This is a genomic window from Winogradskyella bathintestinalis (genome assembly GCF_030407435.1).
GTDB classification, from domain to species: Bacteria; Bacteroidota; Bacteroidia; order Flavobacteriales; family Flavobacteriaceae; genus Winogradskyella; species Winogradskyella bathintestinalis.
In genome coordinates this window covers 980,415-1,038,085 of record NZ_JASDDK010000001.1, presented here as the reverse complement: position 1 = coordinate 1,038,085, position 57,671 = coordinate 980,415, and the positions used below count along the sequence as shown (strand labels likewise).

Sequence of the window (57,671 nt, the reverse complement as noted above, 5' to 3'; positions counted from 1 at the left end):
TAATTCTGAGAAAAGAGCCTATTTTTCAAAAAAAATATCTGACTTCGTTAAAGACAATTTTGATTTGAACCAAGGACAATTAACTCTAAAAGGAAAACAAAGCATTCAGACTCAATTTATTGTTGATAAACAAGGTAAGATATCAGACGTCAAAATTGAAGCATCTCATCCACAATTAGAAAAAGAAGCCTTACGAGTAATAAATTCATTACCTCAATTTATTCCAGGTAAACAGCGTGGTAATAATGTTTCTGTTGCCTACACTTTACCAATAACCATTATGCTTGAAGACTAATAAAATCTCGTATTTTTACGAGGTGAATAAATCATTGTTAAAACATATTAACCTGCCCAAAGATTTACGTCTACTACAACAAGAAGACTTACCTCAACTTGCACAAGAGTTACGTGAAATCATCATTAATATCGTTGCCACAAAAGAAGGACATTTAGGTGCTAGTTTAGGTGTGGTAGAATTGACTATTGCATTGCACTATGTGTTTAACACTCCCGATGACGAACTGATCTGGGATGTTGGGCATCAAGCTTATGGTCATAAAATTCTAACGGGACGTAAAGATATATTTGAGTCTAACCGACAGCTAAATGGTATTAGCGGTTTTCCAAAGCGTAATGAAAGTGTATATGATTCTTTTGGCGTTGGCCATTCATCCACTTCAATTTCTGCGGCTTTAGGAATGGCAATCGCCTCACAATTAAAAGGTAAAGATAAACATCACATCGCAGTTATTGGAGATGCATCTATTGCGAGCGGGATGGCTTTTGAAGGCCTAAATCATGCTGGCGTTACCAATGCCAATTTATTAGTTATCTTAAACGATAATGCGATTGGTATTGACCCAAGTGTTGGAGCTCTAAAACAATATTTAACCAACGTAAAAAAAGGTACTGAAAAACAAGATAATATTTTTGAAGCTCTTAATTTTAATTATTCGGGTCCTATTGATGGTCATAATTTGCCATTACTACTATCAGAATTAAAGCGATTAAAAACCGTAACAGGCCCAAAATTTTTACACATTATTACCACTAAAGGTAAGGGTTTAAAACAAGCAGAACTAGACCAAGTAAAATATCATGCTCCAGGGAAATTCAATGCTAAAACAGGGGAACTTCCATTAAAATCTAATATTAAACTTGCTCCAAAGTTTCAAGATGTATTTGGAGAAACAATTGTAGAACTGGCTTTAAAAAATAAGAACATTGTAGGTATAACGCCTGCGATGCCCACAGGCAGTTCCTTAAAATATATGATGGAAACCATTCCTAATCGGGCTTTTGATGTGGGAATTGCTGAGCAACATGCGGTAACACTTGCCGCAGGAATGGCTACCCAAGGCCTTATTCCATTTTGTAATATTTATTCAACATTTTTACAACGTGCATATGACCAAGTGATACACGATGTGGCTTTACAGAATTTACCTGTAATTTTTTGTTTAGATAGAGCTGGATTGGTTGGTGAAGATGGAGCTACACATCATGGAGTTTTCGATTTAGCATATCTCAATTGTATTCCTAATTTGGTAATCTTTGCTCCGAGCAATGCTATTGCCCTTAGAAACATAATGTATACCGTTCAATTGGGTATTGATTTCCCTATTGCCGTTCGCTATCCTAGAGGACGAGGCCATTTATTGAATTGGAAAGTACCTTTTGAAACTATTAAGATAGGGAAAGGGATTTGTATACAACAAGGTACAGACATAGCTATACTTTCTATTGGAACACTTGCCAAAAACGTTGCAGATGCCATTAAATTATTAGATCATAAAGAGGCTGTTGGTCATTATGATATGCAATTTATAAAACCTTTGGATGATGTGTTATTACATGAGATATTTTCATCTTACAAAGCCGTAATAACCATTGAAGATGGTACCATTGTTGGCGGATTTGGCACGTCTATATTAGCTTTTGCGAATACTCATAATTACAAGCAATCCGTAACAAATCTAGGTATTGACGATAATTTTGTTTCTCACGGAACAATTGAACAGTTGCAACAATTACAACAATTTGACGCAGTAGCCATTAAAAATAAGATTGTAGAATTACTCTTCGTTCTCAACAACGGCTAAGTCGGTTTGAATTTCAGGGTTTTCAATTTGAACATCCTTGTAAGATGACAACTCTTTGTTTGGATCTGAAATATCGTCTAACATTATTAGGCAAGTCACCACGACCATGAAAATGACTAGACCTCCAAGTATATTATTTTTCATAAGTAGGTATTTTTAATCGCTTGAATACCAAGTAAACTTAAAAAATATACCGTTAAAAAACAAATTTATTCGATGAAATACATAGCGTTATATAATCTGACCTTGTAATTTTTTATGCAAAAGCATAGCATTGGTATCCGATAATTTTGAAATATAAAGACAGACAGCCAATAAGTTTTGATATAAGGAATGCTGACTAAGTTGTACTGTTTCCGGCAAACTATTAAGTAATAGTTTATCATAGGTCGACATTGTATCTTGAAAATAATGATACGCCATTTTTCCGTAGGATCTTAACAATTGATTTAAAATTTCGTAACCCGAAATTTCCTTATTAATCACTTCTTTAGAGCGGTAAACATTTTTAATACTAATATTAATAATATCTTTAATTTGTGCTTTATATTGACTCACATCTAATAAAGCCGTTTCAAATTTGCCTTCTAAAATGGTCTCTTCATGTTTCATAAATAACGAAGCCGCTTCGTTTATTAATCGTCCAATCGCTAAAGCTCGTAAATAACTCACACGATCTTCTGTGGTCTTTAAAGCATGATAATTCTCTGTTTTAATACTATCGCGGACTAAATTAATTAAATATTCTAGAGCATAGTCTTCATCTATAAGGCCTAGATTTATACCATCTTCAAAATCTATAATGGTATAGCAAATATCATCTGCAGCCTCCACTAAATAGGCTAAAGGATGTCTTTGGTAATTAAGATAATCGTTCTGTCTTTTTATTAAGCCCAATTCTTCAGCTACATCTTGGAACATTTCTTTTTCACTTTGAAAAAAACCATATTTTTTATCTACAACATGATGGCTTGGTTTTTTAGGTAAAGATTCTTTTGGATACTTCATAAACGCTCCTAAGGTGGCATAACTTAATCGCAATCCACCTTCTCTGCCTACTCTACTTTCCGTTAATATCTTAAAGCCATTAGCATTGCCTTCAAAATCACACAAATCTTGGTATTCAGCATCGGTTAAGTGTTTTTTAAATTCTGAACCATACCCTTCTTTAAAATAAGCTCCAATGGCTTTTTCTCCCGAATGCCCAAACGGTGGGTTTCCAATATCGTGCGCCAAAGCTGCTGCCGCAACGATTGCTCCAAAATCATTCATTCTATATCCATGAACACTCTCTAAATGCGGATGTTTTTTTAATAATAACTGTCCGACTTTTCTACCTAATGACCTTCCAACAACACTGACTTCTAAACTGTGTGTTAAACGTGTATGAACAAAATCTGTTTTAGATAAAGGAACCACTTGTGTTTTATCTTGCAACCCTCTGAATTCGGAAGAAAATATAATACGGTCATAATCAACTTCAAAACCTAACCGCGTTTCATCTTGTTCTTTTCTCAGCCTTTTATTGGTATCCCCAAAGCGTTTTAATGACAATAATTGCTCCCAATTCATAATCTAAAATTAAGCATGCAAGATATGTAAATTGCTATACAATTACTTATATAAGCTCAGTTAGATACTAAAATTTTCAATGTTATGTAATTGTTTCCTTAACATAAATTTACGTAATGCTTAGCTAACATTAATCTAACCTTTTCATTACAAATCATTAATTTTTATATAACCTCGAAACAAGGTAATCATAGTTTCTTTGCAGCATACATAAAAAAAAATCAAACTGTATATTAAAATTTAACTCATGAAAAAATTACTTTTAATCGCGTTAATAGCTTCGTCTCTGGTATTCACTGGTTGCTTTAAGGATGATGACACTCCTATTATAATAGAGGAAACTACAATTTACGTTAATGAAGGCGGAGGCACAGAATCGACCTGCCCAATTATAGCTGTTACTGGTGCAATTACAGAAAGCACCACATGGACTGCCGATAATATTTATCAGTTAAATCAAAAAGTAGTGGTGGAAGATGGTATTACATTAACGATAAATCCTGGTACAATTATTAAAGGTTCAGCGGGAACAGGTTCTTTAGCCTCTGCACTAATTGTAGCAAGAGGTGCGACACTAAACGCGCAAGGAACTCCTGAACAACCAATTATTTTTACATCAACTAGCGACAATATTACTTGTGGAGAAACTGCAGGCACTAATTTAGATGAAAATAATAGAGGTCTTTGGGGAGGTGTAATTGTTTTAGGCTATGCTCCATGTTCTTTTTCAGGAGATATTACTGAAGCACAAATTGAAGGTATTCCGGCTGATGATACTTTTGGACTTTATGGCGGTACAGATGCTGCTGATAACTCAGGCGTTTTACAATATATCTCTATTAGACATGGTGGAGCTCTAATTGGTGAAGGGAATGAGATTAACGGTTTAACACTTGGTGGAGTTGGTAATGGTACAGTAATCAATAATATAGAAGTTGTGGCAAACGTTGATGATGGCGTAGAATTCTTTGGAGGTACAGTTGATGCCACCAACTTATTAGTTTGGGCACAAGGAGATGATGCTTTAGATATTGACCAAGCCTACTCTGGTACTATAGATAATGCTGTTGTAGTACTAGGTGATTTTTCTGATCATGCCTTTGAAATTGATGGCCCAGAAGGGACTGCTACCGGTTCGTTTACCTTACAAAACGCCACTATAATTGGTAATTCCGTGACCGAAAATGGTGAGTATGCTGATTTTAGAAGTAATGCAATGGGTACTACAAGTAACATTTATGCTTACGGTTTTAAAGATTCTGCTGATGTAGAACTCGATAACGACGGGGTTGCTTCAAACTACAATAATGATTTAATAACGTTCGGCACATGGCAAATTGTTTTACCATCTGGAGTCGCTAACGTAACAGATATTTTTGTAAATAAAGCTGAAACAGTATCAGTTACTGATTTTGGTTCTACTGCTACCGCGGTTACTCAAGGTACTCAAACTGTTGGAGCTACAACCTCTAACTTAAGCTGGACATATGCTAATACAGCTGGTGGATTAGGTTTCTAAAAACAACACTTTTAATATTCAAACCCATCGTCTACAATGTGAGCGATGGGTTATTCAAATTTTAATATGAAAAATATACAAAACGTTTTAACTTTTGTCTTTATTTTAATTTCCTGTTTAGCATTCTCTCAAGGAAAAGTTACCGGTACAGTTTTAGACGGCGAGTTTAACGAACCTATGGCTTTTTGTAATATCATTGTAAAAGGAACAACGATAGGAGTAAGTGCCGATTTTGATGGTAAATACGAATTAGAGTTAGAAGAAGGGACTTATACTTTAGCCTTTTCTTTTGTTGGTTATGTTACTCAAGAAATTACAGGTGTAGTTATAAAATCTAATGAGCCAACAATTTTAGATATTGTATTAGAAACAAATTCATTAGATACTGTAGTTATAAAAACTTCGACCCAACGAAATACGGAGAACTCAGTATTAAATCTTCAAAAAAAATCAGTAGTAGTTTTAGACGGTTTATCTGCCCAAGCCATAAAAAGTTCGGGTGCGAGTAATGTTGCTAGTGCTGTAAAAAGTGTACCAGGGGTTTCTATACAAGGTGGAAAATACGTTTATGTTCGTGGCTTAGGTGATAGGTATACAAAATCTATATTAAATGGTGTAGATATACCTGGTTTGGACCCAGATAGAAACACAATTCAAATGGATTTATTTCCAACTAATATTTTAGATAATGTTATTGTTTTAAAATCTGCTTCTGCAGAATATCCTGCCGATTTTACGGGTGGTATTGTAAATATTGTAACAAAAGATTTTCCGACCAAAGCCGAATATACTTTGACTATAGGAATGGGCTACAATCCTGATATGCATTTTAATAATAAGTATTTAACCTCTACAGGAAGTGATACCGATTTCTTTGGTTTTGATGATGGCACTAGAGATTTGCCGATTAACAGATACCAAAAAATTCCAGGAACATTCGAAAATAAACTATTGCTAACCACTTTGACCGATAGATTTTCAAAAGAACTTAGAGCAAAGCAAGAAACTAGTGGCATGAATTACGATTTTGGTTTTACACTAGGTAATCAGTATGACATTGGTGATGACAAATTAGGCTATCAAGCTTCGTTTTCTTATAAAAATGAAACAACATTTTACAAGGACAGAGAAGATGGAGCTTATTTAAAGAATTTTTCTGACTCATCAAATACTGAATTAAATTCAATTTTTGACTCTAAAGGGTCTGAAGGCATAAATAATGTTATTCTTAATGGTATGCTCGGATTGACCTATAAAACAGGTTTATCTAAATTTAAAGTAAATTTATTACACATACAAAATGGTGAATCTACAGCTGGTTTCTTCAATCAGAATATATCACAGGATGGTGTGGGCGGTGGCTTTGAGCCGCTAACAAAAAACGCTATTACATACACCGAGCGTTCTATTAGCAATTTATTAGTTTCTGGTAAACATCGTTTAAGTAGTGATGACAATGCTATAAATTTAGAATGGAAGTTAGCCCCTACATTTTCTAAAGTAATGGATAAAGACCATCGAATTACTCCATTGCAGCAAGCTGATAATGGTAATTCTTTTGTTAGTCCATCTGCAGCCACTTTTCCTATTCAATTATGGAGAAATTTAATCGAAGAAAATTGGTCTGGCAAACTAGATTTAGATAAAACAGTAGAACTTTTTGGAAGTCCGGCAAAACTTAAGTTAGGTGGTGCTTACACCTACAAATTTAGAGATTTTAGTGTTGATGACTATACATTTTTTATTCAAGGAGACGACTCCTTTATGGCAAGTGGAGATGTAGATCAGTTATTGAATTCAAATAATATATGGAATCCGTCTACAGATAATGGCACGTATTTAATCTCTGTTGATTTATTCAATCCTATAGATGCATATGAAGGAGAACAACACATAGCCGCTTCTTATTTTTCTGCCGAATTTAATGTTACTGAAAATTTAAAAACTGTTTTAGGCATTAGATCGGAATCTTTTAAATCTTACTATTCTGGTGCAGAAGACTTAACTACATTATTCAATAGAGATTTAATTTTAGATGAATTTGATGTCTTTCCATCTGCAAATTTAATTTATGCTCTAAACGACGAATCTAACTTAAGGTCTTCATACTCTCGTACCACAGCTAGACCATCATTTAAAGAAGCTTCTGTATCACAAATATATGATCCTATTACAAATCGATTATTTATTGGAGATATTAATATAGTGCCAACATATGTCAATAATTTCGATTTAAGATATGAGCGTTTTGGAGACAACGGACAAATGTTTGCCGTTAGTGGATTCTATAAAGATTTTACTGATCCAATTGAGCAAGCCTTCTATAGGTCGGCGCCGTCTCAATTAACTGTAGGAAACCTCGGTGATGCTATAGTTTATGGATTAGAATTTGAAGCAAGACAACGTTTAGGTTTTATCTCTGAAGGATTAAACAACCTAAAAGTGAATGCTAATGTTTCTTTGATTAAATCTGAATTAACTATGGGCTTTGAAGAATTTGATAGTAGAAGTCGCGCAGCTCGAGATGGTGAAAAGGTTGAAGATACCAGAGATTTACAAGGACAAGCACCTTATCTTATTAATGTTGGTTTAGATTACAGCAATTCTAATTTAGGATTACAAACAGGTTTGTTTTATAATATACAAGGATCAACGTTAGAAGTAGTGGGTATTGGTTTAGCTCCAGATGTATATACACAACCTTTTAATAGCTTAAATTTTACGCTTAATAAATCCTTTGGAGAAAATAAAAATTCTGCAATAGACTTAAAAGTCACTAATATTTTAGGAAGTGAAACATTAAGTGAATACGAATCTTATAAAGCAGACAATCAAACCTTCTTTTTAAGAGATCCAGGTACAGAGATATCTTTAGGGTATTCTTTTAAATTTTAAAAAACAAATAAGTACTCAAAGCAAAAAAAGCTTTCTGAGATTCAGAAAGCCTTTTTTGTTTATATAAATCTATCTTTATTATCTATTAACTGCAACTTTAGTTCTATTATCCCATTGGTTCACACTAACGATTTTAGAATCAACAAAATCCACTTCTTTTAAAGAATCTCCTTCCCAAAAAAACCATTTACCCACTTTTTTACCAGCATTATAATTTCCTACAGCCAATTTATTACCTTCAACATCAAAACTCGTCCATTTTCCATCTAATTTACCATTAACATCAAATGTACCCGTTTGTTGTATTTCACCATTATCATGAAAATAAGTAGCAACAGTTAACTCACCTTTCTTCTCTAATTTCACATGGTTCTTATCTTGCGCATAAGTAAAGCCCACGCATAATATTACTATTACTACTACTATCTTTTTCATATCTATTTGTTCTTAAATTAAAAATCGTTAACCAAAGATAACTTTTATTTTACATTCACGCAACAATTACATAACATTAACTTAACATTAAACCAATAATTACCTCTTTTAATGTAAGTTACAATTTTCAAACACAGCATTAATCTTAATATTTAAATAATATTTACATTACAATTAAATTATTTTAAGTACCCATATTTGTAGAGTCTTTTAACGACATTATTAGTATTTCATAAATTCTATTGGTTTTTGTCGACTATATTATTATGACTTCTAATGAGGCTGCTTTACTAAAAGCAGCCTTTTTTGTTTAGATTTTAGATATAAATTAATACCTAGGAAACATTCACGTAACATAAAAGTTAGTTCTTTGTACCCGACAAAAACTAATAAATAAATTAAATGAATACTAAAATCTTTACGATTTTAATTTTTTTATGTGCAACATTTTCTTCAAAAGCACAAGAAATTAGCGATACATCTTTTGGTAAGGGTCTAATTAATTTTGTAGCAAAAGACAGTTCGTTTAGTATAAAATTTGCTCCGCGTTTTCAAGTACGATCTAATTCTTTATGGAATTATGATGGTAATCAATACGGAAGTCCCGACCATAATTTTAATGTACGTAGAGCACGTTTAAAATTTGAAGGTTTTGCGTATAGTCCTAAATTAGCATATAAATTAGAACTCGGACTGTCCAATAGGGATCTTTCTGGCGCTAACGAATTTAATAGAAATACACCACGCTATATATTGGATGCAGTTGTTATGTGGAATTTCCATGAAAATTGGGTATTATGGGCTGGCCAGGCCAAGTTACCTGGAAATATTGATCGGGTCGTATCTTCTGGAAACCTTCAATTTATTGATCGTTCTATACTGAACCGTGATTATAATATTGATCGCGATTTGGGTTTGCAATTATATCACAAAACCAAGTTTGGTGGTAATTTCTTTACCCGTGAGAAACTGGCAGTTTCTCAAGGTGAAGGTCGTAATGTTACTGAAGGTAATGAAGGGGGGCTTCAATATACAGGCCGTTTAGAACTTTTTCCTTTTGGTGAATTTCTGTCTAAAGGTGAATACAGTCAATCAGATTTGAATCGTGAAACTACGCCAAAATTAATGATTGGTTTTACTTATAACTATAATCAAAATGCCGTTAGAGAAAGAGGCTTCAATGGCGCTTATATGATTAGAAATAACGGAACACTCTACGAAACGGATCAAACTACAATTTTCTTAGATGCCATGTTTAAATATAAAGGTTTCTCTTTTATGGGCGAATACGCCAATCGCTCTGCTGGAAACGAAATAGCAATTGAAGCAGATGGTGTAACTCCAACTGGTAATATCGTACTAACCGGAGATGCTATAAACCTTCAAACGGGTTATGTATTTAAAAATAATTACGAAATCGCAGCTCGTTTTACTACTGTAGATTATGAGAAAATTACACAAGTATTACCAACTACGGAGTATACCTTAGGAGCTTCGAAATATATTGTCGGTCATAAATTAAAAGTGCAGTCAGACCTTAGTTATACAACTTTAGATGGTAATAACGATAGTATTAGATTTAGATTAGGATTTGACATTCATTTTTAAAAAAATATAACAATTAGGTAACGTTGTACTTAGATTGTATAAAGATATTTGCAAACATTTTTGATTAATAAATTATGGATAATATTTACTTATATATGATTATTGCCCTAGCCATATTAGCAATTGCTGATTTGGTTGTAGGTGTAAGCAATGATGCAGTAAACTTTTTAAACTCAGCTATTGGATCTAAGGCAATTTCCTTTAAAACCATTATGATCGTTGCCAGTGTTGGTGTGGCTGTCGGTGCGGTATTTTCAAGCGGAATGATGGAAGTTGCTCGTAAAGGCATCTTTAACCCTGGGGAGTTTATGTTCAACGAAATCATGATTATTTTTATGGCAGTCATGATTACAGATATACTATTGTTAGACTTTTTTAACACTATAGGACTGCCTACTTCTACTACAGTTTCTATTGTATTTGAGTTACTTGGTGCCTCTGTTGCCATGGCTTTAATTAAAATTGCTCATGATAATGGTAGTTTTATGGATGCTGTTAATTACATTAATACGTCTAAGGCCACAGAAATTATTCTAGGAATACTACTATCGGTCGTCGTAGCCTTTTCCATTGGAGCAGTAGTTCAATGGTTTTCAAGGTTACTATTATCTTATAATTTTGAAAAAAAAGCCGCTTGGGTTGGTGCGGTTTTTGGAGGTATGGCACTTACAGCAATTACCTATTTCATTTTTATGAAAGGATTAAAGGGCACGTCTTACGCCAAAGAAAATTATGATATTTTAGGTGGAGTAACCATGAACCAATTTTTAGAGAACCAAGTGTTTTCTATTGTTTTTGTAAGTTTTGCTTTTTGGTCTCTCTTGGCTTATGGACTAGTTACCTTAGCTAAGGTTAACATATATAAATTTATTATTCTTATCGGAACGTTTGCTCTGGCACTAGCATTTGCAGGAAATGACTTGGTTAATTTCATTGGTGTACCAATGGCGGCCTATAATGCATTTACAGAATGGACCGCGTCTGGAATTCCTGCTAGTGATTTCCCAATGACTTCGCTTGCAGCAAAAGTATCGACGAACAATTGGCTATTGCTAGGTGCGGGTATGGTAATGGTGTTAACATTGTGGTTTTCTACCAAAGCGAAAGCTGTTGTAAAAACATCGTTAGATTTAGCGAGCCAAGGAGAAACTAAAGAACGTTTTCAACCTAACTTTTTATCTCGTGGCTTTGTAAGGTCGGCGATAGCAATGTCTCAAATGTCTGCTTATATCTTACCACAATCATGGCAAACTAAAATTGATAAACAATTTGAAACACCTGTTATTAATTTGCCAAAAGACAAAAAATACGATTTACCAGCATTCGATTTAGTTAGAGCTGCCGTCAACCTTATGGTTGCTGCTGTATTAATTTCTATAGCAACCTCTTATAAATTACCATTATCTACAACCTATGTAACATTTATGGTGGCCATGGGTACTTCTTTAGCAGATAGAGCTTGGGGTGCTGAAAGCGCTGTATATAGAGTTGCCGGAGTAATTAATGTTATTGGAGGATGGTTTTTTACAGCAATTAGCGCATTCACAGCCGCTGCCTTAGTAGCTTATTTATTAAACTTGAATTTGAAAATTATGTTCCCTATTCTTTTAATTTCGTCTTTTGCGTTATTAATAAGAAGTTCCATTGCGCACAATAAAAAAACCAAAGAAGTAAAAGCAGAGGACAGTTTAACTAAAGCAGAAAGTAGTTCTATACAAGGAGTTATTTTTGAAAGTGCAGGCAATATTGCTAACGTTGTTAAACGTGGTAATAAAATTTATACTAATGCAGTAAATGGTCTAGCCAAGCAAGATCATGCTATGCTTAAAAAGAATAAGAAACAAATTAATAAGCTATCTAATGAAGTTGAAGATTTACGTTCTAATATCTTCTATTTTATTAAAAACTTAGACGAATCTAGTGTTGGAGCTAGTAATTTCTACATTAATATCTTAGGTTATTTACAAGATATGACACAATCTTTAGAATATATTTCTAAGGTTAGCCATAAACACGTTCATAATAATCACAAAAAATTAAAGTTCAGCCAGATTAAAGAGTTGAAGGAATTAGACGCACGTATGGAAGCTTTATTCACCGAGACTAGAACGGCGTTTATGTCGCGATCGTTTGAACAAATAGGAGCGGTATTAGCTGAGAAATCTGAAGTTTACGATTTGGTAAAAGACAAAATTCAAAAACAAGTGGAGCGCACACGTACTGAGGAATCAAGTCCAAAGAACACCACGTTGTACTTTAGTTTATTGTTAGAAACTAAAGATCTTTTAAACGCTACGATGAATCTTCTCGAAGAATACTTTGGAGCTCACGATAGCTCCATTGAACCAGCAACTATTTCTAATGAAAAGGACCAGTAACGATTAATTAACTTTATATACAAAAAACCTCAATGCTTTTAATTAAGTATTGAGGTTTTTTTAGTTTGAAAACTTAAATTAAATTAAGTGTGCATTCTATTTGAGTTAAACAAAATATTGAATAAAATACTTTCTAAACGTCCAACTCTATACTTTTGCCGTATATAATACTTTAAATCTTAACATTAAAAATTTAAAATATGAAAAAAATTTCAGTCCTATTAGTAACAACAATTTTATTGACCGCTTGTGTTTCTAAAAAGAAATACTTAGCCTTAGAACAAGAAAATGGCGAAGTTAAAAGTGAGCTCACAAAAACTAGAGTTGCAAAAGAAGATTTAGAAAATAAATTCGCAGTTATAGAAGCACGAGTTAATGAATATAATTCAAAAATTCAGTCGTTAAATGATGATGTAGAAGAATTAACTATAGAAAATAAAGCTAAATTTCAAGTTTCTGAAGACGGAACTGTAGCCTCTGGAGCAAGTAAAGAAAAAATGCGTGCTACATTACAAAATGTGGATGCCGAAAAATTAGCAAACGCTAAAACATTAAAAGATTCAATGAATTTAGCTGTTCAGTATAATTTGAACAAAGCTATGAACACTAGCGATCTTGATGAAAATGAAGATATCGTTGTAGATATTAACGAAACCGTTGTTATGATATCTATTGACGACGATATGCTTTTTAGTACTGCCAGCTATAGAGTTGGAAATAAAGCTGATAAAATCTTAAAGAAATTGGCAGACGTCATTAATTCTGAACCAAGCTTAGATGTAATGGTAGAAGGCCATACAGATTCCAGAAGCATTAATACTGAAAAAATCTCTGACAATTGGGAATTAAGCGTATTGCGTGCAACTTCAGTGGTTAAAAAATTACAAAATCAATTCAATGTGGCACCAGAACAATTAATAGCGTCTGGTCGTAGTAGCTACCAACCTTTGGTAGAAAACGATACATGGGAAAACCGTGCTAAAAACCGTAGAACGCGTATTGTTTTAATGCCAAATATTGATAAGTTCTTTGCTATGATGGAAGCAAAATAGACCATTAACCTATTTATGGGTAACATTAAAAAGCATCCTCCCGTATAAATCGGCATTGGATGCTTTTTTTGTTTGTGAAGTACGGAAATAGAAAAAATAAGGTTGTTCCACAATTATCAATATTACTTCTGTTTTACTTACACTCAAAATATTGGCGAAATAATGCTTAGAAAGCATCATGAATTATCTCAATTTAAATAGAGTTGAAATGTGTATAACATTTACAATCTCATCAGTCTATAGTTAATAACAAACAGACTGAGTAATCGGCTGTCTGGATATTTCATATCTCACCTCGGTAACAAAAGAAATAGCTGCCACTTAATTAACAGTTCTAAATTTGATTTTAAACTAAAAAAACATCTCATTCCTGAGATGTTTTTTAATTAGTTAGTATTCTTTTACTTCAAAAAATTCTAGCCTTCACAGCTAGCACATTCCTTCTTTTGCTTAAATTTCTGCGCAGCATTCATACTGTGTTGATAGTACAATGATTTTACACCCAATTGCCACGCTGTAACATAAATCTTGTTAATGTCTTTTACTGGCATATCTGGATGTACCATAATATTTAAAGACTGTGCTTGGTCAATGTGATTTTGTCTATTCGCCGCTTGATAAATAATAGTCATTTGATCAATTTCAGAATAGGTTTTAAACACGTCCTTTTCGTGATCTGTTAGACCCTCTAAATGTTGAACCGAGCCATCATAATCTCTAATGCTTCTCCATACCTCATTAGTATTCATGCCTTTTTCTTCTAAAAGTGTTACTAAATAAGGATTTTTAATCGTTGTTTTAATTTTTGCAATATCCTTTACATAACTATTAGACCAAATTGGCTCAATACCTTGTGATACTTGTCCTAATATAAAGGCAGAAGATGTTGTTGGCGCCACAGCATTTAACGTCGTGTTACGTCTTCCGTAGCCTTTTAATACGTCTGGCTCACCAAATAGCTTAGCTAATTCTTCTGATGCTTTTACAGATTTATCTTTTATCGTTTTAAAGATTTCACTATTTAAATCAAAAGCCTCTTTACTATCGAAACCTACCATTTTAGATTGTAATAATGAATGCCATCCTAAAGCTCCTAAACCTAAGGCTCTATTTTCTTTTGCAAAGTTATAGGCCTTCTCCATAAACATGAAGGTTTGTCTATCATCTCTATCAGCAGAATCTCTATATACTTCTAATTTTGTAATAAATTCTTCTAATACCGCATCTAAGAAATACACCATCGTTTCTACCGCGTCGGTATCTTTCCACTTATCATAATGTAATAAGTTTATAGAAGATAACACACAAACAAACGACCATCTGTCGTTGGTCGGTAACATAATTTCTGAACATAAGTTACTTGCGTAGATTTCATGATTTTTATCCTGGTATACATCTGGTGATGTATTGTTGGCATTGTCTCTAAAGAAAATATAAGGGTACCCTATTTCACCTCTACGCTGTAATACTTTTGCCCAAATAGCTCTTTTATCCTTATCGCCATCGATCATTTCTTGCATCCACTCATTACCCACAGTAACTCCATGTGTTAATTCTTGTATTGGATTGCCTTCTGTTCCTATTTCTAAAAACTCATGAATATCGTTATGCTCGATTGGTAAATATGGAGAAAAACGACCACGTCTTACAGAACCTTGGCTCACTACATCAACCATTTTTTCAAACAATTGCATAATATGCACAGCTCCAGAGGACTCACCGTTATTTTTAACTGGTGCACCTCTATGACGCAGTTTTCCAAAGTAACCAGAAGTACCACCACCGAGTTTAGACATCATACCCACTTCTGATTGTGTATATAGGATATCACCCATATCATCAGATATATGCGAGCCAAAACAACTAATTGGTAAGCCGCGTTTTTTTCCAAAGTTAGACCAAACTGGAGAAGCTAAAGAATAGTAACCTTCTGCCATGTAGCCATAAAACTTGTCTGCAAAACCATCAATACCTAATATTTTTTCGGCGTTATTGGCAATTTCTCTAATGCGTTCTTCAGGAGAGGTATCTCCAGTAAGATAACCAGAGGCTAAAAATTGGCGACTATGATCTGTTAACCATTTTATTTCTGGTTCTGACTTCGCTTCTTTAATAGCTTCTTTCCTAGCTTTAATTAGCTCATCGTGATTTAATGTTTTTGTAGTTTGAGGGTTTACTACGTCGTTTTCGAGGTCTAAGTTAATTTTGTCGTTCATGGTTTAAAATAAGTCGTCTCCGGTTACACTTTTTTGTCTTTTTGCATAATTTATTGAACGTTTCACGAAAAAATCTCCGTGTTTTGTTCCTATAATTTCATCATCAAACCAATCGGTTTGTTCTAATAAAGTCTCGTTAACATCGAACACTTTTTCGATGCCAATACTTTCTAATGAATTGTTGAATCTATTTTTAATAAATTCGTTTATTACTTCTTTTGGTAAAAACTCTAATTCTCCAGCTTCAAAAATCCAATCCACCAATTTACTTTCAGATTTAAAAGCTTCTTCACATAATTCTCTTACGACATTGCTATGTTGTTCATCAAACCATGTCGGGTTCTCATCTTTAATAATTCTAATGATATCGATTCCAAAATCACCATGAATTTGTTCTTCTTTTGAAGTCGCTTCAACCACATTAGAAACACCCTTTAGCATGTTTTTATGTTTATTGAAAGCCATAATAATTAAAAATTGAGAAAATAAAGACACGTGTTCTATAAAAAGAGAAAACAACAAAATAGATTCTGCATACTCTTTGTTATCTTCACTTTTAGCATTCTTTAAAGCAGTTTCTAAATAATGAACACGTCGCATTATTACAGGCTTTTTCTTTAAGTTCTTAAACTCATTATTAAGTCCTAAAATTTCTAATAAATGAGAATATGCATCGTGATGACGCACTTCACTTTCTGCAAATGTGGCGCCAACTGAGCCAATTTCTGGTTTTGGCATTTTATGATAGATGTCACCCCAAAACGATTTTACCGCTACTTCAATTTGCGAAATAGCAAGCATTGTGTTTTTAATGGCGTTTTGCTCTACAATGGTCAATCGTGTTTTAAAATCTTGAATATCACTTGTAAAATTAAATTCTGAATGAATCCAATACGAATGTCTTATCGCGTCTACATATTCATTAAGCTCAGGATACTCATACGGCTTTAAATTAATACGTTTTTCGAAAATATTTGTTTTTCTGTTTCTGGCTTGTTCGTCTCTATATAATATATACGCTTTTGCAACACCGTGAAAAGAACTCTCCATTAATTTTTCCTCCACAAGATCTTGCACTTCTTCTACCGTAGGTAAATAATTATGATCCTTTCTTTTTCTATCTAATAAGGTTTGCAAAACATTTACAGAAATCGTATTTGCATCTTCTTTGGTGCCATTTCCAACAGATAACATTGCTTTTTCAATAGCATTAGAAATCTTATTTAAAACAAATGGACTTGTTTCATAATCTCTTTTTATAATTTCTGTAATCTCCATAGTATTCATTTAATTTTAAAGACTAAAAAGTCATTAGAACGATTTAGACCATTCTAGATGTTATTTATATATGCGTAAATCGGGTTATATTTTTTTCCTTAATTAGGAATAAATGTCGAAATTTTTAAAATTGATTTTCGGTACTTTTATGGTTTAAAAATGATAAATCAATTTCTTTTTTTGCCTTCAACAAAGATTGAAAAATGTAGAGTAAAATGAAAGACAATGTTATAAACATTGTCAACAAGTTTTTAACAAAGTTGATTATACTTGAGGAAACTGAAGATTATTAAATATAATTTCACATCATTGATTATCAAGCACTTACAAACATTTTAAATTAAAAATAATTGTAAGTTTAATCGTGTTAAATTTTTAGCTACTAAGCGAGTTCATTGACTATTTCATAAAGCCTATTACTGCCAATATCACGGCATAAAAAAGAGCGTTTTATAAACGCTCTTTTTTCCCTAATAACTAACTGAAATTGATAATAAGTATTTTTAAAAATAATTATTACACATTAACACTGAATAGAAAATTTAGAATAGTAATACCTTCTAATTTATGCAGATTAATAGTAATTAACCAAAAAGGCAAACCCCCAATTTGCATTTTATTTTGGTTTATTTCAATACTTAAATTTCCATATAAATATCTTATTTTCAATACTGTAATGTATAAATGGTAAAAAAAACTGTATAATTGGAATTCAAGAAATTTGTAATATTTTTTAAAGCCTTCTACACATAAAACCATGCATTGCATACATAATTCCATGTAAAACACTTAATATATGTATATATTTATAAGAAATAATGTTCTAATATGTTAAAAGCAGTTATTGTAGATGATGAGCCAAAAGCCATCCAAAGTCTTATATGGGAACTTAGCAACTTTAGTCAAGAGATTGAGGTAATGGCTTCTTTTACTAACCCAGACGAGGCATTAAAGTTTTTACATCTCAATACCCCAGATTGTTTGTTTTTGGATGTACAAATGCCCACCATGGGCGGTTTTCAATTTTTAGAGCAGTTGAGCAACACTGATTTTGCCATTATCATTACCACTGCTTATGATGAGTACGCTATTAAAGCTTTAAAACATGAAGCTATAGATTATCTATTAAAACCTATTGATTCAGATGACTTAAGGGACTGTATTTCAAAAATTAAAAAATATAGTGATCGTACTATTAATTCTTTAAAGTTAGAACGCATCCTTAAAACCTTTAATTCGCAATTCGATAAAAAAAAGATCACCATTAATACCGATGGAAAGTTACTCTTCTTAGACGTAGATGACATAGTCTATATAGAATCCGACGGTAATTATAGCACTCTCTTTTTACAAAGTCGGAAAAAAATTGTAGTGACCAAAAAATTAAAAGAAGTGGATGCTATTTTACCAGAACATTACTTCTTTAGAATTCATAACTCATACATTATAAATCTCAACAAAATAAAAGCTTTTATAAAAAACGATGGCTATGTTATTATGGATAGCGATCAAAAAATACCTGTAGCTAGACAGCGTAAATCAGATTTTTTAGAAAAATTTTAGTTGATGAACTCAGGTTTACTATATAAACTTTTACCGCTTTGCATAATTTTGCTCTTATATACTTCGCATAGCTATTCACAAACTTCTGAATTTGAAAACTCACTTATTTATATCAATAAAAGTCAGCCTCGATCTTATGCTATAATCGATTCCATTTTTAAACCTGTTGAGACCGACAGTTTAAAAATGAAACGTTTATTAAGCTTTTCTAAAAACATTAACTATAATGACGGCTCCTGTTATGCCCTAAATGCTCTTGGAGTTATTTATAGAAATATATCTAACTATGAACAATCCATTACACTTCATGAGAGCGCAAAGGCCTATGCTGATAAAGCCAAGAGCGACGAATTAAAAATTCATAGTCTTAATATGCTCGGTGTTGTCTATAGACGTATGGATATCGTTAAGCCCGCATTAGACTACCATACCAAAGCTTTAAAAATTGCATATTCAGTTATTAATCCCTCAGAAACAGTCACATATAACATTGCAGTTTCACAAAACAGCATCGGTAATATTTATTTGGCTTTAAAACAGTATGATCTGGCCATTAATCAATTTAATAAATCACTTAAAATTGAAAAAGAAACAAATAACAAACTTGGACTTGCCATCAATTATCATAATATAGGCTATGCAGAAGAAGCAAATGGCAACTTAAATGTAGCGTTGTCTAATTACAATAAATCTTTGGATTACAATAATGCAATTAACTCAGAAATCGGACGCGTTATTTGTTACAACAGTATTGGTGGTATATTTTTAAAACAAGAAAAATATACAGAAGCAGCACCTATTATTAAAGAAGCACTAAAGAAAGCATTGCTTCTAGACGACCAATTCTATATTGCATCATCCTTTATTAATCTCGGCCAATTAGAGCTAAAAATGGATCAGTTAATTGCAGCTGAAAAACACTTAAAAAAAGCACTTAATATCGCCCAATCTTATAATTTGAAATCATCCATCTCCGAGTCTAATAAACTACTGTCAGAGGTTAATCAAAGAAACAATAATTACCAAGCCGCCTTAGCCTATTACCGTGAAGCGGTTGAGATAGAAAACACCATTTTAACAGAGCAAAATTTACAGTATGTTAATGATATTGCTATAACTTATGAAAACGAGAATAAGAACAACCAAATAAAAGCATTGGCTCTAGAAAATGAAACCGTTCGCTTACGTCTAAACCGAAACAAAAAAATTATTCTCTACACTTCATTACTCCTAGTAGCATTAGCTATAGCTCTATTTATTCTTAATAGAACAAAAGCATTAAAACGAGATAAGCATATCTTAACCTTAAAGCAAGATATGTTACGAAACCAAATGAATCCACATTTTATATTTAATTCACTGAATTCCATAAAACTATATATTATAAATAACGACAAGACCAATGCTGTTTATTATCTCAATAAATTTTCTAAATTAATTCGTAAGATTTTGATGGCTTCACAAGAAAAGGAAACGTCACTTAATGATGAACTTGAAACGATGAAACTTTATATGAATATTGAAAATATTCGTTTTTCAAATGAAATAGATTTTAAAGTCACAGTAGATCCATCCATAGATACTGAAGTGACTAAAATACCTTCTATGGTACTTCAACCGTTTTTAGAAAATTCGCTTTGGCATGGTTTATCGTCCAAAGCCAATAACAAAAAAATTGATCTTAAAGTGAGTAAAGAGATTGCAAATTTTATAACTGTAGAAATTACAGATAATGGTATTGGTAGAATTGCAGCTCGAAAAATTAATAACAGAAAGAAACTGAAAAATAATTCAGTTGGAATTAACATTACTAAAGCCCGGCTAGCTAATTTTTCAGAAGCATTTCCAACGTCTTATTCTTTAGAAATTGAAGATTTATACGACAACAACATTCCAAGTGGCACTAAAGTAACATTACAAATTCCAACAAACAAACTCCGAAAAAAACACACAGTCTAGCCACCAAACACACCCAGCATTGAGCCGTATTTGCTGGTGTCAATTGCGAAATCTGTTTTCTCTAAACTGGTGCATTGCATAGTTATATTATTTTTAGACTTCTTTTTGTCTTCATAATTCATTTCCATCATTAGACCGTTCTCAGCGTATTTCTTCATGATATCTGCATTAAAACCTTTTGGAAGATTCTTAACATTATCTCCAAAAATTTGATTGAAACTCACAGGTACATCATCTGTAATATAATAGATGATTTTTACTTTATCATTTTCAGCCAAATAACCCTCACAGTCATAACCATTAATGGTTTTAGAATCGATTTGCTTAAAATCGTAATCTGACATATCCTCTTGTTTAGATTTAAAATCTGAGGTTTTTAATTTTGTTTTCTGAACCACTTTTTTGCCCATCATATCCATAAACATGGCTGTAATTTCGCGCTCAGCATCCATGACCATAAATATGTTTGTATCGGCGCTTCCTTTGGTCATTTCTGAAGTATCAAAACCAAAATAATTAGTGCCTTCCTTTAAATAATAATCCAGGTTTACATCTCCTTTTTTGTGTGTTACTTTAAGTTTATAGATATACTCAAAATCATAAGATTCTGGAAGCTTCACTTTATTTGCTTTTCCGAATTGCGCAAAAACAGTTTGTAGCATGAAGAAACAAACTATAAATACGCTGCTTTTTAAAAAATTTAGAGTTTTCATATTTTATGTTTTTAATTAAAATACACATAATCATTTATCAACCAAATGATTATGTATATTTAGAACTTTAAATTGTATAATCGGTAACTAGAGGATTAGTCTATAATTAGCTTCTTGCTTATCGTGCCACGTTCAGAACTTACTTTTAAGATATAAGTACCTCCTGATAATTGTGAAACATCAATTTTCTTGCTTTTAGTTTCCAATACTTTATGACCTAAAATAGAATAAACCTCAACATTTTCAATTTGTAATTTTGTCTCTATATTAACTATTGAGCTTGAAGGATTAGGATACATTTTAAACTGAGACTCTAAATTCTCATCTACAATACCTAAGGTTTCTATGGTTAAGAAGCGTACTTCAATGACATTGGTAATAATTGCAGGATTTTGATCAAAATAGATATTAGCGCTGTTATTTACAACAGTATCTTCTGCAATACCTTCTTCGGCCTTAATCTTAAACTTTATATAACCATCATTGTTGGCATCATCAAAAGGCAAAAAGATATCATTGAAGCTAAATTTTAAGACACTTTCGTCTGTCCCATTTTTAAGAATATCTACAGTATAATTATGGCTAGCTACTATTACTTTTACAGAATTAGGATCTAAATTCGCATCCAGTACATCTGTAACAACCACATCTTTTGCCGAAAAGTTCCCTGAGTTTTCAAAACGAATGGTATAAGTTAACCACTTGCGCTCAATATGTCTATCATTAATCACTCCTGGAACTCCTTCATCTACCAATTTATCATTAGGATCGTATGCACTATAAATTTTAGCACGATAAGAACTTGGTCCATAAACTTGTTTAGGATCTAAGTATGGTGGATCTATATAAACATCGTTTGGATTTAAATATGGTGAGTCACCTACATCAAAACCAGTATTATTATCATCACGATCTTCAAGAGGAAATAAAATTATAGGATCTGTAAGCGGATTACTATTAGTGTCTTCAAAATTATCCGAACCCATCTTTGAAACACCATGATTTATAACTACACCTGATTCAGAAGGATCAAAAAGACCTGTTTCAATTTCAATTATATAAGTGTTTAGCGGACTTACGGTAGGTATTGTTACTGTTATATCAGTTTTCGAACCAGTTTCTGTGATATCTGGCGTAATGGTTAATTCATTTTGTGTGTAAGCTCCTAATGGCAAATCTACACTCCACTTATTACTTTTTTGGTCTATAATTATGTTATCTATTATATGAAAGCCTCCATTAGGATCTAACTCATACACTTTTACATCATCTATTGAAGGTAAAACATTTGTACTATTTTCATCCTGATTTTTAAAGGTATAGGTAACTTCTAAATTGTTAAACGTTTTTGTTGTTGATAAATTACCGATTGCAGTAGTGTATGTGTTTTCAAAATTAGCTCTTACAAATCCCCAAGCTCCTAATTTAGAGCTACTTTTTACAAGTAAAGAATTTATAAACTTAGGTTTTAGTTGAAAATCGTTACCATCGTAATTTTGATCACTATCACCAACAGCGACTTCTAATTGTCTGTTTGTAGCTGTAACAAATTGTCCAATGGTTGGTAAAGTAATTTCGTAAGTTGAATTTTCATCATACATATAAAATGCATAAACGCCATTGGCATTAGTAAATGTAGAATACACATTCCCATTCAGTTTTAGAGCCACTAATTGACCTGCAAATTCTTCACCTGCATCAAAAGCATCATTCTCATTAAGGTCGTTATAAATTAAACCAGAAACATTATAAGTTTCACCTTCAGTTCTGTATTCCTTAGCCGTATCTGCATCTGTTAACTTAAATGTGTTTAAAGATGCATGTGTCCACATGGCTCCTTCACTATCAATAGATAAATCATCTGGTCTATAATGACCTAAAGCTGGCAAAATAGAATTGATACCTTCTAAAAAAGTGGTACTAAATGACACGTTGGATATTCCGGCGTTTTCAATTTTTACAATGGCAGCATTATCATTTAATAATGCATGCGCAGTATTATTGGTATCTACTATTAGAGATACAATGTTAGAAAGTTGAGAATAATTAGCTGCTGGATATGTTGTGAACGCACTACCATCATAGTAAATAAGCCCATTAAATCTCACAAACCACATACCACCATTTGGTGCTGCAACAGTTCGTTTTAATGTCCCTAAATTTTCAGTAAATGTATAATCCGTGGTTGTTGCAGTACTGGTATCAAATTTTTTAATAATAGAACCATTACTCGCATTTTTAGAAAACCAAGCATCACCATTTGAATCTACTTGAAAATCATAAATATTCTCATAACTATCATCTAAATCGAACGTCGCAATGACTTGGTTGTATTTAAGAATTTTAATCTGTAAAGTACTTTCGTTGTACCACCAAACCTCATCTTTATGACGCACTAACCCATTTGCGTTTTGATTTGTATCATTTAATAAACCGTAAAAAAGAGGTGTATCTATTTTAGTGATTTTTGTGCCATTTACGCTTAACGGTATAATAGGCTTATCATCAGTATCGATTGCTGCATAACTACCAAGGTTTGGTATATCTGTAAATACAAATTGCTCGTCATTAGCTTTGCGATGTACAATGACATCATCATACCAATTAAACCACCACATACCACCATCATCATCGGGTAAATTATAATTAAACCGTTGGCTAGATACGTAAGAAATATTACCTGTCTCAGTATCTGTTATCGAAGACCAATTTCCATTATCATTTACCAAGATCTGATCTACACTACTAGAGCCCGAAGAAGCTGAAAACGTTGTGAAATATAATTTATCGTTTTTATAAAAGATATTATCTGGCACATATGGTGTTTCCACACCTAATTGTGGCAAATCTGTTAATGGTATTTGTTCCCATTGCGGCACACCTTGATCAAACTCTAACTTAATTAAACCATTATAGTTAAGTGCTGTACACCAAATTGTACCAGCATTATCTAGAGCTAAATTACTAAACTTATACGTATAAGCAGGATTGGTTATTCTTGGTAATTCATATTGCTCAAAGGTTTCATTTGCAATATTAAATTTAAGAATACTACCATCGTTAGTTTCATTTAAAGCTAACCATAAGTCACCATTATCATCAAACTTAAGATCATTTACATAGTCACTCGGAATACTTGGTGTTGAAGTGGTATTATAACTTGTAGTTGTATAATCTAAAACACTTACTTTAAATAAACCAGATTGAATACCAAAATACAAATGATCATCTCGATAGGTAAATGTTGGCGAATTAAGTGCTCCACTCGATAACTGCGCAGCACTGATAGTAGAAGATAATGCGCTTACATAAACTAAACCAAGTGTCTCATTATAGTTATATAAATAAGTATTTGAACCTTGGCGCGCAATAATCCAAGCAATATCACGATCCTCATCATAAGTGAAGGTAACAGGACTATGAAAATTAGGAAATCCTATGGTAGCTATCGTTTTTTGAGTACGATTGTAGGTATATAAAAAGCTATCACCACCAGAAAAAATAACATTGTTATTAGGCATAATTAAAGCACTTCTAAAAATATTATCATTCTGCCAATCTCCAGCAGTGGTAAAATCTGGAATAGCAATATTTGGTACATTTTCATAAGTGCCATCTGTTAGCTTAATAGATAAGCCCTCATTAGTTACAAAGGCTTCATCTGCATTGGCTCTATTTTCTACCATAAACCGTATGTTTCTGTTATTAAGCCCATAACTTTCTTCTACAACTCCTAAATTTCCGTTGCCATCGCAAAAGGTTAATTTACCAGCAACTTCTGGTATGGCATTACCGCATTCATTAGCATAAAACACTAATTTAGTTCCTGGAATATAAGCTTCAGATTTAGTGATTTGAGCACTAATCGTTATTGAAAATAACAAGGCTAAAGTGAGTAATTTTGTTTTCATGATTGGTTGTTTACGTCTATAATTAATTTTTACTACCTAATTCACTTAAAGAACTATACTGACTTACGTCTAAGGTATAATCTACTTTTTTAAGCTCGGTACAAGTGGTTTTAAAATTGTTATTGCTGTTTTTATTACTTGTGAATTCAGTTTCTAATATGAGACCCTCTTTTAAGTTTTTCAGAAGTTCTTTATTGAATCCTTTTGGCATACCTTGATTTTTACCAAAGGCAGAATGCAAACTAATTGGTGCATTATTTGCCATGTAAAAATGCATGGTTCCATCGTTTATTTGGGTTTTATATCCTTGACAGCTATACCCTAAAATCTCTTTGGTATCTGTTTTTTCTAATGTGAAATTATTGGTGTTTTCTTCTAAAGGATCTGCTTCAGGAAGCTCCATAGCTCTATATATTTTCTGACCATTTACATCCATAAAGGTTATAAATGCACCTCGTTCACTATCCATTATTGTTTTGCTGTTTTTTGAAGTATCAAACTCATCTAAAATCAGAATTATACCAATGTACGTTGCTTCTTTTTTTAGCATATAATACATGTTAATCTCTTTATCTTGAGTTTGCGTTTTCATGCTATATTTCCATTCAAAATGATAGCTATCAGGAAGTTTTACATCTGCTTTTTCCGTTTTTAGATCTATATTATCTATGCCATTTTCAGCCTCATCAAATACTTTGTCTATATTTTTATTAACGCGTCGTTCTGCTCGATTTTCTGCTTCTCTTTCAATTTTCTTCTCTGCTTTTTTAGCTAATTTCTTCCAAAACTGCGCTTGAACAGCATTACTCATTAATAGAAAAACAAGTGTAAAAAATAGTGGTTTTAGTGCTTTCATATGTATTGCATTATCAAATTAACAACAAGTGTTTTCTATTAGTGTCTGTTGGATATAAATGTAAACACAATTTTTCATATATTTTTATAAAAATTTATCAAACCACCATCTACACCTTTAATTATGAGCACTATATAAAAAAACTCAGGATTTAATTTTATCCTGAGTTTTTTTTTAAAATTTAAATAGCCTTAAGAGACTAAAAAAGCTAATTGCTTATAACTTATATTTTATACCAGCTGCTATAACTAACTGCCCACCATCAATGATGACATATTTTAATTCTGCAAAAGGTTCAATTTTACTGCCAATATTAAAGTTAGCACCAGCACCTAAGTTGAGACCTATTCTACCTTCACTAGATGAATAATTTTCTCCTAAGAATGGATTATCACCATCATAAGAGACTTTAACACTAGAGTAATTTAAACCTCCAATACCGTAAACAGCGATGCTTTCTTCATCCATAAAATAGTAATTGGCATTAGCATTAAACTCAAACCAATTCACTTTAATAAAACCCTCTTCTTTTGGTAAATAATAAATAAAGGAAGGCGCAATAGTAAGTTTATCCATAATTGGAAATTCTGCATTGACACCAATCCCTACATTTTCTATTTCTGTTCCGTAGGCTAAAAAGCCACCTAGTTTGGTCTCTGTTTGTGCGTTAACTGTAAATACACCTAAGACACTAATGATTACAAATGCTGTTATTAATTTAAAGTTTTTCATGTTCAAAATTTTGTTTGTTTGGTTTTTCAATTATTTATTTAGCACTACTTAAACGACTCCCTTTGGTTTTATTTAATTCTGCTGTATACTCTAAAGTTTTTACACGTTTTAAAATCTCAGCTAACGCAACATCATTAGTAGTGTTTGTTGTTTTTAGAGCTTCTATTTGTGCTTGTTGCTCTTTTATGGCGTTTATGAGTATTGGGATTAACTCTGTGTAACTTATTGCTAACGTTTTTTGCTCATTATCTTTTGTCGTTACAATCTCTTTAAGAAGTGGCTGCACCTCTTGTGCTATAAGGCCTAGAGACTTATTTGGCTGTGTTCTATTTTTCCAATTATAAGCTTTTGGTTGCAGTTGTAAAATCTCTTTTAAACCATATTGCAAATCTTCAATATCTCTTTTAAGTCGTCTATCTGATGAATGTGCCAAACTACCATTTACATAAACATTACCGCCTTCGTCAACTTCAAAAATCTCGGAACCATCGCCAGCTTTTATTTCAAACTGACCAGTTTCATCATTATCATAATCTAACTCAATAACTACAGCATCATTACTTCTAATAAAAATATCACTACCTGCATAATCAGGGTCTGAAGAAATAATACCATCATCTCCTGCTGTGGTATTTGCAGTACCTCCTAGAATAAGATCTGTTGTTGTAGGACTGTTTTCGAAACTTCTTGCTTCTGTTGTACCGTTAAACCTTAAAATTCGATTATCAAATTCTCCGTAGATTAGAGGGCTTGAAGCGCCTGAGTTATGAATATAAAGTTTGTTACTACCCTGTGCACTCAAACCAGCTTTATTCCCTAAAGCAACATTTCCATTACCACTTATATTTGAGATTAGCGCTGCTCTCCCAATTGCAACATTAGCTTCTCCGGTTGTATTACCTTCAAGTGCATAACTCCCAACAGCAATATTATAATCTCCTGTAGTATTATCACCTAATGCATCCTCACCAATTGCAGTATTCCAACCTCCATCAATATTAGCATAAATTGAACCAGATCCAACACCAACATTACCGGTACCACTTATATTAGAATTTAGAGCTTGCAACCCTATTGCAACATTTGCTCCTCCAATTGTATTACTTTCAAGTGAACTAGACCCTATTGCAACATTAAAAAGCCCTGTAGTATTAGCATATAATGTATTCGTACCAATTGCGGTATTATAACGTCCATCACTATTAGAATATAATGAATTAATTCCAACTCCAACATTATAGTGATTAGAAGGAGTGCTTGAAAAGCCAGCATCAGCACCTAAAAATAGTGAAGAGTAATTTGTTTTACCATCACTTAAATCATCAATGCTAGAATCAGAACCACTTATGGCATTATCCACATAGGTTTTAATTGCTTGTTCTGTAGGAACTGAAGAATCACTATTATCAGAGAATGTATTGTCTGTAGAAAATTCAGTAATTGTAGCACCAGAGTTTCCACTAATACCACCTGAAACCTCAAGACCATTTATTACTTTGACCAATCCCGAATTTTTATTTTCAATGTTAGTACCATTGGCAGTCCATTGTGCATCTCCAGAACTCAACGCATAAGGCACAGCATTTAACTCTGTGGTTCCAATTTCTACACCATTTAAAGACACCGTTATATAACTAGCCTCAACACCAAAGTTACTAACATCATAGGCACCAGAAACCAAAGTTCCGTTTCCTATTTGTATACTAAAAACACCATTAGCATCTGTAGTTGGGTTGTGGTTTTCAATATAACTCGCCGTGGCAGTTTCGCTACCAAATTTTAAGGCTATTTGCAATGCTATTGCTGTTTCTGAGATAACCTCTCCCGAGGCATCGCTTGCCACACCTTGATAGTTAATAAAGTTTGATGGTGGATTTTGAGCATAACCTGCTAAGCAAATGCATAACGCAAATGCTATAGTTTGTAATATTTTTTTCATTTTTAATGATTTAGATATTTATAATGTATTTGAATTAAAAGTAGAGCACGTCAATATTAAATTCCCCATCGGTAAATTCGTAAACCTCAGATGTGTCGACTCTGGTATATGTGAAGAAAAATGTTCCTTGAATGTTACGCATAGACGTCGAAATTTGCTCACTACTTGTAATAATAAAACTGCCCTGCATTGCAGTGTAGGTGCTAGAAGCTGCATCAGGATTACTAGTTTTATACGTAGAGATGACCTGAGTATCAGTATCACCACTTGCAGTATAGGTACCTAACTCTATACTTGGTATGGTAATATCTACATGCTCCCCATTATCTTTTGTGGCTGTAATAGAAAGGAAATCAACGCCTACTGACCCTATTGCAATGACATCATCTGCAGTAAATTGCCCATCATTAACTCTGGCGAAAAATTCTACATCTCCTCCTCCATCAGCATCTGGTGCATCTGAATCATCAGAAGAACAGGATACAAATGTCATTGAGATAAAAAGAGCTACTAAAATTGTTTTTGTGATGTTTAAAAATTGGTTTTTCATAATTTTATTTTTTAATAATTTTAAAAGTTTTTATTTTATTTGAGTCCTTATACTGAAGCTGTATCATATATACACCATTATTAAAAGCACTAACATTTAAGGTTTGCAATTCAGAATTTGAAGTGTGTACTGTTAATAATTTCCCTGTAATATCATAAACTGTTGTGGCAACTTCTTCGGTGTTATTTGGCATACTTATATGTACACTATCTGTAACAGGATTAGGAAATAGTTTTACGGTAGGACTATCAATTAAGGTTTCAATAGAAAGTGTTTCATTGGTTGCAGCTCCTGCTAAAAAACCTTGACTAATACTAACGGTTGTACTTGCTAAACCAACAATAGGTTCTCCTATTGTTGTTGTTAATTTATGTGATGCATTACTAGAGGTATTACCTGCAGTTGCAACCACTTGTTTATCTATGCTTTGTGCTGAAGCTAATAGCATAAAGCCAATAGAAAAAATCAATGTAAGATGTGTTTTCATGAGAATTGAGTTTATATTCATTTCTCTTTAGTGTTCTATTTAGATCTAGGTAAACATAGAAATTGCATTTTTTTTATAAGTAACTTCATATAGCATCCTACTTTTGTATAAAAACACAAGCCATCAGATGGTTACAAGTCAAAGAAAATGCCATCGTTAAAAACAGTACTTCTTTTATTGCAATAGCATCGCCTATTGCAGGTTCTGTTTGGCTATTTGTTAGTTAACCGTATTTGCACTTTTTTTATGAATTGCATTTCTGCTTATTTTCTTTTAGGTTACTTAGTTCCAAAAAAGCAAACAAGACTTAAATCTTTTTAATATTTTTAATTTTGGTTGTTTACTTTTGAAAACTTAATGACACTAATATGGTAGATAAGGTTCTTGTTGAAGCTTTAAAAAAACGAAATTCAGAGGCTCTGAAGTCCGTTTATTTAGATTACAAGACAGCTTTTATTGGATTTGCAAAAAAATATCCTTTAGATGAAGCAACGGTTATTGATATTTATCAAGATGCTATTATCGCGTTACATGATAATGCCGTTAATGGAAAATTAGACCATTTAAAAAGTGAATTAAAAACCTATTTGTTTAGTATTGGAAAATACATGATTTTCAAAAGGTTGAAGCAACAAAAGAGTATGTATTCCATTGATGAGGATACCACTTTAGAGAGCTTAAAAATAGATACTGATTACGCAGTAGATTTAATAGAAGACTTATCAGAAGATCAGCAAAAATTACAAATCGCCTTTAAAAGTTTAGGTGAAAAATGCAAAGCCATACTAACGCTGTTCTATTATAGAGGCTTTACTATTGATGAAATTACAAATGAATTAAACTATTCGAATAAAGATGTAGCAAAAAGCCAAAAATCGCGTTGTATAAAATCCCTTAAAGACCTGATTTTTAAACCCTAATTATGACTAAAGACCAACTCATAGCGCACTATTTTTCTAAAACGCTTTCCCCTGAAGCGCAAAAGGAATTTGACCATTTATTGACCACAGATACCGAATTTAAAAAAGCGTTTAAATTCCAAGAGAACCTTAAAACGGTTATTAAAAAAGAAACGCAAACACAATTAAAGGAAGAACTACAGTCTATTGAAAATCCTACAAAAACATCATCAAAAACTTATATAAAATGGCTTGTTGCCGCTTCTATTATTTTATTATTAGCGCTACCCAGTTTTTGGTATTTTGGACCATCAAACTTAGATAACGAGGCGCTTTTCGCAACTAATTTTAAACCCTTTGAAAACGTAGTGCATCCAATTGTGCGCGGAGAAGATTATAACGATTTAAAAACAAAGGCTTTTATTTCTTATGAAGCTAAGGAGTATGAAGAGACACTTAATTATTTTAATGCTCTTTTGGAGGAAAGTGACAATGCTACAATATCTTTTTACAAAGCCAATGTTTTATTACAATTGAATAAGAATGACGAAGCTATAAAAATATTGGAACAAAATAACGAGTTACCACAAAAGCTAAAAACCCAACAACAATGGTACTTAGCACTCGCTTATATTAAAATTAACAACACTAAGAAAGCTAAAGCGAGTTTAAATGCAGTGATAAACAATGGTACTTATAAGACAAAGGCAGCCGAGCAGTTATTAGAGCAATTGGATTAGACATTATCACAACACGTTGTTTTCATTCTTAAAAAGAACAGAAATTTCTACATTTATAAAACAAAATATTTTAATAGTCAGTATATTACGATTCCTAACAGAAACACTATGCGCAAACTATTAACGTTACTTCTCGTATTTCATACTTTTTTATCACTTTCCGGACAAACTAAAGAGCGCGATAGTATCCTTCAAATCGCTGAAAAATACCGATCTGTTTCTGGAGCTAAAGAATTAAATAATATCGTTACTAAGGCTCAAAAAGGGCTTATTGTAAAAAACACTAAAGACAGTTTATATGCAGCTAATCTATTTCTACTAGAAGCAGAATCTTTATTTTATTCTTGGGACATTCCGGTGCTAAGAGAAAAATTTAATAGTGCTATTAATATGTCTCCCTCCACTGATGAAGGACAAATTTTAAAAGTAGAGACAATTATATCTAGTACTTACATGGAAGTTCCCATAGGTTTTGAAATGAGTGCATATACCAAAACTAAAGAAGCATTATCAATTTTAGAGAACTTAAAATCAGAACCTCCAACGGATCTTTTACTTTCTATATATGAAAGTTTAATGATATTAAATTCAACGTTTGGAGATACAAAAAAACAAAAAGAGTATCGAGATAAAGCAAATAAATTATTTGAAAAAAATAATTTTGATTCGAGTAGAATGGTGGCTTTTTACACGGCTAACATAATGAGCTTATATGAAACGGATACCAACGAGAGTACCATCTTGTATTATATAAATAAAATAAGAAAATTCCCGAATAAAATAGAGCTTCCAAATTTTAAATACGTTGATATAAGTGCATCAAATAGGCTCACAAAATATTATTATAATACCTACAAAAGAGGAGATAAAACAGCACTCAAAAAAGGTTATGATATAATAGCCCAAACATTACAAAAATACAGTAAAGATAAAAGCATGAGCTATCATATTAAGGAAGCCATGCATCTGAAATGCGAATTTTTAATCGCTGAAAATAAATTTGAAGATGCTTTTAAAATCAATTCAAAATTAATTTCTATTAGTAAAAAAAATGATCGTAGGTTCCACTTTAACCTTGCACAACGTATGATTATATTGCTTGGACTAGACAAAGTTGCCGATGCCAAGGAATTAGTATTTGATACTTTAGATGAATTTCATACTGGACAAGATGAATTAAAAAACGATTACTCTAATTTTTCAACAAGAAACATCGTTGATTATACCTCATTATTTTTAGATATTTCTGATGCATTTAATAAGCATAAAAAAAACGATGCTGATGTAAAAAAACTAGTCAATACATGGAATAATATTAGCCTGAACCAATTTCAAAAATCAATTGATAATAAATTAACCACAAAGAAAACTAAAGCATTATTTAAACGAGTTATTTCAAATTTACTTACTGCACATGCTAATGAAGATGATCAACAGTTTTATGTGTCCCAACTTTTAGAAACCATCGAAAATATTGAGAATACTATTGAGTGGCAAGAATTCCTACAGCAACGCAATTATTCAAAACTTAATGTTGTAAATGATTTTAAATTTGAAGAGTATGCAATAACTAATGCCCTTATTGAAGCCAGAATAAAAGAAGAGGATAGTACCATATCAACATTAGAGCTACAACTTGAACAACTTAAAACAAATTTTAAATCTAAAAATCCTAACATTATAAAATATAGTTTCTCTGATTTTAAGACATCAGACTTTAAACAGTCACTACTTAACGATGAAGTCACTTTACGATACGAAACTATAAAGGATTCACTTTATACATTTGTTATAAGTAAGAATAACATAGAACTAAAAAATTTAGGATCTTCAAAAGCGATCTTAGATTTAACAAAGTCATACCTGAATGATATTAAAAATAGAATTGACGCAACCCTAAAGGCAAAAGAACTTTACGCTTTGTTAATTCCGAATCAAGTAGAAAAATTTAAGCATCTAAATATATTACCAGATGACTATTTATACAAGCTTCCTTTTGAAACTTTGATAAATAGCAACAACAACTACTTAATAGAAAATAAAACCGTCCTCTATGCTCCTTATTTAGCTTTACTAAAATACAGTATTAAAAATGACAGTTTAGTGACTGAAAACAACACCAAACTCATGATCTTTACTCCAGCTTATGAAACCGCTGCAGATGAGACTACAGATGTGGTAGTAAGAGGAAATTCGTACCGTTTGGATGGTGCCGAAAAAGAATCTAAACTTATTAGCGAACTATTTCCTAACACATCTTTTTCTGACTATTCAGCCACAAAAGAAAATTTTAGGCGTTATGCACCTGACGGACAATTATTGCATTTATCAATGCACGCTAGCTTAAACTCAACCACACCCCAATTAAGTCATCTTATTTTCACAGAAGGAAACACGGACAACAAACTCTACTTAGAAGAATTATATGGCATGAATTTGAAAGCTGATATGGCAGTGTTAAGTGCCTGCAATACAGGTGTTGGAGAATTTGAGTTAGATAAAGGTATCGTTTCTTTACATAGAGCTTTTACCCAAGCAGGAGTACCTACAACCGTATCTAGTTTATGGAGTGCACCAGATAATGCTACTCAAAAAATCATGGTTGCGTTTTATAAAGAACTAAAATTAGGAAAAACTAAAGCCGAAGCACTTCAACTGGCAAAACTCAATTATTTAAAAACCACCGATAACCCAATGCTTAAAACATCCTTTTATTGGGCTGGCTTTGTAATAAATGGTGACAATAAGGCTATAATGCTTCCTAACTCAGAAATAAATTATTGGCTATGGATAGCTTTAGGAATAGCTGCCGCTTTAGTAATTATCCTATTATATTTTCGTAAGAAATAAATTTAAGAAGAAAACCATGTAAATCTTAATGAGATAAGAATTACTAATTCTGAAACATTTTTATAAATGTGAAAGTAACGTAATAATCTCACACATTTTTACACCTAAGCGTTAACTATTCATTTTTTCAGCCACCTTTTCCAACTCAGCATACCAATCTTCGCCGAATTTTCTAATCAATGCTTCTTTTACAAATTTATAGACTGGTACTTGTAATTCTTTACCTAAAGAACAAGCATCATCACAGATCTCCCATTTATCGTAATTTACACCAGAAAATTCAGAATAATCTTTAACCCTTATAGGATACAAGTGACAGGACACCGGTTTTTTCCAAGAAATTTCACCTTGGTTATACGCTTCTTCTATTGCGCATAGTGCCGTTTTTTTCTCATCAAAAATTACATACGCACAATCTGCTCCATTTATTAATGGAGTTTCAAAATCACCAAAATCGGTAACTATTGATGTCCCTTGAGCCGCGATAGCTTCAATACCTTCTGGTCTTAAAAATGGCTTTACCTTAGGATAAATATCTTCTAAAATTTGCACTTCTTCTTTATCTAAAGGCGCACCAGCATCGCCATCAATGCAACACGCACCTTTACAGGCCGAAAGATTACACACAAAATCTTTTTCTATGATATCTTCTGAGACTATGGTTTTTCCGAGTTGAAACATTTATTACTACTTCTTATGCTAAATTATTAATATAAAACTACCCCTTGTAGACTAAAATTTCGAAAAAAAAATTATCGTAAATTAAAGTTGGTTTTCAATCATGCTAATCCTTCTAAACGAATCAATTACTTTGTATTCTCAGTAATTTCGTTTTTTTAATAGTATGCAAAAATAGTTGTTTAAGTTTTAAGTGCAACTAAAGTTTCATATTGTAATCCTAAAAATATAGCAATCAATCTGCTACACCGATAATATTGCTTAAACGTATTAAAATTTATAGGAACCACTAAGTTTTAAACTTAATAATAATTTAATATTGTAAATCTCAAATAATGTCGCACCTTTGCAAAAAATTTCAAAAACACTAAATACTTTGAATATTCAAACAACTGTATTTCATTTACTTACAGTCTTTTTTTTTGATATTCCCAAATTTATAAAATACTAAAAAAATGGAATTAAACTTTAAAGAAATATTTACAGCCTTTATGATTCTCTTTGCCGTAATTGATATTGTCGGCAACATTCCAATTATTATTGATTTACGAAAAAAAGTAGGTCATATTCAAAGCGGAAAAGCCTCTATAATTGCTGGAATAATAATGATTATTTTCCTATTTGTTGGAAAAAGTTTATTAAGTTTAATAGGTGTAGATGTGAATTCCTTTGCCGTGGCTGGTGCATTTGTAATCTTCTTTATTGCTCTAGAGATGGTTTTAGGCATAACCCTTTATAAGGATGAAGAACATAATGCTGTAACAGCTTCTGTGTTTCCGTTAGCGTTTCCTTTAATGGCAGGCCCAGGGACACTAACAACTTTACTATCTTTGCGTGCAGAGTTTGCTATCGAAAATATAATTGTGGCGGTAATTAGTAATGTTATCGTTATTTTTATTGTATTAAAAACCTCAGCAAAAATTGAACGTGTTATAGGTGCCAATGGTATAATGATTGTTCGAAAGGTTTTTGGTGTAATTTTGTTAGCCATCGCAGTTAAACTATTTGCGCACAACATTAAAGCCTTACTAGCATAATACGATTTAAACATGAAGATATTTACATTAATTTTATCAGTTATAGCCATAGTACTTATTATTTTTAACGCCACAAAGTTAAATTTTAATGCGCTTTTTGAGGGAGAAAGTCAAACCGCTATTATTACTATTGTAGCTGCACTATGCGCACTTATACTATTACAAATTTTAAGAATTTCTAAAAAAATTGAAAAATTAAGTAAAGGACGCTAATGATTTTCGATGCTTTAATTATCGGTGGTGGAGCTGCAGGCTTGTCTTGCGCTTTAGTCTTGGGTTCTGCTGGTGACAAACCGTATGCTAAAACCAAACAAGTTGGTATTATAATGCATCAAAAAACATCGCATCTTCAAAACGCCTTATTCAATAATGTTTTAGGATTAGAACCTGGCACTTTAGGGAGAGATATACTTAAAGATGGTAAAGCTCAACTGACAAATCTTTATCCTCACGTTTTGCAAATCGAAAAGGAAAAAGTAATAGCTCTTGAAAAAGAACCAGGACACTTCGAAATTACCACCAATAAAAACATTTATTTTTCTAAAATTGTAGTTATCGCTGTCGGTTATACTAGTTTGATGACCATAAGAGGCATAGAAGAATATATAGAACCGCATCCTAGAGCTGCAACTGAAAAAAATAGAATATGGTTAAAAAATGACGATCATCTTATTGAAGAAAACCTGTATGTTGCAGGTACTTTAGCCGGATGGCGAAGTCAGTTTTCTATAGCATGTGGAAGTGGTTCGCACGTGGCAACTGACATATTAACACTTTGGAATGATGGGAAACACACTAAGATTCATGACAAAGTTATTTCTTAATAGTAGGATACTCAGAACTTAACAGAATCACTTCTTGTACCATAACATCTTCCTTATTTATAATTTCTTCAAAGGCATTATCATCAAATAACTGGAGCGCAAGCGTTGCTTTTATTAAACGTCTAATTTCGTCATTATACGCAACAAAGGTAATATTGGTCCGTTCTTGCCGGTTTATATAATTTTGAAAACGTAGAACGATATCATCGCTAACCTCAAAATTATTTATAAAATCGTATTTTGATACATTGGCATACACCTCTCTATTTTTATCCAATTCTTCAAACACAAAATAGCCAAAATGACCTCGTCGTCTTAAATAATTAATAGTTTCATTATCAAATAAGCGATCGACTGGCACAAAAACATCGGGAATAATTCCTCCACCTCCATAAACTACTTTTCCTTTTGGTGTTGTAAATTTTAGAGAGTCATCAACCACTATACTTTCTTCATCTGCTAATTCCCCAGTTCTTAAGCGTTTGTAATAGTCGTTATAATACTTGTCGTTATCTCCATTGACGTAAGGCCGTTGAATTGAGCGGCCAGTTGGCGTGTAATATTTAGAAACCGTAAGGCGTACCGCACTACCATCGCCTAAGGCCATTTCGCGTTGCACCAAACCTTTTCCGTAAGAGCGTCTGCCTACTATAATTCCTTTATCGTTGTCTTGAAGTGCACCTGCAATAACCTCACTTGCAGAAGCTGAGTTTTCATTGATTAGAATATATATTTCTCCATTCTCAAAATCGCCTCGTCTGGTTGCGTAGGTACGCTCTTCTTTTCCTTTTTTATCTCTAGTAAATAATATCAACTTATCATCTTCTAAAAACTCATCTACAATTTGCTCAGCAATCCCTAAGAAACCACCAGGATTATTTCTTAAATCTAACGCTAATTTTGTCGCACCTAAATCTTTGAGTTCATTTAACGCCTCTTTAAACTCCGTAAAGGTTGATTCTGCAAAACGATTCATTTTTATATAACCTAATTCGTCGGTAAGCATATAAGCAGCATCAATACTCTTTATCGGAATATCTTTTCGTTTCACGTCAAATTCTAATAAATCATCTTCGCCTTTTCTATAAACTGTTAGTTTAACCGTACTATTTTTTTTTCCTCTCAGCTTTTTACCCAATAAATCATTATCAATTTTACGACCAAAAAGCGAATCACCATCGGCATAAAGAATACGATCTCCACTCATAATTCCAGCACGCTCACTCGGCCCACCTTCTGTTGGTTTTACAACAGCAATACTATCTTTATACGGGTAAAAATTAATACCTATACCAACAAAATTACCTTTCATATTTTCGGTAATGCGTTCTAAATCTTCTTTTGGAATGTAAGATGAATGCGGATCGAGATTATTTAAAATCCCATTAACGGTAACATCGACAATACTATCTGTATTAACGTCCTCTACATACTCATAATCAATATAATCTATAAGACGGTTGAGTTTATCCTTTTTACTATTTGTAGAAAAAAGATTATCTGAAGTATCTGTAAAATTTAAACGCCCACCAATAATAACCCCCGCCGCGATCGCGATACCAATAATTAGAGGTAGGTATTTATTTTTTGTGGTCATATTATTTCCTATGAGAGTGGGAATCTTCAGTTAAATCTTCAATAAGTTCTAGTTCAATACCTGCTTTTTTCAGAAAATCAATACCAGAACAATCTTTATAATCTTGGTGATACACTACGCGAACAATTCCTGCTTGATGTATCAATTTACTACATTCTTTGCAAGGAGACAACGTAATGTACAATGTCGCACCTCTACACGATTGTGTAGATGAGGCTACTTTGAGAATAGCATTCGCTTCGGCATGTAAGACATACCATTTGGTGTAACCCTCATCGTCTTCGCAATAATTTTCAAATCCCGTAGGTGTACCGTTGTATCCATCAGAAATTATCATTCTATCTTTTACAATAAGCGCGCCAACTTGTTTTCGCTTGCAATGAGATAATTTCCCCCATTCTTTAGCTATACGTAAATAAGCTTTGTCGTATCGTAATTGTTTTATTTTTGGCATTACTGGTTAATATTTTTTTATGCAAATTTTGAGTTACGTCATCTGACGCTATTAATAATTGCTCCTAAAATTTAAAGCGCCCCTGGAAACAAAAAAATTAATTTTCATATCCGTTAGCACTGAATTCATAGGCGCAATAATATGACACAAAAGTACTTAATGATAACGAATATAGCGGCTACGTATTTTACAAGCAATTTACAGTACTAAAAATTTAACTAAACATTAAGTTTAGGTCAGCAAATCACTGCCCATAATCATAGGAATAACTAAACCAATTACTATTGAAGAACAAACCATAATCCAATCGCGACGCGAAACTCTAAAAATAGTTTGACATAAGAAACCAATAAACAAAACAATAAATACAATAATGATTTGAGCCAACTCAATACCTAGTGCAAACTCAATTAAGAGTTTTAATTTGTTCTCCGTCTGACCAGAAAACATTTTAAACTCTCTTGCAAAGCCTAATCCATGAACCAATCCAAAAAACAAGGTTGCAAAGAACAGTAAACTTAATTTATTATTTTGTGTTGTACGACTCGCAGAAAACAAATTGAATATAGCCGCAACTAATATGGTAACAGGAATAAGAAATTCTACTAGTGCTCCATTAACCGCAACAACGCCATAAGCAGCTAAGATTAATGATATTGTATGGCCTAAAGTAAACATTGTCACCAATAAAAGGACACGCTTCCAACTTTTAAAAACATATGGCACAGCCAAAATCACTAAAAATAATACGTGGTCATACCCATTAATATCCAAAACATGGTTCATGCCATATTGCACATTAAACCAGAAATTCTCTAACATAGCTTATTCATTTGAGATACTTCAAAGTTACAATTAAAAGATCATAAGCTGCTGTTAAAATAAAGTGAATAAAATTTGTTTTTTCCTGTTTTCTTTCGGAATATTGTATTTCATAAAGTTCAAATATTTATTGAAATGTTATCAAGAAAGGCAGAGGGATTAGACCCAATGAAGCCTTAGCAACCCTTAAACTTATTAAGAAGGTGCTAAATTCTACGTAATTACCGATTCATTTATCGGGTAATTGGATAGATAACCAAACATAATTACACAATTGTAATTCAATCTCTTATAACATTTTTATAGTATAAACGCCATTTATAGCGTTTCCCTTGATGGATTTTTTATTTCATTATTGGTTTGATTTAATGACTCAAAAACGGTAAAAATGAGTTCAGAATACATTGAAACAAAAGCTATACGAACCCAAATAGAACGTTCTCAATTTTTAGAACATTCGAGTCCATTGTATTTAACATCGAGCTATATTTTTGATGATGCAGAAGATATGCGTGCCTCTTTTGCCGATGAAAAAAAGCGCAATATTTATAGTAGATATTCTAATCCCAATACATCAGAATTTGTAGAAAAAGTGTGTCTCATGGAAGGTGCCGAACGTGGTTATGCTTTTGCGTCTGGCATGTCGGCTGTATTTTCAACTTTTGCAGCGTTATTGAATGCCGGAGATCATATCCTTTCATGTCGAAGTATATTTGGCTCGACACAAACATTATTTAATAACATTTTACCGAAGTGGAATATCTCAACAAGCTATTTTAAAATTGAAGAATCAGACCTCATAGAAAATGTAATTCAAACCAATACCAAGGTAATTTATGCAGAAAGTCCAACAAATCCTGCGGTTGATATTTTAGATTTACAACGTATAGGCGATTTGGCAAAAAAACATAATCTATTATTTATAATTGATAATTGTTTTGCAACGCCTTATTTACAACAACCCATAAAATTCGGTGCCGATTTAGTGATTCATTCTGCCACGAAATTAATGGATGGGCAAGGGCGAGTTCTAGGAGGTGTCACTGTTGGTACTGAAGATTTAATTCAAAAAATATATTTATTTTCTAGAAATACCGGACCAGCCTTGTCGCCATTTAATGCATGGGTTTTGTCTAAAAGTTTAGAAACCTTACCAGTTAGAGTCGACAGACATTGTGATAGCGCATTAAAAATTGCTACCTTTTTAGAAACGCACGAAAATGTGAATTTTGTTAAATATCCATTTCTAAAATCGCACCCGCAATACGAATTAGCAAAACAACAAATGAAATTAGGTGGAAGTATAATTGCATTCGAAATAAAAGGAGGTATTGAAGCTGGAAGACAATTTTTGAATTCTATAAAACTATTATCGCTTTCTGCAAATTTAGGAGACACTAGAAGCATCGTCACACATCCGGCCTCTACAACACACGCAAAAATACCAGAAAGTATACGTTTAGAAACAGGAATTACTGCCGGATTAATCAGAATTTCTGTGGGTTTAGAACATCCAGAAGATATTATTAAAGACTTGAAACAAGCGTTAGAAACCTAACTTCAGTTCGAGATATAAGAAAAATGAAAATGATGATAATGAAATTGAGTTTTAAACTCTAAACTAAAAAGTTGAATTTATGAATTGTCCCCTCGAGGGGACTTTAGGGGTGTTTTTGTTTCAAATAAAACCACCTTTAATAACAACAAATTATGAGCAACATAAAAAAAGAATTAATAAAACGAATCCTAGTCCTCGATGGCGCCATGGGAACCATGCTTCAGCAATACAATTTCTCAGAAGATGATTTTAGAGGAGAGCGTTTTAAGGATTATCCATCGCCTTTAAAAGGAAATAACGATTTGTTATCCATAACACAACCCAAAGCCATTGCGGAAATTCATGCTAAATATTTTGAAGCTGGAGCCGATATCGTTGAAACCAACACATTTTCTGGCACAACCATCGCTATGGCAGATTACGATATGGAAGATTTGGTTTACGAGCTTAATTTTGAATCGGCAAAAATAGCCAAACAGGTGGCTGAAAAATTTACAGAAGCTAATCCTGAAAAACCTAGATTCGTCGCAGGAAGTATTGGCCCAACCAACAAAACCGCAAGTTTATCACCAGATGTAAACCGACCAGAGTATAGAGCTATTACATTTAACGAATTACGAATTGCCTACAAACAACAAGTAGAGGCTCTAATTGATGGAGGTGTTGATATCCTTTTGGTCGAGACTATTTTTGATACACTCAACGCCAAAGCTGCATTATTTGCGATTGAAGAAGTTAAGGAAGAACGAAACATCGACATCCCAATTATGGTTTCAGGAACAATCACTGATGCTTCAGGTAGAACCTTATCAGGACAAACTGTTGAAGCATTTTTAACATCCATATCACATATACCATTATTAAGTGTTGGTTTTAATTGTGCACTTGGTGCGCAACAATTAAAACCATATTTACAACGCTTATCTAACGAAACCGAGTTTTTTACCTCAGCACATCCAAACGCAGGATTACCAAATGCTTTTGGCGATTATGACGAAACACCAAAACAAATGCAACACTATATTGAAGACTATCTTAAAGATAATCTCATAAATATCATAGGAGGTTGCTGTGGCACAAGTCCTGAACACATAAAAGCGATTGCTGAAGTAGCTCAGAAATACAAACCTAGATTAATTCAAGAATTTGCATAATGGCAGTATCTGATACTAAAAAATATTTGACTTTATCTGGATTAGAACCTTTGGTGGTTACGCCAGAATCAAATTTCATAAATGTTGGCGAACGAACCAATGTCACTGGTTCTCGAAAATTCCTTCGTCTTATTAAAGAAGAAAAATACGATGAAGCCTTAGAAGTTGCCAGAGACCAAGTTGAAGGAGGCGCACAAATTTTAGATGTTAACATGGATGAAGGCATGCTCGATGGAGTGTATGCCATGACCACTTTTTTAAATCTCATAGCATCAGAACCCGATATTTCAAGAATTCCCTTGATGATAGACAGTTCTAAATGGGAAATTATTGAAGCGGGTTTACAAGTTGCGCAAGGAAAATGTGTGGTTAATTCCATTAGTTTGAAAGAAGGTGAAGCCGAATTTAAACACCACGCTAAACTGATAAAACGTTATGGAGCTGCAGTGGTTGTTATGGCTTTTGATGAAGCTGGACAAGCCGATAATTACGATAGACGCATTGAGATTTGTAAACGCTCATATCATATTTTGGTAAATGAGCTCAACTTTCCTGCTCAAGATATAATTTTCGACCCAAATATTTTTCCGGTTGCTACAGGAATGGACGAGCACCGCAGAAACGCACTCGACTTTTTTGAAGCTACCAAATGGATTCGTGAAAACTTACCACATGCCAATGTTTCTGGCGGCGTGAGTAATGTATCATTTTCGTTTAGGGGAAATAATGTGGTGCGTGAAGCGATGCATTCGGCATTTTTATATCATGCCATAAAAAATGGGATGAACTTAGGGATTGTTAATCCGACAATGTTGGAAGTATATGATGAAATTGATAAGGATTTATTAGAACGTATTGAAGATGTTTTTTTTGATAGGCGCGATGATGCTACGGAAAGATTGATGGAGATAGCCGAATCCCTCGCAGGAACAAGTCGTGACTTGTCCGCACAATCCACAAATATCCAAGCATGGAGAAATGATGCTCTGCAAGACCGCATTACACACGCGCTAGTTAAAGGCGTCGACAAATTTATCATTGAAGATGTGGAAGAAGCTCGTTTAGCTTCAGACAAACCCATTGAAGTTATAGAAGGTCATTTAATGATTGGTATGAATGTGGTTGGTGATTTATTTGGTAGTGGTAAAATGTTTTTGCCTCAGGTAGTAAAATCGGCTCGTGTAATGAAAAAAGCGGTTGCATATTTACAGCCATTTATCGAAGCGGAAAAAGATGGCAAGCAAGAATTCGCAGGAAAAATATTAATGGCAACCGTAAAAGGCGATGTTCATGATATCGGAAAGAATATTGTTAGTGTGGTCCTGGGTTGTAATAATTATGAAATCATTGACCTTGGAGTGATGGTGCCACCAGAAAAAATTATTGAAACCGCCATTAAAGAAAATGTTGATATCATTGGTTTGAGTGGATTAATTACACCGTCGCTTGACGAAATGGTTTATGTCTCGAAAGCTCTTGAAAAAGAGAACATTGAAATCCCACTGATTATTGGTGGCGCAACAACTTCTAGAGCACATTCGGCGGTTAAAATCGCACCACATTATAAGAATACTGTAGTTCATATTAATGATGCTTCAAGAGCTGTGACTGTCGTTGGCGATTTACTCAAAAAAGACAGTAGAGTTTATAAAGAGCAGATTCGGGAAGAGTATGATGCGTTTAGAGAACAATTTTTAAAACGTACTAGGAAAAAAGAATATTTAACCCTTTCTGAGGCTCGGAGAAATAAATTCAAAATCAATTGGAATACGTCTGAAATCGTAAAACCGGACCAATTAGGCATTCATATTATTGATGATTTTGACATTACTAAGCTTGAAGAATTTATTGATTGGTCTCCATTCTTTAGGAGTTGGGATTTACATGGCAAATATCCAGCAATTTTAACGGATGATGTAGTTGGCGAACAAGCCTCCGAACTATCTGCTGATGCTAAGAAATTGCTGAAACGGATTTTTGATGAAAAACTTCTAAAAGCAAAAGCCATTTTCGGGTTATTTGAAGCGAATTCAATTAATGATGATGATATTGAAATTTCACTTCTTAAAGCACAGAATGAGACCCACAAATTCCTAACCCTCCGTCAACAATCCAAAAAAGCAAAAGGCAAACCAAACATCGCCTTAGCAGATTTCATAGCTCCAAAATCTACAGGAAAACAAGATTATATGGGAGCTTTTTGCGTTACTACTGGATTTGGAACTCAAGAATTAGCAGAAAAATTTGAAGCAGAACATGACGATTATAATGCCATAATGATTAAAGCACTAGCCGATAGACTTGCTGAAGCTTTTGCCGAATACTTGCATAAAGAAGTAAGAACAAAGCACTGGAATTATGACCGAAACGAAAACCTAACCAACGAAGAGCTTATAAAGGAAAGTTACAAAGGCATTCGTCCTGCACCAGGTTATCCTGCTTGTCCAGACCATTTAGAAAAGACAACCATTTGGGAAATTCTGAATGTTGAAGAAAACATAGGCGTTAAACTTACTGAAAGTTTAGCCATGTGGCCGGCCGCAAGTGTAAGCGGTTATTATTTTGGAAATCCTGAAGCGAGATATTTTGGATTAGGAAAAATTAAAGAAGATCAAATTGAAGATTATGCGAAGCGACGGAACATTTCTGAAGAAGAAGCCACAAAATGGTTGAGTCCGAATATTGCGGATTAGTGCGTTAGCGATTGCAGTGGCATCCTTTTTTGAGGCACGAGAAAAAGATATAACGAAAAGCGCGACCCTTGTGGTAACGCCAAAATAAAATATGAAAATATATCCCCTTTGAAGTTTAAAGGGAATTTAAAGCGATACCCACCTTCGTGGGCAATATTATGAAAGTAACAGACCATATAAAAAACGCGAACGGTAAAACCTTATTTTCCTTTGAAATAATTCCGCCAAAAAAAGGTAATAGTATTGAACAATTATATAATAATATTGATCCACTAATGGAGTTTAAACCGCCATTTATAGATGTTACCACGTCTCGAGAAGAGTATGTTTATATTGAAAAAGAAGGACTTTTAGATCGTAAAATTACCCGAATGCGACCTGGAACGGTTGGCATTTGCGCGGCTATAAAACATAAATATGATATTGATACCGTTCCACATGTATTATGTGGCGGATTTAGCAGAGAAGAAACCGAATATTTATTGGTCGATTGTCATTATTTGGGTATTAATAATGTGATGGCTTTACGAGGTGATGCTATGAAACACCAGCAATATTTTGAAGCTAGTAAGGGTGGACACCAATATGCCAAAGAATTGGTCAGTCAGATTCAAAATCTTAATAAAGGAAAATATTTACACGATGTGCTTGAAGCTGTAGATAAATCTGATTTTTGTATAGGTGTTGCTGGTTATCCTGAAAAACACATTGAAGCACCTTCCCTAAAAACCGACTTAAAACGTTTAAAAGAAAAAGTAGATGCTGGAGCCGATTATGTAGTAACACAAATGTTTTTTGATAATAAAAAATATTTTGAATTTGTGGAAGCTGCTAAGGCAGAAGGTATCAATGTGCCTATAATTCCTGGTATAAAACCATTGGCGATAAAACGGCACTTACAGTTATTACCCCAAGTTTTCAAAATAGATTTACCAGAAGATTTGATAGATGCTGTGGAGGGTTGTAAAAGCAATAAAGAAGTAAGAGAAATTGGTATTGAGTGGGCCATTACCCAATCTAAGGAATTACAAAAATCTGGTGTTCCGGTGCTTCATTATTATTCAATGGGAAAAAGCGATAATATAAAAGCGATTGCTTCTGCATTGTTTTAAATCTAAAGCTATATGTAGAATAGTATTCTAAAAATTTGAAATTGTTTTAACGCTGCAATGGTCCTAAAATCACGTCTAATATATTCTTCAACTATTAAAACGATATCCGATTTTTAAATGCAATGCCTATATTTGTTTAAGTTTTAATTTCTAACTTAACATTAAATTCCCCAATATAACTCACACAATGAATCCTAATTATAAAACATCACAATCTCTTATTATTGTGTTATTATTATTTTGTTTCGCTTGTAAAAACGACACTAAGATATTACCAACAGAAGAAAGTAATCGGTCTGTTACTAAAACTACAAATTATGAACTTCTTATAGAAAAGCCTGAAAACATTGATACACCAGATGGGATGGTTTGGGTTAATGGCAAGACTTTTATACAAGGTGCTAAACCAAATGACCAATATGCCATGATGCGTGAAAAGCCAGCACATACAGTGAAGGTTGATGGTTTTTTTATGGATGTTACAGAAGTCACTAATAAACAGTTTAAAGCATTTGTTGAAGCCACGGATTATGTAACTATTGCAGAACGTCCAATTGATTGGGAAGAAATGAAAAAAGAGCTTCCTGAAGGCACACCAAAACCACATGATTCTATTATGCAACCAGGCAGTTTAATTTTTAATAAAGACATAAATGCCATTGCAAATATGGAAAATTACAGCCAGTGGTGGACCTGGAAAATAGGTGCCAATTGGAAACATCCCGAAGGCCCACAAAGTTCCATTCTAGGAAAAGATAATTTCCCAGTAGTTCATATTGCTTTAGAAGACGCCCTAGCCTATTGCAAATGGGCCAACAGACGTTTACCAACCGAAGCCGAATGGGAATCAGCGGCTCAAGGCATAGCAACCGATAACATATTTACATGGGGAAATGACCCTCAAATCTTAGATGATAATGCCAATACTTGGCAAGGCACATTTCCTATTAAAAATGAAAGCGTCGATGGTTTTGAATTGATTGCTCCCATAAAATCTTACGATCCCAATAGTATTGGAATTTATGATATGATGGGCAATGTTTGGGAACTGACCAGTGATCTTTTTAATGTAAATTATTATAAAAATATTGATACGTCAGAACCATTAATTAATCCTACTGGTGCGCAAACAGCATATAGTCCAACAAATCCATATCAACAAGAACGCATTATTAAAGGCGGCTCATTTTTATGTCATGCGTCCTATTGTGCGAGTTTTAGAATTTCGGCGCGTATGGGAATGAGTCCAGATTCTGGGTCTGACCATGCTGGTTTTAGAACCGTCGCAACGGTTGACATGTTAGACAACATCTAAGAAAATTGAGGTAAACTTACCCTCCAATAGTAATCATACTCCTATTATTAGAATGATATTTCGGGTTATTTAAAGATTCAAAACTATCCATACCTCCGCGTACTGGCAGTTTCTTGTAAATTGCTTTGGCAATAACGGACTCAATAGGTTCTTGGTTTCTTAAAGCGGTTAAAACGTCTGTTTCATTATTTGAAAATAGACAATTTTTTATTTTCCCATTGGCCGTTAAACGGATTCTGTTACAACCATCGCAAAACGGATTGCTGACAGAACTAATAATTCCGAATTCACCTTTATGACCTGAAATCTTGTAATCTCTTGAGGTGAAATTTTGTTCGTTTTCGAGCTTTATTAATTGATTTGCTCCAAAGTGATTTGTTGTTTGGTCAAGAATTTCACTTTGTGTCACTAACTTTTCCTTATTCCAATTGTTACCATCAAATGGCATAAATTCAATAAACCGAATTGAAATTGGTAGGTCTTTGGTCATCTTAATAAAATTAATAATTTCATTATCATTAAACCCTTTAATCAGCACAATATTTAGTTTTACCTTAAATCCGTTTGCAATTAATAAATGAATGTTATTATAGACTTTTGTAAACTGATTTCGTCTGGTAATATGATTAAATTTATCTTCGTTTAAGGTGTCTAAACTCACATTGATATTGTTGAGTCCGCAGGTCTTAAAATCTTCGATAAACCTATCCACAAGAATACCGTTAGTGGTAACAGCAAGCTTAACGTTTAAAGTAGATAAACGTTTTATAATATCTGAAAAATCTTTCCTTACCAGCGGCTCGCCACCAGTTAATCGAATCTTATCTACACCATTGGCCGCAAATACTTTTGCGATTTCATAAATCTCATTGGCATCCATTAAATGCTTGCGAGGTGCTAATGGTACACCTTCAGAAGGCATGCAGTAGGTACAACGCAAATTACATTTTTCAGTAAGTGAAATTCTGAGGTAGTTGTGTTTTCTACCTAATGCATCGGTTAAAATATTGCTTTCCTTTTGCATTAATCGTGTTGTTGCCCTTTTAAGATTTTAAAAACATGCGTAAGATGCGGAAAAACGGCATCCATGGATTCTCTTGCGCCATTTGTTGAACCTGGTAAAGCCAAAATTAAGCAATCTCCAAGCGTTCCTGCTACGCTTCTTGATAACATGGCGTACGGCGTTCGCTCTTGTCCGTATGTTCTAATAGCCTCTTCAATCCCTGGAATTCTTCGTTCTAAAATTGGTTCTAAAGCTTCAGGTGTGACATCTCGGTAAGACAATCCTGTTCCACCTGTAAAAATGACCAGATTAGAAGTTTCGGAATACGAAATTGCTTTACTTCTTATCTCTTCTATTTCATCAGGAATAATATCATAATTACAGATTTCAATATCATTTTTCTTTAATTTTTCAATAATGGCTTTTCCTGCTTTATCTTCTTTTTTACCTTCGGAAACAGAGTCAGAACACACAATTACGCTCGCTTTTAATTGTGAACGATGTTTGATATTAAAACTGCTTTTGCCACCACTTTTTTCTACTAATCTGATATTTCCAATTTCAATTTGTTTGTCAATAGGCTTCAACATATCATACATGGTTAATGCCACCACGGAAGCTCCGTGCATGGCTTCCACCTCAACACCGGTTTTATAAATAGTTTTAATAGTTAAGCTGATTTTTACGCTTAAATCCTTTATTTCGTAATCGATTGCTGTGAATTCAATTGGTAAGGGATGGCAATCTGGAATAACATTGTGTGTGGTTTTTACCGCAAATAATCCAGCCGTTTTTGCCATTTCGAATACGTTTCCTTTCGGTACTGAATTATTGTTGAGCGCATCAATTGTTTCTTGTTTGCTCACTTTTACAATAGCTTCTGCCTTTGCCACTCGAAGGGTTTTAATTTTATGTGTGATATCTACCATAACTCTAATTATTTATTGATTCACTTTCCATTGGTGCGATTCATCTTCAAAAATCTCCTTGCCAAATATGGGCACTTTCTTTTTTACAGTATTGACGAGGAATTCTGTGGCATCATAAACATCTTTGCTGTGTTTTGCAGATACAAATACAAAAAAGCAAATCTCGCCCGCTTTTATTGTACCCAAACTATGGTAAATGTGCATGCAGGTTAAATTGAATTTTTCAAACGCCTTCTCTCTAATTTCTTCTAAAATGGGATTTGCCATTCCTTCGTAACACGTAAAATCAATGGCTGCTACAGTTTTATTTTTTATTTCATCTGCTCTTACTTGGCCTAAAAAAATATTGTGCGCCCCAATACTGTGTTTGGTTTGGTGTTTTTCTATAGCATCGGATATGAATTGCGGTGTAATTGGGCCTTTTATAAATACTTTTTTCATTTTACTTGTTTTTTTTGAATTGAAATCACACCGCCTTCAATATTTTTTACATTTTGAAAATGGTGTTCTTTCAATATTTTAATAGCTTCTAAACTTCGTTTTCCGCTTTGACAAAAAACAGCATAGCTCTGGTTTTTATCTAAATTTTCTAATTCATTTTCCAGTACAGATAATGGTATTTGCAAGCTATTTGGCAATTCTATTTTTGGGGTTTCGTGTAATTCCCTTACATCTATAAAAATTGATTTTTCTGAAATCGCCGCACTTAAACATGCAGCCTCAATTTTATGAGTATTATATTCCGAATTAAAAAAAGCTTCGTCAATACTATTCGTTTCTATTTTATTAAAGTTAAAACAGTTCTGCGCGTTAGTTAAAGTATTATATACAAGCATTTTACCTGATAATATATTACCAGTCTCCAAAAGCATTTTCATGACTTCGTTAGCTTGAAGCATCCCAACAAAACCCACCGTTGTTCCTAATACTCCGGCGTCTTCACAGTTGGTGGTTTTGGCTTTATCATTTTTGAACAAACACCTGTAGGTTGGGCCGTTTTTATAATTGAAAACTGAAACCTGACCTTCAAATCTATAAATGGATCCATAGACAAAGGGCTTGTTGGTAAGGATGCACGCGTCATTAATTAGGTATCTGGTTTTTATGCTATCCGTTGCATCAACAATAATGTCATAATTTTTAAAAATTTCAAGGGCATTTTCACCTGACAAGTAGTAGTTGTAAACTTTAAAATTCACATTAGAATTTAAAGCTTCCAATTGTGCTTTTGCAACTGCAACTTTCGGTAGGCTAACCGTTTTTTCAGTATATAAAATCTGACGTTGCAAATTGCTTTTTTCAATGGTATCGCCATCGATAATTCCGATGGATTCAATTCCCGCAGCCGTTAAATACGGCAAAATAGTACATCCCAGACCACCTGCTCCTACTACTAAAATTTTTGCGTATTTTAGTTTTTGTTGACCAGTTTCTCCTATCTGTGGTAATTGTATTTGTCGTTTGTATCGTTCCAAAATCAGCCTCCTGCAAATGGTGGTAGTAACGCTATTTCATCACTATCTGTTAATTTAATTGTACTGTCTATGTCCACTAAATTTTGATTTAATGCCACGGTGATTTCAAATGCATTTAAGTTGTACTTTGCACTTAAAAGCTCCACACAGTCTGAAATATTCAAATCTGCTACTGCAATATGTTCTTCGTTACATTGTGTAGCTTCAGCTATTGCCCCATAATATTTTATAATTGCCATCTTACTATTTTTAATGAACAAATCTATTAGATATAACACCTTATAATTCGCACTCAATGGATGTTAATAAATCTTTTTTTGTTTCCTTTTAGCTTTAAATCTTCATTTATGTTATACTTTCTTGTAACATTTTCACTTTCGGCTGTAATTAAAAGTCCATCCCTAAAATCAAACCAATCAGTTTTGCCCGCATTCTCGCACTTAAATCTCTATATAATATATCGTTTTTATAGTACATCTATACAATGGTCAGTTTTAAACAAGCAATTAATAAAACAGCGGCAAGAATATATTTTAAAACAGTATTCGAAATTTTATGACTTCCATAAAAAGCACCAAAAATACCACCGACTAAAGCAATTGGAATTAATTTAAAAGAATTGATTTGAATAGAATGATTAAATGCATAACCTGAAATACCAGCAATGGAATTTACAAAAATGAAAAGCGCCGAAACTGCCGCAGCTTCTTTCATATTACCCCAACCCAAAAGAATGATAATCGGACTCAAAATAATACCTCCACCAATACCAATCATTCCTGAAAACAAACCTATTAATAAACCAATTATTAAGGCTAAATAAATGTTATGTGGTGTCTTATTAGCATAGTTTTTTTTTGAAAAAAACAAGATTTTGAACATAGCCACAGATAGGAAAATTGCTAAAATTACTTTATACACCTGAGCATCAATAGTAATATACCCTCCTAAAAAAGCGGCTGGTACAGAAGTTATGGCGAAAGGATAAAATAAGTGCCACTTAAAATGATTGTGCTTTTTGAAATACCAAAATGAAATACCAGATATAAAAATGTTCAATATTAAAGCTGTCGGTTTTATATAATCCACAGGAAATGAAAATGCTGCCATTAAAGCAATGTAGCCACTTGCACCGCCATGACCGACACTAGCGTATAAAAATGCCATTCCTATTAAAGCTAACGAAAAATAGATCCATATTTCTGGTGCCATCGCAGTCATTAGGTTAACTTTTTATATTCTTGTTCTAAAAAGCCGATGCAATTTTCATTTAGTATCTCAAATTGCAGAATTAAAGATTTTCCATAAGCGGTAACTTGCGACCCACCTCCATTTTTTCCTCCAATATTTTTTACCAAAACAGGTTGTTCTGCTAAAGCTTCTATATCGTTTAATAAATTCCATGCTTTTTTATAAGACATTTTCATTGCTTTGGCTGCTGCACTTATAGATGCCGTATTATCAACTTCTTTCAATAATTTAATGCGTCCATAACCTATAAATGGTTTTCCCTCTTTTTCTATCCAAATTTTAGATTTCACTTTCATTATAACACTAGTTTTATGCATTCAACCTCGTCTCCTATTTTAATTTCAGTGGTTTCAGAATCTACACAAATTAGTGCATTACTCAACGCATAAGTGTATAACATTGCTGAACTTTGTCCCTGAAGGACTTCAACTGAATTTCCTTCTAAGTGCGCTTTTAAAAACAATGTTTTTCCCGATGAATTGTTTATAACCGTTTTACTTATCACCTTTACTTTTTGTAAATAATTATTTTTACAACCTGAAATTTTCTTCAATAGCGGACGTGCATAAATGTAAAAACATGTTAGGGCAGAAGCCGGATTACCCGGTAAAGCAAAAACATATGTATTTGCTTTTTTACCGAACCATAAGGGCTTACCCGGTTTTTGGTTCACTTTGTAAAACAACTCTTCTACCTCATTTTCTAACAGCGCTTCTCTTACAAAATCATAATCCCCCACCGAAATTCCGCCTGAAATCAATAGTATATCCTTAGTACTTAAAGTCTTTTTGATTCTATTTTTTATGGAGTTATAATTGTCCTTTACACGAATTAACTCTATGTCTTTTACACCTATGCTTTTTAGAGCGGCTTCTAGCATTATGGAATTACTTTCGTATATCCTTCCTAGTTCTAATTTTGTTCCTGGTTTCTGTAATTCATTTCCTGTAACTAAGATGGCCACTTTTGGTGTTTTATAAACCGAAATGGTTGTAATGCCTAAACCGGCCAGGAAACCTATCGCGGCCTCATTTAGCTGGGTGCCTTTTTTTAAAGCTAATTCTCCGATATTAATCTGCTCGCCTACTTTACGGATGTTCGCAAACTGGAATGGCATTTTTTTTATTTGAATTATTTCTCCTTCACGTTCTACATGTTCTTGCATAATGACCGTGTCTGCGTTATCTGGCACTAGCGCCCCAGTAAAAATCCTCACAGCTTCACCTTCGTTTAGAACATAATTATGACCATCTCCAGCTTTAGACTCTTCAACTATTGTAAACTTTTGATTTTCAGAATATCTAAACGCATATCCATCCATGGCAGATTGTCTGAAAGGTGGCATATTTATAGGCGAAAAAATATCTTCAAATAACACTAAATTGAGCGCGTTTCGCAGCTCCACCGTTTCAAAAGTATATTCTTTCGGAAAACTTTTAATTATATGTAATGCTTTATCTACGGAAATCATACTATTTGAGCGCTATGTCTAATCAAATATAACGAAGATTTCATAGTAAAATATCCATATTAATTTTTTATTCAATTGCTAATTAAAATATGGCATCTTGAGAAGATGATTTTTAAATTGAATAGAAAAAAAAGACCTCAACATCGCTGTTGAAGTCTTTGTCCTCAAAACGAGAATAGTACCCACTCTTTGAGACCTTAAATTTTGAATGTAATGAGTCGACTAATTTTCACCATTTCATCAAGTTGTTGTAATAGTACATTATTGAACTATGCTTGGCAATTGACTTAAAAGAATTCATGGGATCTGTACTAAAAAAAAACCGATGTACCTCTAGATTTTAGCGCACATCGATTAATTAACCCTTATTAAAAAATAGCTTTTTTAATTCTTAATTAATTTTTCAACTACTGTAGCGTTTACAGTCGAAATTTTAATAAAATAGACACCGTTAGACAGGTCGGAAACATTTATATTATTAGTATTACCTTTAATAGTTTTAACGATTTTTCCAGTAAGATTCATAATAGAAACGGATGTAATGATTTCTAAAGTATCAATTTGAATTTCTGAACTTGCTGGATTAGGGTAAAAATTAACGTTAGATGATAATTCAAATTCATCTGTTGATAATTGATAATCACAGTCTGTACTAAAGTTAGTAGCGGTATCCTTTTGAAGAAAATTATTATTTGCAAAATTTACATCATCTACTTGTACACAAAACAAACCTGTATTGTTGACACTATTATATTCTGAAATACCATTAGTATTACCATTTTTAATATCTAAGATGGTGAGTGCATTTCCTTCAACAAATAACCTATCGAGATTTGGATTATTACTAAGATCTAATTCGGTTAAGTTATTAAAAGCAGCTTGTAAATATTCTAAATTTGTACTATTCGCTAAATCTACAGTGTTTATAGAATTATATTCAAACGCAAATTCTCTTAAGTTAAGCGCGCTTACATCTATAGACTCTATATTGTTATCACCTATATAAAGCGCCGCCATATTAGGGTTGTTGCTTAAATCTAATTCTGTTAGGTTATTGCCATAAACATCGATATAATCTAAGTTTGTCATAGTGCTTAAATCTAAGAATGACAAGTTATTATCAAACAGTCTTAAACCTGTTAAATATTTAAATGCTTCTAAACCTTGAGGATTAGAGATCCCCAATTCATCTAGCTCTAAAAAAGTTGTATTTAATGCTTCAGACACCGTAATTTTATCATCCATAATACCAGAGCGATCTATGCCTAGATTTATAAGACCTTGTTCAAAAGAATTATCTGGAACGTTAACAAAACCAGAAGATGGATTATTACAATCGGTTTCATACAATGCTTGATCGTCTTTACCCCATAATTCTTCTGCACGCTTGCTGTAAGCTTGTTCAATATTATCTACTTGAATGCAAAATAGGTTGGGATTATCGTGTACATAAAATTCATTTAAAATAGCATTATTCCCATTGGCCAAGTTTAAACTAGATAGGTTATTTCTATCTAAACTTAATACTATTAAATTTTCACTATTGCTAACATCAACAGAAATTAGGTTACAGTCGTATGCATAGAAACGCTCCAAACTAGTGCTGTTTGCTAAATCTACAGATTGAATTGGATTATCATGAATGAAAAAATCTCTTAAGTTAAGTTGGCTGACATCCAAATCTGTTATATTGTTTTGGCCTATATATAATTCTGACACCTCTGGATTGTTGTCTAAATCTAAATCCGTTAAGTTGTTGTTATAAACATCTAAATAGATCAAACGACTCATAGTACTTACATCTATAAAAGATAGATTGTTTTCACCTAGATTTAAACCTGTTAGGTTTTTAAATGATTCTAATCCAGTTGGGTTATTTATACCGAGCCCATTCAAATCTAAAAATGTCGTATTTAGTGCTTCAGATAACGTTATTAAGTTATCCATATTGCCAGAGCGGTCAACGCCCAAGTTAATTAATCTTGCTTCAAGATTATCATCAGGCACACTAACTGTAACCCCACTTAGTGGATTATTACAATCGGTCTCATACAACGCTTGTTCATCCTTCCCCCATAAATCATTGGCCAGTTCATTATAAGCTAATTCTACATTATCTACCTGAATGCAGAATAAATTTGAATTATCACGTATATTTAATTCACTAAGATTTGTATTATTTCCGTTGGCTGCATTCACTGAAGTTAAATTATTACCATCTAGATTTACTACATTTAAATCACTGTTACTACTTAAGTCAATAGTTTCGAGAGTACCTCCATAGGCAAAAAATTCGCTTAAGAGTGTATTGCTTGATAAATCTATAGTAGAAATCTGATTCTCACCAATATTTATATAATTTAACTGTGTATTACTAGTTACATTTATAGAAGTAAGCTCGTTTGTTTCTGCATACAAGGTCTCTAGATTTGTTAGTGCAGATATGTCTAAAGATGCTAGTTTAAAACCGTCTTGCTGGGTATTAATACCAAACGTTTTTAGATTTGGTAAATTAGGTGCAGTAAATGTGGTAAATCTGTTACGACCTAAATACGCTAACTGAAGTAAGGTGTTTTGACTTAAATCTAATTCCGTTAAATTGTTCTCTGTTACACCCACCTCAAGCAAATTTGTGTTTTGAGTCAAATTCAATGACGTTGTGTTTGTATTAGTTATATTTAAATACAGTAACTGCGTATTGTTAGTCAAATCAATATTAGACAGTCCAGTATTACTAATATCCACTTGTTCTAAATCGGGCATATTTGACAAATCGATAGTTGTAACAGAAGCACCTGAAATGTTGAGCGCCGTTAAAGGACTAGGATTCGAAAATGTTAAATTTTCAATTGTGGTGTTGTCTGAATATAATTGTGTAAGATTTACATTTTGTGACAAATCTAAACTGGTCAATGGATTGTTTTGAGACACCAAAATTGTAAGAGCGGTATTACTGCTTAGGTCAACGGAGGCCACTTGGTTATTGTGAAATCGTAAATCAGTAATATTTACAAAGGCTTCAATTCCTTCCAATGATGTAATTTCATTGTCATTAACGTATAATAAGGTTACCGCTTGCGCATCAACTTCTGATATTTGTCCATTGATAGCACCATCGGTATCATGACCTAGATCAATTAAGGCTTGTTCAAAGTTGGGATCTGGAATACTAATCTGTGCATTTAACCATGCACCAGAAATTACAAATAATAATAGTAGTTTTGTTTTCATTTTTAAAAGATTTTATTAAAAAATTAATTAAAAACTACACACGCTAAGAACAATAAAAAATTGAAAGTAAATAGGTTAATGTAGTTTGGGACATCAAAGATAAAATCTTAACCTATGTAAGTAAATACCGAATATTAGGTATTTTTTAGTTATATTCGAAAGCCTATAAATATATAAAACTCCTATTTATTTTGCTCAAAAAGTTAGTCTGTTGTTGTATTCTCTTCATTTTTTTTACAGATATCTTCGCACAAAGAAATTTTAATACGGATACCCTAAAAGTAAGAGTTATTGGGCAAGCAGATGGTATAGCCCAGCTTAATATTAAAGCTATAGCTAAAGATGATTTAAACTATTTATGGTTAGCTACTGAAGATGGCCTACATCGTTACAACAGCGTCGATTTTAAAATTTACAATAATAATCCGCTAGATACTTTAAGTATTCCCGAAGATCACGCTAGAGACTTATATACCGCGAATGACACGCTTTTTATTGCTTCCAATTCCAAAGGTGTTTTTGGGCTAAAGCTGTCTAATAATACTTTTTTTGAGATTTCTAATAATCTTGAAATTCCTGCGGAAAATACGTCGTATAAAATTTTTCCCGTAGGTAACAATTATTTATTGTTTTCTCTACGCAATTCTATACTTCTGTTTAACAGAAAAACAAAATTCATTAAAACTATTCCGTTACCCAAAAATGAAACTGAAAATTATGTAAAGTCCTTGTATGAAGTGGGTAAAAATAATTTCATAATGGCGACAAATGCTACTGGTCTATTGCACTTCAATTTGAATGATTTTTCAGTAA

Annotated in this window: 46 protein-coding genes and 1 riboswitch (2 of these 47 cut by a window edge); of the genes, 21 read left to right on the top strand and 25 right to left on the bottom strand. The window is 33.0% G+C overall.

Annotated features, from left to right (window positions below):
• Both QMA06_RS04310 and QMA06_RS04305 read left to right on the top strand, forming a co-directional pair.
• Positions 1-295, top strand: the 3' portion of a protein-coding gene (locus QMA06_RS04310; RefSeq protein ID WP_290205620.1) for an energy transducer TonB. Its footprint begins 629 nt before the window's first position; the window shows 295 of its 924 coding nt (coding positions 630-924); its start codon lies off the left edge, out of view; it ends in the stop codon at positions 293-295.
• Between the two features lie 22 nt (positions 296-317).
• On the top strand, positions 318-2,102 hold the full coding sequence (locus tag QMA06_RS04305; RefSeq protein WP_290205768.1) for a 1-deoxy-D-xylulose-5-phosphate synthase: 1,785 nt from the start codon (positions 318-320) through the stop codon (positions 2,100-2,102).
• On the opposite strand, the gene QMA06_RS04300 is transcribed toward QMA06_RS04305, so the two are convergent.
• Both QMA06_RS04300 and QMA06_RS04295 read right to left on the bottom strand, forming a co-directional pair.
• Positions 2,076-2,246: a hypothetical protein gene (locus QMA06_RS04300; RefSeq protein WP_290205619.1), complete on the bottom strand. Its 171-nt coding sequence runs from the start codon at positions 2,244-2,246 to the stop codon at positions 2,076-2,078. The genes QMA06_RS04305 and QMA06_RS04300 overlap by 27 nt on opposite strands.
• Before the next feature lie 87 nt (positions 2,247-2,333).
• Positions 2,334-3,674, bottom strand: coding sequence for a deoxyguanosinetriphosphate triphosphohydrolase (locus tag QMA06_RS04295; RefSeq protein ID WP_290205618.1), 1,341 nt, complete (start codon positions 3,672-3,674; stop codon positions 2,334-2,336).
• 247 nt (positions 3,675-3,921) lie between these two features.
• Between QMA06_RS04295 and QMA06_RS04290 the strand changes: the two genes are divergently transcribed.
• Positions 3,922-5,193: a hypothetical protein gene (locus QMA06_RS04290; protein WP_290205617.1), complete on the top strand. Its 1,272-nt coding sequence runs from the start codon at positions 3,922-3,924 to the stop codon at positions 5,191-5,193.
• Between the two features lie 66 nt (positions 5,194-5,259).
• Complete coding sequence (locus tag QMA06_RS04285) at positions 5,260-8,088, top strand: TonB-dependent receptor (RefSeq protein ID WP_290205616.1); 2,829 nt, start codon at positions 5,260-5,262, stop codon at positions 8,086-8,088.
• A 78-nt stretch (positions 8,089-8,166) separates the two neighbouring features.
• Here QMA06_RS04285 and QMA06_RS04280 read toward each other — a convergent pair whose 3' ends face one another.
• Positions 8,167-8,523, bottom strand: coding sequence for a toxin-antitoxin system YwqK family antitoxin (locus QMA06_RS04280; protein ID WP_290205615.1), 357 nt, complete (start codon positions 8,521-8,523; stop codon positions 8,167-8,169).
• A gap of 402 nt (positions 8,524-8,925) precedes the next feature.
• On the opposite strand from QMA06_RS04280, the gene QMA06_RS04275 reads away from it, so the two are divergent.
• The 3 genes from QMA06_RS04275 to QMA06_RS04265 all read left to right on the top strand — a co-directional run bounded on the left by QMA06_RS04275 (position 8,926) and on the right by QMA06_RS04265 (position 13,561).
• Complete coding sequence (locus QMA06_RS04275) at positions 8,926-10,131, top strand: porin (protein WP_290205614.1); 1,206 nt, start codon at positions 8,926-8,928, stop codon at positions 10,129-10,131.
• A gap of 74 nt (positions 10,132-10,205) precedes the next feature.
• Entirely contained in the window at positions 10,206-12,509 is a 2,304-nt protein-coding gene (locus tag QMA06_RS04270) for an inorganic phosphate transporter (RefSeq protein ID WP_290205613.1), read from the top strand.
• Between the two features lie 200 nt (positions 12,510-12,709).
• Positions 12,710-13,561: an OmpA/MotB family protein gene (locus QMA06_RS04265; protein ID WP_290205612.1), complete on the top strand. Its 852-nt coding sequence runs from the start codon at positions 12,710-12,712 to the stop codon at positions 13,559-13,561.
• Positions 13,562-13,977: 416 nt separating this feature from the next.
• Here the strand turns inward: QMA06_RS04265 and QMA06_RS04260 are convergent, their stop codons facing one another.
• Both QMA06_RS04260 and QMA06_RS04255 read right to left on the bottom strand, forming a co-directional pair.
• Positions 13,978-15,777, bottom strand: a complete 1,800-nt coding sequence (locus QMA06_RS04260; RefSeq protein WP_290205611.1) for a ribonucleoside-diphosphate reductase subunit alpha — start codon at positions 15,775-15,777, stop codon at positions 13,978-13,980.
• Positions 15,778-15,780: 3 nt separating this feature from the next.
• On the bottom strand, positions 15,781-17,055 hold the full coding sequence (locus tag QMA06_RS04255) for a ribonucleotide-diphosphate reductase subunit beta (protein WP_290205610.1): 1,275 nt from the start codon (positions 17,053-17,055) through the stop codon (positions 15,781-15,783).
• A gap of 828 nt (positions 17,056-17,883) precedes the next feature.
• On the opposite strand from QMA06_RS04255, the gene QMA06_RS04250 reads away from it, so the two are divergent.
• Together QMA06_RS04250 and QMA06_RS04245 are read left to right on the top strand one after the other, a co-directional pair.
• Positions 17,884-18,618: a LytR/AlgR family response regulator transcription factor gene (locus QMA06_RS04250; RefSeq protein ID WP_290205609.1), complete on the top strand. Its 735-nt coding sequence runs from the start codon at positions 17,884-17,886 to the stop codon at positions 18,616-18,618.
• Positions 18,619-18,666: 48 nt separating this feature from the next.
• A complete protein-coding gene (locus QMA06_RS04245) occupies positions 18,667-20,577 on the top strand; it encodes a tetratricopeptide repeat-containing sensor histidine kinase (protein ID WP_290205608.1) in 1,911 nt (636 codons plus the stop codon).
• Here the strand turns inward: QMA06_RS04245 and QMA06_RS04240 are convergent.
• The 7 genes from QMA06_RS04240 to QMA06_RS04210 all read right to left on the bottom strand — a co-directional run bounded on the left by QMA06_RS04240 (position 20,574) and on the right by QMA06_RS04210 (position 29,765).
• Positions 20,574-21,290: a DUF4412 domain-containing protein gene (locus QMA06_RS04240; RefSeq protein WP_290205607.1), complete on the bottom strand. Its 717-nt coding sequence runs from the start codon at positions 21,288-21,290 to the stop codon at positions 20,574-20,576. The two genes, QMA06_RS04245 and QMA06_RS04240, sit on opposite strands and share 4 nt — an antisense overlap.
• A gap of 95 nt (positions 21,291-21,385) precedes the next feature.
• On the bottom strand, positions 21,386-25,201 hold the full coding sequence (locus tag QMA06_RS04235) for a T9SS type A sorting domain-containing protein (protein ID WP_290205606.1): 3,816 nt from the start codon (positions 25,199-25,201) through the stop codon (positions 21,386-21,388).
• A 22-nt stretch (positions 25,202-25,223) separates the two neighbouring features.
• On the bottom strand, positions 25,224-26,057 hold the full coding sequence (locus tag QMA06_RS04230) for a DUF4412 domain-containing protein (protein ID WP_290205605.1): 834 nt from the start codon (positions 26,055-26,057) through the stop codon (positions 25,224-25,226).
• A 216-nt stretch (positions 26,058-26,273) separates the two neighbouring features.
• Entirely contained in the window at positions 26,274-26,789 is a 516-nt protein-coding gene (locus tag QMA06_RS04225; RefSeq protein ID WP_290205604.1) for an outer membrane protein, read from the bottom strand.
• 34 nt (positions 26,790-26,823) lie between these two features.
• The gene (locus tag QMA06_RS04220) at positions 26,824-28,728 is read right to left on the bottom strand and encodes a tail fiber domain-containing protein (RefSeq protein ID WP_290205603.1); all 1,905 of its coding nucleotides are present in this window, start codon (positions 28,726-28,728) and stop codon (positions 26,824-26,826) included.
• 34 nt (positions 28,729-28,762) lie between these two features.
• A complete protein-coding gene (locus QMA06_RS04215) occupies positions 28,763-29,278 on the bottom strand; it encodes a DUF6252 family protein (protein ID WP_290205602.1) in 516 nt (171 codons plus the stop codon).
• 4 nt (positions 29,279-29,282) lie between these two features.
• Positions 29,283-29,765, bottom strand: a complete 483-nt coding sequence (locus QMA06_RS04210; protein WP_290205601.1) for a T9SS type A sorting domain-containing protein — start codon at positions 29,763-29,765, stop codon at positions 29,283-29,285.
• 368 nt (positions 29,766-30,133) lie between these two features.
• Between QMA06_RS04210 and QMA06_RS04205 the strand changes: the two genes are divergently transcribed.
• From QMA06_RS04205 to QMA06_RS04195, 3 genes are all read left to right on the top strand, one after another.
• Complete coding sequence (locus QMA06_RS04205) at positions 30,134-30,685, top strand: RNA polymerase sigma factor (protein WP_290205600.1); 552 nt, start codon at positions 30,134-30,136, stop codon at positions 30,683-30,685.
• 2 nt (positions 30,686-30,687) lie between these two features.
• A complete protein-coding gene (locus QMA06_RS04200; protein WP_290205599.1) occupies positions 30,688-31,404 on the top strand; it encodes a tetratricopeptide repeat protein in 717 nt (238 codons plus the stop codon).
• A gap of 108 nt (positions 31,405-31,512) precedes the next feature.
• A complete protein-coding gene (locus QMA06_RS04195; protein ID WP_290205598.1) occupies positions 31,513-34,254 on the top strand; it encodes a CHAT domain-containing protein in 2,742 nt (913 codons plus the stop codon).
• A 111-nt stretch (positions 34,255-34,365) separates the two neighbouring features.
• Here QMA06_RS04195 and QMA06_RS04190 read toward each other — a convergent pair whose 3' ends face one another.
• The gene (locus QMA06_RS04190) at positions 34,366-34,935 is read right to left on the bottom strand and encodes a DUF3109 family protein (protein WP_290205597.1); all 570 of its coding nucleotides are present in this window, start codon (positions 34,933-34,935) and stop codon (positions 34,366-34,368) included.
• 452 nt (positions 34,936-35,387) lie between these two features.
• Here QMA06_RS04190 and QMA06_RS04185 point away from each other — a divergent pair, with 452 nt between their 5' ends.
• The 3 genes from QMA06_RS04185 to QMA06_RS04175 are packed head-to-tail and all read left to right on the top strand — an operon-like array spanning position 35,388 to position 36,793.
• Complete coding sequence (locus tag QMA06_RS04185) at positions 35,388-35,969, top strand: MarC family protein (RefSeq protein WP_290205596.1); 582 nt, start codon at positions 35,388-35,390, stop codon at positions 35,967-35,969.
• A gap of 12 nt (positions 35,970-35,981) precedes the next feature.
• Positions 35,982-36,182, top strand: coding sequence for a hypothetical protein (locus QMA06_RS04180; protein ID WP_290205595.1), 201 nt, complete (start codon positions 35,982-35,984; stop codon positions 36,180-36,182).
• A 2-nt stretch (positions 36,183-36,184) separates the two neighbouring features.
• The gene (locus QMA06_RS04175) at positions 36,185-36,793 is read left to right on the top strand and encodes an NAD(P)/FAD-dependent oxidoreductase (protein ID WP_290205767.1); all 609 of its coding nucleotides are present in this window, start codon (positions 36,185-36,187) and stop codon (positions 36,791-36,793) included.
• On the opposite strand, the gene QMA06_RS04170 is transcribed toward QMA06_RS04175, so the two are convergent.
• The 3 genes from QMA06_RS04170 to QMA06_RS04160 form a co-directional block, all read right to left on the bottom strand.
• On the bottom strand, positions 36,783-38,390 hold the full coding sequence (locus tag QMA06_RS04170; RefSeq protein ID WP_290205594.1) for a S41 family peptidase: 1,608 nt from the start codon (positions 38,388-38,390) through the stop codon (positions 36,783-36,785). The genes QMA06_RS04175 and QMA06_RS04170 overlap by 11 nt on opposite strands.
• A 1-nt stretch (position 38,391) precedes the next feature.
• A complete protein-coding gene (locus QMA06_RS04165; protein WP_290205593.1) occupies positions 38,392-38,844 on the bottom strand; it encodes a deoxycytidylate deaminase in 453 nt (150 codons plus the stop codon).
• 231 nt (positions 38,845-39,075) lie between these two features.
• Positions 39,076-39,666 (bottom strand): HupE/UreJ family protein, encoded by a 591-nt coding sequence (locus QMA06_RS04160; RefSeq protein WP_290205592.1) that lies wholly within the window; start codon positions 39,664-39,666, stop codon positions 39,076-39,078.
• A 135-nt stretch (positions 39,667-39,801) separates the two neighbouring features.
• A riboswitch (SAM riboswitch) is annotated at positions 39,802-39,925 on the top strand.
• 129 nt (positions 39,926-40,054) lie between these two features.
• Between QMA06_RS04160 and QMA06_RS04155 the strand changes: the two genes are divergently transcribed.
• From QMA06_RS04155 to QMA06_RS04135, 5 genes are all read left to right on the top strand, one after another.
• Positions 40,055-41,224, top strand: a complete 1,170-nt coding sequence (locus tag QMA06_RS04155; RefSeq protein ID WP_290205591.1) for a trans-sulfuration enzyme family protein — start codon at positions 40,055-40,057, stop codon at positions 41,222-41,224.
• 152 nt (positions 41,225-41,376) lie between these two features.
• Positions 41,377-42,378 carry a homocysteine S-methyltransferase family protein gene (locus QMA06_RS04150; protein ID WP_290205590.1) on the top strand — a complete coding sequence of 334 codons (1,002 nt, stop codon included), beginning with the start codon at positions 41,377-41,379 and terminating at the stop codon, positions 42,376-42,378.
• On the top strand, positions 42,378-45,071 hold the full coding sequence (gene metH, locus QMA06_RS04145; protein WP_290205589.1) for a methionine synthase: 2,694 nt from the start codon (positions 42,378-42,380) through the stop codon (positions 45,069-45,071). The genes QMA06_RS04150 and metH overlap by 1 nt, the downstream gene beginning before the upstream one ends.
• A gap of 158 nt (positions 45,072-45,229) precedes the next feature.
• Positions 45,230-46,183, top strand: a complete 954-nt coding sequence (metF, locus tag QMA06_RS04140) for a methylenetetrahydrofolate reductase [NAD(P)H] (protein WP_290205588.1) — start codon at positions 45,230-45,232, stop codon at positions 46,181-46,183.
• A 187-nt stretch (positions 46,184-46,370) separates the two neighbouring features.
• The gene (locus QMA06_RS04135) at positions 46,371-47,498 is read left to right on the top strand and encodes a formylglycine-generating enzyme family protein (RefSeq protein WP_290205587.1); all 1,128 of its coding nucleotides are present in this window, start codon (positions 46,371-46,373) and stop codon (positions 47,496-47,498) included.
• 16 nt (positions 47,499-47,514) lie between these two features.
• Here QMA06_RS04135 and moaA read toward each other — a convergent pair whose 3' ends face one another.
• The 9 genes from moaA to QMA06_RS04090 all read right to left on the bottom strand — a co-directional run bounded on the left by moaA (position 47,515) and on the right by QMA06_RS04090 (position 56,858).
• Entirely contained in the window at positions 47,515-48,522 is a 1,008-nt protein-coding gene (gene moaA / locus QMA06_RS04130) for a GTP 3',8-cyclase MoaA (protein WP_290205586.1), read from the bottom strand.
• Positions 48,522-49,430 carry a bifunctional molybdenum cofactor biosynthesis protein MoaC/MoaB gene (moaCB, locus tag QMA06_RS04125; protein ID WP_290205585.1) on the bottom strand — a complete coding sequence of 303 codons (909 nt, stop codon included), beginning with the start codon at positions 49,428-49,430 and terminating at the stop codon, positions 48,522-48,524. The genes moaA and moaCB overlap by 1 nt, the downstream gene beginning before the upstream one ends.
• Positions 49,431-49,442: 12 nt before the next feature.
• The gene (locus QMA06_RS04120) at positions 49,443-49,871 is read right to left on the bottom strand and encodes a molybdenum cofactor biosynthesis protein MoaE (protein ID WP_290205584.1); all 429 of its coding nucleotides are present in this window, start codon (positions 49,869-49,871) and stop codon (positions 49,443-49,445) included.
• Positions 49,868-50,905 carry a HesA/MoeB/ThiF family protein gene (locus QMA06_RS04115; protein ID WP_290205583.1) on the bottom strand — a complete coding sequence of 346 codons (1,038 nt, stop codon included), beginning with the start codon at positions 50,903-50,905 and terminating at the stop codon, positions 49,868-49,870. Before QMA06_RS04115 ends, QMA06_RS04120 begins: the two co-directional genes overlap by 4 nt.
• A 2-nt stretch (positions 50,906-50,907) precedes the next feature.
• Positions 50,908-51,144, bottom strand: a complete 237-nt coding sequence (locus QMA06_RS04110) for a MoaD/ThiS family protein (protein ID WP_290205582.1) — start codon at positions 51,142-51,144, stop codon at positions 50,908-50,910.
• A gap of 238 nt (positions 51,145-51,382) precedes the next feature.
• A complete protein-coding gene (locus QMA06_RS04105; RefSeq protein WP_290205581.1) occupies positions 51,383-52,117 on the bottom strand; it encodes a sulfite exporter TauE/SafE family protein in 735 nt (244 codons plus the stop codon).
• Between the two features lie 8 nt (positions 52,118-52,125).
• Positions 52,126-52,452 (bottom strand): winged helix-turn-helix domain-containing protein, encoded by a 327-nt coding sequence (locus tag QMA06_RS04100; protein ID WP_290205580.1) that lies wholly within the window; start codon positions 52,450-52,452, stop codon positions 52,126-52,128.
• On the bottom strand, positions 52,452-53,627 hold the full coding sequence (locus QMA06_RS04095; RefSeq protein WP_290205579.1) for a molybdopterin molybdotransferase MoeA: 1,176 nt from the start codon (positions 53,625-53,627) through the stop codon (positions 52,452-52,454). The genes QMA06_RS04100 and QMA06_RS04095 overlap by 1 nt, the downstream gene beginning before the upstream one ends.
• A 384-nt stretch (positions 53,628-54,011) precedes the next feature.
• A complete protein-coding gene (locus QMA06_RS04090) occupies positions 54,012-56,858 on the bottom strand; it encodes a T9SS type A sorting domain-containing protein (RefSeq protein ID WP_290205578.1) in 2,847 nt (948 codons plus the stop codon).
• Positions 56,859-57,049: 191 nt separating this feature from the next.
• On the opposite strand from QMA06_RS04090, the gene QMA06_RS04085 reads away from it, so the two are divergent.
• On the top strand, positions 57,050-57,671 hold the start of the coding sequence (locus tag QMA06_RS04085) for a ligand-binding sensor domain-containing protein (protein WP_290205577.1). The gene runs 2,438 nt beyond the window's last position; the window shows 622 of its 3,060 coding nt (coding positions 1-622); the start codon lies at positions 57,050-57,052; its stop codon lies beyond the right edge, outside the window.

Bases quoted from the DNA above. Each gene is read 5' to 3' on its own strand.
- QMA06_RS04300 (WP_290205619.1), bottom strand. From the start codon at position 2,246: ATGAAAAATAATATACTTGGAGGTCTAGTCATTTTCATGGTCGTGGTG.
- QMA06_RS04295 (WP_290205618.1), bottom strand. From the start codon at position 3,674: ATGAATTGGGAGCAATTATTGTCATTAAAACGCTTTGGGGATACCAAT.
- QMA06_RS04290 (WP_290205617.1), top strand. From the start codon at position 3,922: ATGAAAAAATTACTTTTAATCGCGTTAATAGCTTCGTCTCTGGTATTC.
- QMA06_RS04285 (WP_290205616.1), top strand. From the start codon at position 5,260: ATGAAAAATATACAAAACGTTTTAACTTTTGTCTTTATTTTAATTTCC.
- QMA06_RS04280 (WP_290205615.1), bottom strand. From the start codon at position 8,523: ATGAAAAAGATAGTAGTAGTAATAGTAATATTATGCGTGGGCTTTACT.
- QMA06_RS04275 (WP_290205614.1), top strand. From the start codon at position 8,926: ATGAATACTAAAATCTTTACGATTTTAATTTTTTTATGTGCAACATTT.
- QMA06_RS04270 (WP_290205613.1), top strand. From the start codon at position 10,206: ATGGATAATATTTACTTATATATGATTATTGCCCTAGCCATATTAGCA.
- QMA06_RS04265 (WP_290205612.1), top strand. From the start codon at position 12,710: ATGAAAAAAATTTCAGTCCTATTAGTAACAACAATTTTATTGACCGCT.
- QMA06_RS04260 (WP_290205611.1), bottom strand. From the start codon at position 15,777: ATGAACGACAAAATTAACTTAGACCTCGAAAACGACGTAGTAAACCCT.
- QMA06_RS04255 (WP_290205610.1), bottom strand. From the start codon at position 17,055: ATGGAGATTACAGAAATTATAAAAAGAGATTATGAAACAAGTCCATTT.
- QMA06_RS04250 (WP_290205609.1), top strand. From the start codon at position 17,884: ATGTTAAAAGCAGTTATTGTAGATGATGAGCCAAAAGCCATCCAAAGT.
- QMA06_RS04240 (WP_290205607.1), bottom strand. From the start codon at position 21,290: ATGAAAACTCTAAATTTTTTAAAAAGCAGCGTATTTATAGTTTGTTTC.
- QMA06_RS04235 (WP_290205606.1), bottom strand. From the start codon at position 25,201: ATGAAAACAAAATTACTCACTTTAGCCTTGTTATTTTCAATAACGATT.
- QMA06_RS04230 (WP_290205605.1), bottom strand. From the start codon at position 26,057: ATGAAAGCACTAAAACCACTATTTTTTACACTTGTTTTTCTATTAATG.
- QMA06_RS04225 (WP_290205604.1), bottom strand. From the start codon at position 26,789: ATGAAAAACTTTAAATTAATAACAGCATTTGTAATCATTAGTGTCTTA.
- QMA06_RS04220 (WP_290205603.1), bottom strand. From the start codon at position 28,728: ATGAAAAAAATATTACAAACTATAGCATTTGCGTTATGCATTTGCTTA.
- QMA06_RS04215 (WP_290205602.1), bottom strand. From the start codon at position 29,278: ATGAAAAACCAATTTTTAAACATCACAAAAACAATTTTAGTAGCTCTT.
- QMA06_RS04210 (WP_290205601.1), bottom strand. From the start codon at position 29,765: ATGAAAACACATCTTACATTGATTTTTTCTATTGGCTTTATGCTATTA.
- QMA06_RS04205 (WP_290205600.1), top strand. From the start codon at position 30,134: ATGGTAGATAAGGTTCTTGTTGAAGCTTTAAAAAAACGAAATTCAGAG.
- QMA06_RS04200 (WP_290205599.1), top strand. From the start codon at position 30,688: ATGACTAAAGACCAACTCATAGCGCACTATTTTTCTAAAACGCTTTCC.
- QMA06_RS04195 (WP_290205598.1), top strand. From the start codon at position 31,513: ATGCGCAAACTATTAACGTTACTTCTCGTATTTCATACTTTTTTATCA.
- QMA06_RS04190 (WP_290205597.1), bottom strand. From the start codon at position 34,935: ATGTTTCAACTCGGAAAAACCATAGTCTCAGAAGATATCATAGAAAAA.
- QMA06_RS04185 (WP_290205596.1), top strand. From the start codon at position 35,388: ATGGAATTAAACTTTAAAGAAATATTTACAGCCTTTATGATTCTCTTT.
- QMA06_RS04180 (WP_290205595.1), top strand. From the start codon at position 35,982: ATGAAGATATTTACATTAATTTTATCAGTTATAGCCATAGTACTTATT.
- QMA06_RS04170 (WP_290205594.1), bottom strand. From the start codon at position 38,390: ATGACCACAAAAAATAAATACCTACCTCTAATTATTGGTATCGCGATC.
- QMA06_RS04165 (WP_290205593.1), bottom strand. From the start codon at position 38,844: ATGCCAAAAATAAAACAATTACGATACGACAAAGCTTATTTACGTATA.
- QMA06_RS04160 (WP_290205592.1), bottom strand. From the start codon at position 39,666: ATGTTAGAGAATTTCTGGTTTAATGTGCAATATGGCATGAACCATGTT.
- QMA06_RS04155 (WP_290205591.1), top strand. From the start codon at position 40,055: ATGAGTTCAGAATACATTGAAACAAAAGCTATACGAACCCAAATAGAA.
- QMA06_RS04150 (WP_290205590.1), top strand. From the start codon at position 41,377: ATGAGCAACATAAAAAAAGAATTAATAAAACGAATCCTAGTCCTCGAT.
- metH (WP_290205589.1), top strand. From the start codon at position 42,378: ATGGCAGTATCTGATACTAAAAAATATTTGACTTTATCTGGATTAGAA.
- metF (WP_290205588.1), top strand. From the start codon at position 45,230: ATGAAAGTAACAGACCATATAAAAAACGCGAACGGTAAAACCTTATTT.
- QMA06_RS04135 (WP_290205587.1), top strand. From the start codon at position 46,371: ATGAATCCTAATTATAAAACATCACAATCTCTTATTATTGTGTTATTA.
- moaA (WP_290205586.1), bottom strand. From the start codon at position 48,522: ATGCAAAAGGAAAGCAATATTTTAACCGATGCATTAGGTAGAAAACAC.
- moaCB (WP_290205585.1), bottom strand. From the start codon at position 49,430: ATGGTAGATATCACACATAAAATTAAAACCCTTCGAGTGGCAAAGGCA.
- QMA06_RS04120 (WP_290205584.1), bottom strand. From the start codon at position 49,871: ATGAAAAAAGTATTTATAAAAGGCCCAATTACACCGCAATTCATATCC.
- QMA06_RS04110 (WP_290205582.1), bottom strand. From the start codon at position 51,144: ATGGCAATTATAAAATATTATGGGGCAATAGCTGAAGCTACACAATGT.
- QMA06_RS04105 (WP_290205581.1), bottom strand. From the start codon at position 52,117: ATGGCACCAGAAATATGGATCTATTTTTCGTTAGCTTTAATAGGAATG.
- QMA06_RS04100 (WP_290205580.1), bottom strand. From the start codon at position 52,452: ATGAAAGTGAAATCTAAAATTTGGATAGAAAAAGAGGGAAAACCATTT.
- QMA06_RS04095 (WP_290205579.1), bottom strand. From the start codon at position 53,627: ATGATTTCCGTAGATAAAGCATTACATATAATTAAAAGTTTTCCGAAA.
- QMA06_RS04090 (WP_290205578.1), bottom strand. From the start codon at position 56,858: ATGAAAACAAAACTACTATTATTATTTGTAATTTCTGGTGCATGGTTA.